The following is a 51,177-nucleotide window of genomic DNA, read 5'->3' as shown; positions in this document are numbered from 1 at the left end:
GTTAACCTTTGTACGGAATTCTTCAGTGAAGCCGCAAAAATTATCCGGAATAAGAGGTTCTTAAAACCAGTCAGACGCGGAATTTTTCCTTTCATACAAAAACAAAAATTTTTTCTTTCGCCGAAAAAATCGTTGTAATCGAGTCCCAGAGCGGGTTGTGTGTTATCATTAGTCACATGACACAACCAGCTACCTTAAAAAATATGGTATTATGTATTGCATAGTATTAAAATTCCTATTATCTTTGTTATGTGATAGAGAAAAACCGGATTTATTTATCACGAAAGTATAGCCATGAATTTTTAAAATAGCAAAGCCATGAACATTGATAACACAGCAAGCCAGATGCGGAAAGGAGTACTGGAATTTTGTATCCTTTCGGTAATTAAGCAGGGGGAAGCTTATCCTTCGGACATAATTGACACCATGAAGTCGGCCAACTTTAACCTGTTGGAAGGAACGCTTTATCCCCTGCTTACCAGGCTTAAAAATGCAGAATTTTTAACCTACCGCTGGGTGGAAAGTAACAGTGGCCCGCCGCGTAAATATTTTTCGCTTACCGAAAAGGGTGCAGCTTTTTACCGGGAACTGGAAGCAACATGGAATGAGCTTGCCAACGCCGTAAAAGCCGTAACCGATGTAGATGCCAACAACATTAACAACAACTTCAACAACTCTTAATAAACAAAAAGTATAGCCATGATTTGTTTTTTAAGCCCCATCAACTAACGAAACAAAAATTATTTAGCCATGAAACAAGTAATCAATATTAATTTCCAGGGCCGTGTGGTACCAATAGAAACCACCGCTTTTGAAATACTAAAAAATTATACCGAAAGCCTTAACCGGCATTTTGCAAACGAAGAAGGTAAAGACGAAATCATTAATGATATTGAAAGCCGTATTGGAGAACTTTTTCAGGAAAGAATTACAAAAGGCGCCACATGTATTACCGATGATGATGTTAACGCCATCATTAACAGCATTGGCCGCCCCGAAGATTTTGAACCAATGGATGACAATACGCAAACAACTTCAAATGCTTCATCAAATAACCAGCAGCAGTCATCAACAGCAGGCAGCACTGCAGCAACAGGCCACAAGAGATTGTACAGAAACGAAAATGATAAAGTGCTGGGTGGTGTGTGCAGCGGCCTTGCTAACTATTTTAATATTGATGTGGTAATTGCACGTATAATTTTTGTAGTACTGTTATTTTCCGGCGTTGGGTTTTTAACCTATATCATTATGTGGATTGCAGTACCCAGTACATCAACCGCACAAATTGGTGGCGCCAAAAGAAAACTGTTTAGAGATGCAGATGAAAAACTGATTGCAGGTGTTTGCAGTGGGATAGGAAATTTTTTTGGTATCAATCCATGGATACCAAGGGCTTTATTTTTATTACCATTTCTTTCTTTTCTTTCACGCTGGGGGCATTGGGGTGGCTTTTGGGATTTTGGTGATGTAATTCGTTTTACATTCAGCCCTACTTCTTTAATAGTATATATTATTTTATGGATTGTAATACCCGAAGCTTTGACTACATCAGAAAAGTTAGCCATGAAAGGAGAAAAAGTAGATATGAATTCTATAAAGAACTCGGTGATGGAAGAAATGAAAGGCGTGGGAAAAAAAGCAGAAAAATTTGGTGCAGAAGCTTCCGGCATAATAAATGAAAAAGCAAAAGCAATGGCTGGAGATGTGCAAAGCTTTACACGTCGCAACCGGGGTGGTTTAGGGAATGTAATTGCAATGATTGCTAAAATATTTGCCTACTTTATTATAGGTTGTGTATGCTTTGGCTTGGTAATGGCTTTATTTGCACTGGGAGTTTTTTCAATTGGAGTTTTTCCGCTTAAAGATTATATACTAAAAGGTGGCTGGCAAAATTTTTATGCCTGGGGTACATTGGTATTATTTATTGCAGTACCTATAATTGCAATTGTAACATGGCTGATAAGAAAAATTGCCAGGGTAAAAACCAGCAGTAAAATATTACGCCTTACCTTCGGCAGTTTATGGACGCTGGGCTGGGTTTGTATAATTATGCTTTTTGCTACTGTAACCCGTGATTTTAAAAGCAGCAGCCGCCTTGACGAACAGCCTGTTCAGATAAATAACCCACAGGTAAACAAAATGGTAATCACATCATCATTACCCTTTACAAAAAAATATTATGGCCGTAACTGGATACGTTTTGAACCTTTTGAAAATTTAATTGACGAGGATACTGCTTATGTAAGAAATGTATATGTTGAAATTGCAAAATCTCCTAACGATAGCTTTCAGGTGACAATGAAAAAAACTGCACGGGGCAATACAAGAACAGATGCAAATAACCTTGCCAGCCTTATAAAATTTAATCTGGAACAAAAAGATTCAATATTGCTTTTAGAAAAAGGAATTGCGATCAATAAAACAGATAAGTTCCGCAATCAAATGGTCATTATCACTGTTTATGTGCCGGTTGGCAAACAGGTACGTGTTAATAACGGTATTGGCTGGCCTGTACATTTTGGATCAGACAGATGGAATGATAACTGGGACAATGATTATTATGATGGAGAACAAAATATCAGGTGGCAATCGGATGTGGATTATATAATGAAAGAAGATGGATTGTACACATTAACGGGAAGAAAAGCAGATGGGTGGAATGATAAAAATAACAGAAAGCAGAATTCCAATAACAGCAAGCGAAGCTACAGGTATAACGCTATTGAAGATTCGTTGCAACGCAGGGAAGACTCATTAGAAAACAGGAGGCAACAAAAAGTGGATTCAATTGAGAGAAGGCATCAGCAGCAAAAAGATTCGATGGATAACTTACTTGAAAAAGAAAAAAACAAAATTGAAAATGCTAACGGCAACATACAAAAAACAGAACCCGAAACACTAAGTTCTATTATAATGCCAGGCGTTAATATTTTGCCCAACATTAATTAATTTTTCAAAGGTAGTTTAATCAATTAAAACCAAAATAACATCAACATGAAAAAATTTTTGATTCTTGTTGCCGCTGGTGTTTTTTTAGCAAATATTTTTTCATCCTGTTTTAATTATCACGATAATGATGTATCCATTTCTATACAGGAAGATGAAGAAGAATACAAATTATCGGCACATTTTGAAGATAGAAAAACAAAAGCAGTACAAAATTTTATAAAAGAATACACCGCATCAACTGTAAATTTTAAAAGCAAGGGTAATAATTATGTTGATGCCACGGTAACGCTGGATGATAATACAAAGTTTTATATAAAATCTTACGAAGGCAGGTTAAAAATAAAATTTGATAAGGAACAAAATTCTGAAGAATCATACGAAAAAATAAAGGAAATGTGCGAAGGTGTAAAAGACCTGTTAGCCCAAAATTAATTTAAATAGTTTCGATAGTTGAGTTGAAGTTGAAACAAACACAATTCCATCCTTTTTAGGGTGGAATTTTTTGTGCCTGTACTAACAATAAAACATTACTATAATCCGTTATAATCGCTATGGCCCTAAGTTGCAATGTTCTTCTGCCTTTTAATGAAAATGATATTTAATATATATACCCTTTGCAAGAAGGGTTTGTTACTATGCTTTTACTTTTTTATTTTTTTTAATAAGGTAAATGCACAAAGCCCTATAACTCAAATAGCCTATTCAGCAAATAGTGCGGCAACAGTTACCGAAACCAATATTAAAGGTGCCGGGTATTCATTTTCTCAATGGACAAGTGTGGCTAATTTTACAGTAAACTATTCTTCAAGCGTTACCAACGATGTATTAAACATTACTTCATTTAATGTTGGCCCTGCTAACTTCATTCCCGTATCTCCACCCTATACTTATGCACAGGTAAAAAGAATGGGTAACGGTGTAATAATTGATAACAGAAATTTTATTACCAGCTGGAACAGAACATCTTCCTCTCCGTTGGCTGCTGCAACTTCGGGTATCTTTAATTGTGATGGGCCCAAAATCACTTCAATGGAGTCGGCGCTTTTAACCAATAATATTAATACCGGATACGATAATGTTTTTAATAACACCACCGGCTCACCTCATTACAATAATATAGAAAGGGTAGATTATATTGTGCCAACAGGGTTTGCGGCTGTTGCCTCGCCTAATAAGGCAGGCTTTGCTATTTTTGACCGTGGTGTTGGCGATAGTTTTAAAATTGCAGCAATTACCTCACTTGATATAACCGGAAATCCTTCGGGCTATAAAACTCTAATTACAGTACCAATATCAAAATTTTCTGCAGCTGGTTTATTAGGCGCTAATTTCAATTACACAATTTTCGTTTCTGATCCATTGGTTGCCTTGGGTCAAATAAGGCCATCAACACAAAACAGTCAAAACATACGTGGTGTTTATATCAGCCTGCATGATTTAGGAATTGGTGTAAATGAAACTCTTTACGGCTATTCTTTATTTGGCCAGGATGTAAACCCTGCATTGGGCCATGTGTTAACTAACCCTGCAACGTTTCCTGTAAATTCAAGCTTTCCCAATTGCTTAGATCTTGTAAATGTGAATTCACTTTTTCAATCAGGCATAGTAATACTTCCAACAAAACTTACATCCTTTACATCAGCATTTAATAAAAGAAATAACCGCATTGATTTAAACTGGGAAACCACTTTAGAACAGGGCCTGCAAAATTTTATTATCGAAAAAAGCACCAACGGTACAGACTGGAATGCGATTGGTACTGTAAAATCATCGGGCATCACTAATGGCAGTAATTATTTTTTTGCCGACGATAAACTTACCACCGCTCCTAAATTATATTACCGTTTAAAAATGGTTAATGAAGATGGCAGTATTCAATACTCGGGCAGTATAGTTCAAAACAATACATCGCTAAACGAAATAAATTTAATAATTAATGATAACAGCCTGATGCTTAAAACAGCTATTAAAGCAAAAGAAGCACACCTTGTTGATGCATCAGGAAAAAAAATACAATCTAAAAAAGATATTAAACCGGGTGCAGATATTCAGTTTTCACTTAACGCACTTCCATCAGGCTTATATGTTGTACTATTGGTTGATGAGAGTAACACTCCCTTCTCAAAAAAGTTTATGAAATTGTAGCAAAAATGCAATTTTAGCCTATTTATCTTTAGCACTCTATTAAAAGAAGCCCAAAACTTTCAAATAAAATAACACAATGCTTCTTACCTTCGCAGCACAAAATAAGCGTTAATGAAAACAACCCCCTTTACACAAAAACACATTGATCTTGGTGCAAAAATGGCCGAGTTTGCAGGTTACAATATGCCCATTAGTTACAGCGGTATTAATGATGAGCATGCAGCAGTACGTAACAATGCCGGCGTGTTTGATGTAAGCCATATGGGAGAATTTATTTTAAAAGGAGAAAACGCTTTAGATTTAATACAAAGAGTTACAACCAACGACGCAAGTAAATTAACAGCGGGTAAAGCACAATACAGTTGCCTGCCTAATAATGATGGCGGCATAGTAGATGATTTACTGGTGTATTGCCTGGAAGAAAATAAAAGTTATATGCTGGTTGTTAATGCCGGTAATATTGATAAAGACTGGAACTGGATAAGCAGTTTTAATGATAAGAATGTGGAGATGCATAATATTTCTGATAAAACAGGATTACTGGCAATACAGGGACCCAATGCCACAAGAATTTTACAGCCGCTTACCGATATGGACATCATGAATTTAAAATACTACACATTTACAAAAGGAACTTTTGCAGGTGTAGATAATGTTTTAATCAGCGCAACCGGTTATACAGGTGCAGGCGGAGTAGAAATTTATTTTCCAACAGTTACCGAAGGAGAAGATGCAGCAGATGGCGCTAATAAAATTTGGGATGCTATTTTTGAAGCAGGAAAAACTGCCGGCATAAAACCCATTGGCCTTGGTGCAAGAGATACTTTACGGTTAGAGATGGGATTTTGTTTATATGGCAATGATATTGATGATACCACATCGCCATTAGAGGCCGGTTTGGGATGGATAACAAAATTTACAAAACCATTTACCAACAGTGCTTATTTTGAAAAGCAAAAAGCAAAAGGTGTTACAAAAAAATTAGTAGGTTTCGAAATGCTTGAAAAAGGCATTGCCCGCCACGGTTATGATATAAAAGATTTTGAAGGAACAATAATTGGTACAGTTACTTCGGGTACACAATCGCCATCGCTGGGCAAAGCTGTAGGCTTAGGATATGTTGATACTAAATTAGCAGCCATTGACAGCGAAATTTATATCAGTATCAGAAACACTTTATTAAAAGCTAAAGTGGTGAAAGTTCCTTTTGTTTAATTGATAATTTTATAATGAATAATGGATAATATTTTGCACTTGTTGCCTTCATCTAATTGGCAGACTGTACAGAGCTAAACATATTATTCATTATCCATTAACCCATTATTCATTATGACACGAATCCACATTACCACATTTATTACGGCACCAATAGAAAGGGTTTTTAATTTAAGCCGCAGTATAACCCTGCATAAAATTTCTACAGCTCATACCAACGAAAAAGCCATTGCAGGTGTAACATCGGGTTTAATAAATAAAGATGAAACAGTAACCTGGCAGGCAAAACATCTTTTTAAAACAAGGCAGCACACCAGCAAAATAACGGCTATGCAAAGCCCCGATAGTTTTACTGACGAAATGATAAATGGTGATTTTAAAAACTTTAAACACCAGCACCATTTTAAGCAAATCGATAATGGCACTATAATGATTGATATTGTAGATTTTGAAAGTCCATATGGTTCACTCGGAAAATTTTTCAATGCTGTTTACCTAAAAAAATATATAGAAAAGTTTTTGGTAAAAAGAAATGATATTATAAAACATTACGCCGAAACTGAAAAGTGGAAAGTAATACTCAGCTAATTTTTAATGGACAGCTATCCGGTTTTATAATAAAGCTATTTATTTTTTTTGAGTGTATATCATTCTGCCATCCAGTAATTCAACACAGCCATCCAGTAAAGCACACGGTTTTTAAATTATACAGCGTTTTAGTTTAGCATAATAAATAGTTTAACCAAAAACTTTGTTATGCAAAAATTGAAAACCGTAGCCGCTGTTATTTTTATTGCATCGGCTTTTTTAACAGCCTGCGATAAAACTGTTAACGCACCGCCCCCGCCAGCAACAGCAACAAAAAATACACCCAATTTTATTTGCCAGCATCAGCCAACCAGCGCTTCTATTAACGGGCAGTTTGTTGTTTACGATTTAAATAATGATGCTAATAAAGATAAAAAGTACTTTATTGTATCACTAATAAAAAGCGGAGCCGATTTTACGGATAGCTGTACCGTAATTCAATCACCAAAACCTATTGACAGCTTAGCGCCTAACTGGCCGGCTACTATAAAATCTGCATCGTTTGGCACTACCAACAATATAATTACTGATGCTAAAAACAGGGCAACCGTTATTGGCGGCACCTGGGATTATGGCACTATTACATTAGCAAACATTTACGCACATCTTAACGATGCCTTAAAAGCAGGCGCAATGGCCGGCAAAAAACCATTAGGACGGAATACGATGATTGAAGAATTTAAATTGCTGCCCGCCTACCCTAATTACCAGCAATTTTACAGGCAGATAGCATACTATTTTAAAGATGGGAAATATACAGATGGCACAAACAATGCCGGCGCACAATCATTAGATACGCTTTTTACAGGTGCTAATGTTATTGACTGGGTAAATATAGATGGAGTGGTACAGGTAGAAACGGATGCCACATTTTTTCTTAAAAAACATTTTTATTTCGACTGGACAAACTGGATGTACCATGTGGTATATGAAACAAGAGCAAATTATCCCGGCACATCTTATCCAAAAGTAACGTTCAATTACAAAGGTAAATACAGCCTTGATAAATTTTGTAAATGGCCCGATGGCTGGCAAAAGAAATAATTTTTTTAAAATCTGTCTAACTAAATATTTTTTATGAAAAAAATTTTTAAAATATTTACAAGTCTTTTTATAGCAATGCAAAGCACATTTTGCCCTGCACAAAATGTAGGCGTTAATACAGCCACACCACAGGCAACGTTAGACGTGTATGGAGATTTAATTTTACGGAGTGCAGATATTGTTGTTGCAGATGGTACTACACTGGCAATGGATGTAAATAGTAACAGGTTTAGTTACTATCGTGTTGCAGGGCCTGCTGCTAATTTTACTGTAGCTGGTATTACGCAAGGCGTAGAAGGCAGGCTGATAACACTTTTTAACCGAAGCGGCTTTACCATGCGGTTAAATAATTTAGATGTATCTGCCAACGTAAACGATAGAATTATTACGGGCACAAATGCTGATTTAACAATAGATGATAAAGGTATTGTAAATCTGCAGTTTGATGGACTAGAACAAAAATGGATTGTACTAAGCAGTAATAAACCCACAGGCGGTGCTGTAAGTGGCGGCTGGGGATTAAATGGAAACAGCGGAAACACAGCATCCAATTTTATTGGTAATACAGATTTTGTACCATTAATTTTAAAAACCAATAATTCAAATGTTGCAAAATTTGACGGTACCAATACCAGCCTTGGTTTCAATGCAGGAGCAGGTTTAACATCGGGAGGAAATAATTATTTTTTAGGAGGCCAGATGCGGTCGCCGTTAACCACCACAAATTATTCAGTGGCTATTGGTACCAATGCAGAAATTAGTGGGGATAATCAAATTATTATAGGTGCACCATTTCATAAAACAGGTATTGGTTTAGGATACAACGAAACGCCAGACCATACTGTAAATATTGGAAGAAAATACAGCAATACCGGTGCTTTAAAAATTACAGGAACAGGCTATTCATCCCATTTTAATTATGGAAATGAAGAACATACTTATATAAGAGCGGGTAAGCTTTTAGGTAAGGTTTTTATAAACGATCAAAACGGCGGTGATATAATAATTGGCTCACCTACCACCAGTTCCATTGGTATTGGCACCAGCACACCGGATGGTAATGCAAGAACAACTATACAAACCGCAGCAGATTATGCCACTGCTTTAGTAATGCGTAACCCAAGTGGTTCTGCAACATTTAATGCTTTTATAGGCGGACCTGATAATGGTAATACGATATCACTAGGTACACCGGGCGCAATGCCTGTTGTACTGTACACCAACTCTGCCAACAGATTGTTTATTAGCGCCAATGGAAATATTGGCATTGGTACCGATAACCCCGATGCTGCTTATTTACTAAGTGTAAATGGAAAAATAAAAACAAGAGAATTAAGGGTAACCATTTTCAATTGGGCCGATTATGTGTTTAACAAAAAATATAAACTAAGGCCATTACACGAAGTAGAACAGTACATAAAAAAATACAAACACCTGCCGGGCATAAAAAACGGTGCTGCCATACAAAAAGAAGGCATAGATATAAGTACTATGCAAACAAAAATGATGGAAAAAATAGAAGAACTGACACTTTATTTAATTGAAGCCAATAAAAAAATTGAAGCGTTGCAAAAAGCGGTAAAAAATAGATAGCAATACATCAATCACCTGTAAAAATTTTATTGATGAAAAAAATTATCACTCTTTTAATTATAATTACAGCAACTGCACAAATTTGTACTGCACAAAGCCCGGCAGGTAAATGGAAACGCATTTCGTACACAGTTGTATATGAGGGAACAAAAATGGATACCCATGCAGCTTTACTTACACAAAGGCCCTGTGCTGCAAATATTGTGTATGAGTTTAATGCCGATGGTACTTACAGGTTAAATGCAGCCGGCAGTGGTTGCGACGAAAATTATAAAAAAATTCAGGAAAAATTATACAGCAAAACCAAATGGCAACTAACAGGAAACTCAATTACCATATACGCTGTTTCGGTTTCTTTGGGCCACACACATACTGTAAGTTTTAATGCCAACAAAATGACGCTTACCAATAAAGACGAAACCATTGTTTATCAAAAGTTATAAACCGCCTTTATTTAAAAATAGTGTGTAATGAAAAAAAAGATTGACTACATTGTTGTTTTTTTACTGTTGCTGTGTAATGCCGGCAATGCCCAATTATCATTAACTCAAAAATTAAGCGGTAAAAAAAACTTAGATGAAATAATGCAAATTGTAAATAAACATTTGCAGGAAGAAAAAACAGCCAACAAACAGCAACAACCAGGCAAAGAGGAAGAAGAAGGAGAAAAGGAAATTTATTTTTGGAACAGGTGGGCAAACAGAATGAGCCATTGTGTAGATGCGGACGGAAATATTTATCCCAACATAAACGAAACTATTTTTACTGAATACCAAAAATATAAAACTGCACATCCTGTTATTCCAAATGGCACCTTGTCTAATACCGCTGGCTGGATTGGCTTTGGACCATTTAATGTAACCAACACAGCACAAGGTACTTCGCCGGGTATAGGCAGGGTTAGCTGTATTGCTTTTCACCCAACCGACCCTAACACTTTTTTAATTGGTACACCCAATGGAGGAATTTGGAAAACAACTAACGGCGGCAACAACTGGTATGCGCTAAACGATGATATGCCCAACCTGGGTATTGGAGGAGTATGTTACGACAGAACGAACACCAACACCATATTTGCATTAACAGGCGACGGAGAAAGTTTTATTTCCTTAACAAATTACTGGACGGAAAACTCCATCGGTATTTTAAAATCAACCGACGGCGGACAAAACTGGACAAGAGTTTTTCAATTTAATACTAACCTGCCATCAAATGTTGCCGGATACAAAATAATACAGCATCCTGTTTTAGACAATTTATTTTTTGCAATTACCAACACGGGCATTTTTCGCTCTGCCGATTTTGGCAACAGCTGGGTAAATGAACAAACCGGATGGTTTGCAGATATAGAAGTAAAGCCTGATGGTATCGGATCAATCATGTACGCTTCGGGTAAAAATAATGGCAGCAATTATTTTTACAGAAGTACCGATTACGGGGATACGTGGACGAATATAAACATTGCAGGCATAACCAACCCAATGCGTTGCGCTGTTGCGGTATCGCAAAATAATTCATCGGTAGTTTATTTACTTGCAGCAGGCGCAAGCAGGCAGGCAAATTACCAGGGTGTTTTTAAAAGCACCAACAGCGGCCTGTCATTTACTTCGGTAACTAATGCAACACCAAATATTTTATCAGGCGATGTTAATGGCGCCAACAATATTACACAGGGAGATTATGATTTGTGTATAGAAAGTAAACCATCGGCTGAACAAACTGTAATAACCGGCGGTATAAATATCTGGAGAAGAAACAGTGATGGAGTAAATTTTAACAGGGCAACACATTGGAGTAATGCACCAGCAGGTAATGTTTATGTGCATGGTGATATTCATAACCTGACATATAATCCTTTAAACAGCACTTTATATGCGTTGCATGATGGTGGCGTATCCAGAAGTACTGACGATGGTGTAAACTGGACAACGATTTCTACCAACCTGCATATAACATCCGGCGTATATGCCGATTGGCTGGAGAGTAACCCGGCAATTATTTGTGTAGGCACACAAGATAACGGTACAGTGCACCGCTATACATCTTCTGATACTTATAATAATATTTTTGGTGGCGATGGCAGTGACGCTGTTATTAATCAATCAAACAGTAATGATATTATTGCTGCTATTACCGGCAGTGTGGTAAGAACAACAAACGGCGGAACTAATATTACAAATATTACACCACCAGCATTTAGAAACTTTTATCCAACACTTGCAAGAAGCTTTAATAACGATAATGATGTTTACGCAGCCGACAGTTTTAATGTTTTTAGAAGCAACAACAGGGGAACTGCCTGGACAGCCGCAGCTACTCCCGTACCCGGTACTTCTATTTTAACTACCTGCCGCAGCAATACACTGCAACTGTATGCAGGTAACAGAAGTAATTTATACAGAAGTGTTGATGGAGGAGTAAACTGGACGGGGATTGATAACAAACCTGGCTTTACAGCAATTGCAATTACAGATGTGGAAGCAACACATAATCTATCATCATACATTTACGCTACCAGTGGCGGTTACCAGCCCGGAGAAAAAGTGTATTACAGTACCAATGCCGGTGATAACTGGATAAACATAAGTGGTACATTACCCAATGTAGCCTGCCATTGCGTTACAATAGATGCAGCTAATAATGTTTATGTGGGTACCGACATAGGTGTGTTTGTAAGGCCTGCAGGCCAAAACGACTGGCGGCCATATTATAATGGCTTACCTAAAACAATTGTAAACGATTTAATTATAAATAATACTTACAACAGATTGTATGCGATAACTTATGGCCATGGAAATTTTTATACTGATTTATACAGCGCCGGTTGCCCTGCAAATATTCCGCTAACAGGCATTATTAGTGGAAATAAATTTTACGAGGCAACTACTATTACTGCCAACGCAAGTATTCAGGGGGGGATGGGAACTGCTGTTGCAGTAAGCGGCACTACCGATGTTGTTTTAACAGATGGTTTTACAGTTACAGAAAGTAACAGCTTTAGAGCATACAATGCACCCTGCGGTACAGTGGGCGTGCCACTTAATGTGCAGCACAATAACGATCCTTTACCCTTAGACAATGTAGTTTTTAAAGCAGGCAGCAACAAAGCATTTCCTAAAGGCCATTTAGATGGTTTACAAAACGCACAGTATAAAATATATTACGAAGAGGCAGGTAATTATTTAATAAGAATAACTGATATAAACGGAAATACTGTAACGCCGGTAATTGAAAAACAAATTGATAAAGCCGGTACCGAAATTTTTAATGCGGCACAATATAATTTAACAGAAGCTATTTATTATGTTCAGTTGTTAAAAGATAAAATCCTTATTCATTTTTTAGAATACCACAGCAAGAAGCAAAGCCATTAAACCTTATCTTTATTTTACTTTGCAAAAAAATGAAGTGGAAATTATTATTGATAATAAATTTTAGTTACTGCATTGCAGCCGCACAACAGTTCCGCTTTAATTCCTTTACAACCAAGGAGGGCTTAAGCAACAATACTATTGCCTGTTTAATAAAAAACAACCAGGGTTTTTTATGGATGGGTACAGCCAACGGCTTAAACCGTTTTGATGGTAACGCATTTGATGTTTTTAATAATAACCCTAATGACAGTAACAGCATTGCCAGTAATTTTATTCAATCCCTTTATATAAGCAGTAAAAATAAATTATGGGTGGGCACGGCATCTGGTATAAGTACCTTTAACGAAATAACCCAAACCTTTTCCAATTACTCGCCGGATACTTTAGCAATGCCAAAAATAGGCCAGGCATTTGTTTGCATTAATGAAGATGATGAACAAAATATCTGGATAGGCAGCTGGTACGATTTACTGATATTTAACCCTGCAACAAAAAAGTTTAAAACAAGTGGCTGGGCAAATTATGTTAACACAGTAAAACCGGCTAACGGCAATCACCGCAGGGTAGTGGTATTAAGTATTACAAAAAAAGATGCTGGTGATTTTTGGGTGCTGACAACATACGGTTTATTTAGTGTAAATACGCACACGCTAAAATTTACTTATTACCCCTGCACATCAATAGATGATTTTTATGGCAGCAGTATTTGCTACACCGATGAAAATAAAAATTTATGGATAAATACATTCGACAAAGGGTTTTTACTTTTTAATACTGCTGATAATTCCTTTAAAAAATATACTCTTCCAAAAGCATACTTAAAATATACCGGATGGGATAATGTAAATGATATTCAACCTTATAATGAAGATACCCTTATACTCTCAGCATATAAAAGCATAATTTTTTTTGATAAAAAACAAGAAAAGTTTTTGCAGGTTTTATCCCATGAAAATAACAAGACTGTACCTTTAAAAAACTTTTCAAAAATTATAAAAGATGGTGGGGCATTCTGGCTTTTAAGCGATGACGGTTTACATCAGCTATACAATAAAAAACCAGATTTTAATTTTAACCTAATACCGGGTTTACCACAGGTGTACAAACTTTTTTACTCAACCGGTACCAACCAGATTGTGGCAGGCGATTTTTTTAAAACATCTGTTTTTTTTAATGCCGCTGCTGATAAATCGATTGTAATAAAAACCAATCCCGCCGAAGCAGAAAGAGGTGTAAGGGCTTACACAGAGATAAACAGCGATACGGCATATTTGTGTACCGATCAAAATTTATACCTTGTAAATCCCACAACTCTTGCCATTAAAGAAATACCATTGCCCAAAAAAATTTTTGCTGATAACCCCAATACAGTAAGAAATATTGTGGCGGATAAAAGCGGTATATTATGGATAAGGTTCAGGGCACAGGGCATTTATCAACTTAATCCAAAAACGGGCACAGGTAATTACGCCGATTTTATTATACCCGAACAAAATAAAGAGTACGCTGCATTGTATTATGACAGCAGCAGTAATTCCATTTTTGTATCTGTACCCAACGAAGGCATTTATATTTATAGCATCAATAAAAAAACCACAGAAAAATTTGTATTAAATATTCCGCCCTCACAAAAAGCTGCAAATATTACCTGCATTACAGGCAATAATAAAGGCGAAATTTATTTGTCGGAGGTTTATAACGGACTGTATGTTTATAATATTGCTGCCAAAAAATTTAAACGATATACTATTTTTGACGGTTTATTATCTAACAATTGTAATTGGTTGTGTATTGATATTAACGGGTTTTTATGGATAGCAACAAACAGTGGCATAAGTTGCTTTAATACCAGTACACAGCAATTTAAAAACTTTGGTAAAGAACAGGGCCATGCTGGTTTTGCCGATTATTTAACTGCAGATAATAATGGCACTGTGTATCAACCATTGCCAAATGGTTATTTAAGCTGGAATAGTGCAACACTTTTACAACAGCAACCTTTTGGAAAAATTTATTTGCGCCACTGTACCATTAACGATAAAAATACACGGATAGACAGTGTGTATAATTTTACTGCTGCAGAAAATAATATCAGTTTTCAATTTGGCTATTTACTGCAAAATAATAATGAGCCGGTAAATTTTGAATACAGTTTAAACAATAACAACTGGTTGCCCGTTAGCAACAATAATAAAATTTCTTTTTCTAATCTTTCTCCTAATATTTATTTTTTAAAGGTCAGGCAAAAAAATGTACATCAGGTTTTTACAGTACACTTTGCAGTACATCCGCCGTTTTATAAAACCTGGTGGTTTATTACTTTATTGTTTTTATTATTAGCATTGCTTGTTTATTTTTTATTTAAAAGAAGAGTGGCTGCAGTAAAAAAACAAGCTGCACTAAAACAAAAAATTACCGAAACAGAAACCATGGCGCTAAGGGCACAAATGAATCCGCATTTTATTTTTAACTGTATCAGCAGCATAGATAATTTTATTTTAGATAATGATAAAGAAAATGCCAGCAACTATCTTAATAAATTTGCAAAACTAATCCGCAATATTTTAGATAACAGTAAAAACGATGTAATACCTTTTTGGAAAGATTGGGAAACACTGCAATTGTACCTGCAACTGGAGCAGCTACGCAGCAACAATAAATTTAATTACACCCTAAATGCCGGAACAGAATTATTAAATGGACATTATAAAATTCCGCCACTAATCATTCAACCATACATAGAAAATGCTATACACCACGGGCTTAAACCACTAATTGATAAACACGGGCAGTTACAAATTACCGCTGCAATAAAGGATGGTATGCTACAGTATATTATAAAAGATAATGGAGTGGGCAGAGATTATAAAAAGGATAAAAATTATATAATTCCGCAACACCAGTCTTACGGTATGCAGCTGACAAAAGAACGTATTGAATTGTTTAACGAACAAAAAACAGCTACCATAAAAATTACCGATCTAAAAGATACTAACGGCAACGCAGCAGGTACGGAGGTTGTAGTTTTTTTAAAAGTATAAAATGTAAACTATGCTTAATGCAATTTTAATAGACGATGAAAAAAATAACCGGGATGCCCTGCGAAAAAAAATAGAGGCAAACTGTACACAAATAAATATTGTAGCAGAATGCAGTAACGGTATTGAAGGTATTGCTGCAATACAACTGCACCAGCCACAGGTAATTTTTTTAGATATTGAAATGCCGCACATGAATGGTTTTACAATGCTGGAGCAATTGCCCGGTAAAAATTTTGAAATTGTTTTTACCACAGCCTATAATCAATATGCAATAAATGCAATACGCCTGGGCGCTTTCGATTATTTGGTAAAGCCGGTAGATGTTACTGAATTACTTGCAGTAACTAACAGGCTGGTTGAAAAAAAACAAACCATAAACAACGATGACAGGTTACAGATTTTATTAGACCAGTTAACAAATGGCAATAAATTACAACCGCAAAAAATTGCAGTGGCCACACAAGAAGGGCTGGAGCTGGTAACCATAAAACACATTGTGTATATGGAAGCCATAGGAAATTACACCCAAATACATTTTACCACAGGCAAACCCCTGCTGGCATCAAAAACTTTAAAAGATTTTGAAGATTTACTGCAGGGTGCAGGTTTTTTCAGGATACACAACGCATCACTGGTAAATATGCTTTTTGTAAAAAAATATATTAAAGGCGATGGTGGCCAGGTGCAGTTAACCAACGAAATTATTTTAGATGTGGCACGCCGCCGCAAAGACGAATTGATAGAGCTGTTAATGAAAATTGCACCTAAAGTGTAGTAAGTATAAATGCTTTATTTTTGCAGCTATGCAAAAACCAAGTTTACATACCTGCCTTTCGCCTGCATTATTACATTTATACGATTTAAAAAATGCAGTGGTGGTGATTATAGATGTCTTCAGGGCAACATCAACCATTGCAGCCGTTTTAAAAAATGGTGCCAAATGTATAATTCCTGTAGATGAAGTTTTTAAAGCTATTGAAATAAGTAAAAAAATTGATGCACTTGCTGCCGGCGAAAGAGACGGGCAAATTGCAGAAGGCCTGCAACACGGTAACTCACCCTTAGAATATTCAAAAGAATTTATTGAAGGAAAAACTTTAGTGCTTACTACTACCAACGGTACTAAACTTTTACAAATGGCACTGGATAATAATGCCGATACAATTATATGCGGTTCTTTCCCCAATCTTTCATCGGTGTGTAAATATTTAATGGCACAAAATAAAAATGTAGTGCTGGGTTGTGCCGGGTGGAAAGACCGCTATAATATTGAAGACACTTTATTTGCCGGTGCAGTTATCAGTACAGTAAAAGAACATTTTACTATTCATTGCGACAGTTCGTTTACTGCAGAATTATTGTATGAAAATAATAAACATGATCTGGCTGGTTTTGCACCCAACCTCACCCATTATCACCGCCTGGTAGATCGCTTTGGATTAATAGAAGATATAAATTTTTGCTTAACACCCGATGTGGCCGATGTATTGGTGGTTTATAAAGAAGGGAAATTAATTGCAGGGTAAAATTATTTAAAAGGGTATTTTATCAGGTTGATTTTTAGCGGATGTTTTTTTAAGCTAATGCTATTATTTTTCAGATATATTTATCTTACGCCCAACCTTTATGGACACATTTTTTAAATTAAACAGAGCAAAAATTAGATTTGCTTTTGTTGCGACATCATTAACTTTTATTGGTTTTGTATTCTTGGTTTTGACAATTGCTTATTTCGAAAAAAGTTTGCCTGGCAAAGAATTTATAATTGCAGTTTTCTTAGCTGCAGGTGTTGGGCTTCCTATATTTATTATAACGCTATCATATACAAAATGGCTATATAGAAAAGTAGTTAGACGAAAAGCATTTTCATTACAGCCATTTAATCAAGTTGAAAATATTGGTTTTGTCAACTCATTTTCAAACATTGAAACAAAATGGGATTTTACTGAAAAAGTAAAGACTACGCTAATAGATGGTTATACTTTAATAGTTGACATTTCTGAAGAAAGTAGTAAAAACCTTGAATTAAAAATTCCGGTCGAATGGAAAAAGTTAGACAAAACCAGCTTCAACGAATTGACAGATAAATTTAATAGACATAATATTGAGTTTGGCATAGGATGTTTAAAAAAGAAATACAAAACCAATGGACCACCATTCATAAAAATTGACGAATTAAAACTTGATTTAGAAAAATTTATTGAATTAATTAAAGAAGAAGGATTTGAGCCTAAGAAGAAAGCCTGTATATAACCTTGGCATTGCCACAAGTGAAGCTGGACGTTATAAAAGATCCCACCTCCAGTAATACCCATTATGAAATATGTGCCTTAACAGCGGCAATTTTAATTTCCTCGTTTTTTCTAAAAGACAAATCAAAAGTCATGGCTTGTTTAGCAAAGACAATTTTCTCCACAAACTTTCACTTTTAAGCCGCAACCTCAGCAATTTTCCTTTAATTTTGCAAATTGCCCTTTTCAGAACGGGGCGGCTTACAAAACAGGCTGCAAATCAAATCTGAAATCCAAAATCGGCAATCCAAAATCGTCAATGGCCTTATCCCATCTTATTAAACATGTTTACAATAATGGTTCTGATGAAGTGATCCGCCGTGGGAAAAAAATTCAGGCCATGGGTTTTGTGGAGCTGGTAGAACACGACCATTTGATGGGCAGCGTGGTGTTTAGGGTAAAAGATGACAGCTACAGTACATTTTACAAAGTTTATATTCAAAAATACGCCGATGCTAAAAGCATTTCGGTGCGTTGCGGCTGCCCTTACAACTTAGGTGATATTTGCCGCCACGAAGCAGCAGCATTATTGCGCCTGCAGGAAATGATTGATAAAAATATGCTGGACAATACAGCATTGCGCTACAACCAGCGGCATACAGTTGCTAAAATGAAGCACATAGAAATCAAGATGATAAAACTATTTTCATCTCCCGGTATTTATGAGCAGGCAGAAGAAATGTTGCTTAAAGCAAAAGCAACCATATTAAAAGCAGCAGATGAAAGAGTGGAAGCAGAACTGGAATACGACGGCCAAACCTATCCGTTAGTATTACAAAAAAACGACGAACGCAATTTCGATACCTCCTGCAAATGCGATGAGCAGGAGCATCCGCTTTGCGAACATAAGGTAATGCTGTTTTTACAATTGTTGCACAGCAATGGCCCTTATTATTTTGATACCATCAGAAACTGGGATAAAGAAAAAAATAAATTATTACAGATTTACGGCTATAGTTTAGATGATGACCTTAAAGGAAAATTTGAATTTACTTATAAAGAAGGTAAACCATTTTTAAAAGTATTAGACACTACTATAAAACGTGTTACTGCACCAGCCGCAACCATTACAAGATCGTACGAAGCTTTTGCAAGTGTTGCCGAGCCGGAAAAAGAAGAAGTAGTAAAAGAACAGCCCGAAAAAAAATTGGGTATTGTTTTCAATTTCAACGCAACAGTTTATCCAAATTTTACCATTGATGCTATACAGGGAGATACAGACGAAGAAAATAAAAAATATACAGGCAAAACAGAAAAACTGGATTTGGCCAAGTTTGTAAATGCCGAAGTATTTAGCGAAGATGATAAACAGTTATTGCAGCAGGTACGCAAACTGCAAACCAGCGAAATAAATAAATACCTCGACCGTAACTCACCCTTCAGCGGTATTTGGGAAAATATTATACAAACAGAAGGCGATGAATTACCCGAAGAAACCAAGAGCCTTATTGCAGAATATCTTATCCCCAAACTAAAAAAATTATTTGAAGAGCAGGCTGCTAATAATTTTATTTTTTTACTGCCCGAGAAAAAAGTTTTTAAAACAGAAAATTTAAAAGAGATAGAGATAAGCGATCATTTTATTTCGCCGGTATTTAAAGTATTGGCAAAAAATAATCATTTTGAAATTGCCTGTACAGTAAAAATGCAATCGCAAATAATTCCTTTTTCGGATAACGAATGCAACAGCAGCCTAGTTTTTTTACAGGATAAAGTTTTATACCTGTGGCAAAAAGCCGAAGATGTTTTGCAGGCCGAAAAATTTATTAAAGAAGGCAACATACAGTTAAGTAAAGATAACTGGGCCGAAAAAATGCAGAAGGTGATTATGCCTTTAACCAAAGAGTATCATGTAGAGTTTGATAAAAGTTTAATAAGAGAAATTAAAAGTGGTGAGCCAGAAGTAAAATTACAACTGCAGGAAAAAGGCGACTACCTTGTTTTTCAACCCATATATACTTACCAGGGTTTTGAAACTAAAGCCACCGATAAAGAAACGATTACAATACCCGATGGCGATAAAATTTTAGTGGTTCACCGCAATAAAGAAGCCGAGGAAAGTTTTATTTTAAAACTAGAAGCATTGCACACCATGTTTGTGCGTACCAACGATAACAGCAGTTTGGTATTAAAAGGCGCCGATGTATTACGCAACAACTGGTTCTTTTTATTTGTAGATGCGATGAAGGAAATGAAAGTGCCGGTGTATGGATTTGAGGCATTGAAAAATTTCAGGTTTAACACCGCAAAACCCAACACACATATACACGTTAGCAGTGGCATGGATTGGTTTGATGCAAAAGTGGAAATTGAATTTGGCCAGCAGCGTGTGGGTATCGATGATATTAAAAAAGCATTGGTTAATAAACAATCTTTTGTGCAGTTAGGCGATGGCAGCTTAGGTATTTTACCCGATGAATGGCTGAAACGTTATTCGCTTTTATTTAAAGTAGGCGACGATCATAACAACCGCCTGCGCTTATCAAAATACCACATGAGTGTTATTGATGAGCTGTACGAAAACCGTGACGAAACAGAATTAAGTTTTGAACTGGATGAAAAATTTGAACGCTTAAGAGAATTTAAAAATATTCCTGAAATTGCTGCGCCGGAACATTTGCAACCCATTTTACGGCCTTATCAAACATCGGGTTTTCAATGGCTGAGTTATTTAAACGATGTAAGCTGGGGCGGAATATTAGCAGATGATATGGGTTTGGGTAAAACCATTCAGGCATTAACCATGCTGCACCATTACAAAGCAACCACCGGTGCATTAAAAGCTATTGTTATTTGCCCCACCACATTAATTTATAACTGGAAAAACGAAGTAGATAAATTTACGCCAACACTTACCTGGCATATTCATCACGGCAGTTTACGCAGCCGCAGTGCCGAAGATCTGCAAAAGCAAAATATAATTATTACCACTTACGGTACTTTAAGAAGTGATATACAATTGTTTTTAAAAATAAATTTTGATTATGTTATTTTGGATGAAAGCCAGGCCATAAAAAACCCTTCTTCTAAAGTAACCAAAGCGGCCTGTTTGCTAAATGCAAAAAACAGGTTGTGCATGAGCGGTACACCATTGCAAAATAATACGTTCGATATTTTTGCACAGATGAATTTTTTAAACCCCGGTTTGCTGGGCAGCATGGAATTTTTTAGAAACGAATTTGCAACACCTATTGATAAATTTGGCGAGCAGGAACAAAAAGATCATTTAAGAAAATTATTATACCCTTTTATTTTACGCCGTACCAAAGAGCAGGTGGCAAAAGATCTGCCCGACAAAACAGAAACTATTTTGTTTTGCGAAATGGAAAAAGAGCAACGTGATATTTATGAGGCGTACAGGGACAGTTACCGCAGTAAAATTTTAGGGGAGATTGATCAGCAGGGTATCAACAAAAGCCAGCTTACTATTTTGCAGGGCTTAATGAAGCTGCGCCAGATATGCGACAGCCCGGCGATTTTAAATGAAGAAGATAAATACCCTAACCATTCTATTAAGTTAGATGAACTGGCCAGGGAGATTACAGAAAATATTGGCGAACATAAAGCATTGGTGTTCTCTCAATTTTTAGGTATGCTGGCGCTGATAAGAAAAACATTAACCGAACAGGGCATACCATTCGAATATTTTGATGGCAGTACCTCTGCACCCGACAGGGAAAAAGCGATACAGAATTTTCAGAACAATGATGAGTGCAGGGTATTTTTAATTTCGTTAAAAGCCGGTGGTGTGGGTTTAAATTTAACCGCTGCCGATTATGTGTATATAGTTGACCCGTGGTGGAACCCGGCTGTAGAGCAACAGGCAATTGACCGTACACACCGTATCGGACAAACAAAAAATATTTTTGCTTACCGCATGATCTGTATTGACACTATTGAAGATAAAATTTTACAGCTGCAGGAACGCAAACGTAAGTTGGCAAGTGAATTAATTGCCGATGATGCCACTTTTGTAAAAGCGCTCAGTAAAGCAGATGTGGAATATTTGTTCAGCTAAAATTTGCATTCGTTTTGAGATTGAGCAAAAGCAAGCTAAATGCAGGCTGCATTGCCTAATAACTTAATGCAAATGACTATTGACTTATCTTAAGAAGCAATAAAATCTTTCAGCCTTCTAAATTCCCTGTTGGAACCAGATTGGAAAAAACTGTTGATTACTACGCCTATTGATTTTATCAATAAAGCAAATGGAGACGGTTGGGTGGTTGCACTGTTTTTCATAATTATCGGATTTGAACTTAAAATTACAATTTAACACAACTGCTGTCAAGAGTGTTTTTGCTGATTTATTAGGTTCGGTAATTTCCGAAAGGAATTGGTTATTTTACAAGTGGCCCCTGCCATTTGCGTCTGAACTGCTTTCCTTTTTTGTAATACCTGATAGGATAAACATCGGGGTTTTGACGAAGCTTACCTATAAAATTTTTTACTACCTGTATTAAAGGGTTTGTTGATGATTGTTGACTGGAGTTATTCATAGAGTAATGTGTTATTATATATTTAACGGGGCTGTATTATTAATATTGTATTAAATGGCATAAAATATAGCAAAACCGTTCAACCGGAGATTTTTTCTGCTGTACTAGTTATGTTATTTGATTAATTCTGCTTTCAGCTCAACCAATAAAGCCAAGCTTTCACTTCTCTCCTTTTCACTTTTATCCGGCAACAACAATATCAGTATATAAATGCAACTCCGTTGGAAACATATTACATTCCCTTTATCCAAACTTAAATACAATACTTTATTTTTGTAAGGTGAAATTTTTGACACTTTTATTTGCTTTTTACATTTTGCTGTTGCCCTGTATTCCCTGTACAGATACGGAAGAGTGTACCGATGTTTCAAAAACCCAAAGCATTCAATCATCCGGTCATCAGCAACACCAGCACGAAAACGAAGCCTGCACTCCATTTTGCACTTGTGCATGCTGCGGACAAACTATAGTGTCTAACTTTAATAATAAGCTTACAATTGCTAAACCCTTAGTACAACAAAAGGGGCAAACTCATTATAATAATATCTCCATCCCTGCTCATTTTTTGGGCAATATTTGGCAACCGCCAAAATTAGTGTAGCCTTTTTTTATTTACTGTTTTAAATGTTTGTCTTTGCAGGCAAACCTATTTATTCATTTATTGTAAGGTTAACTATGCTCAATAAGATCATCCGCTTTAGTATAAAAAATAAACTCATCATCGGAGTATTCACTCTCGCCTTAATTATCTGGGGTTTATGGAGTGCTTCAAGGTTACCGGTAGATGCACTGCCCGATATTACCAATAACCAGGTGCAGGTAATTACAACAGCACCAACTTTAGCCGCACAGGAAGTAGAACAGTTTATTACTTACCCGGTAGAAAAAGCGTTGTCCAATATCCAGGGTGTGGTGGAGATGCGTTCCTTTTCCCGTTTTGGATTAAGTGTAATAACTATAGTGTTTGAAGAAAACGAAAATATTTATTTTGCCCGGCAGCTTATTACCGAAAGATTAAAAGAAGCAGAGCAGCAAATTCCAAAAGGCGTAGGAACGCCGGAGCTGGCACCGGTTACCACAGGGCTGGGAGAAATTTACCAGTACGTTATTCATCCCAAAAAAGGCAGCGAACAAAAATATTCTGCCATGGATTTACGCACCATGCAGGATTGGATTGTGGGCCGCCAACTAAGTGGCATAAAAGGAGTGGCCGAAGTAACAGCCTTTGGTGGCATTTCCAAACAGTACGAAGTGGCCATTAACCCGGAGCGGTTAAAAGCAATGAATGTAACCATCCCCGAAATATTTACAGCGCTTGAAAAAAATAATGAAAATACCGGCGGTGCTTATATTGATAGAAAACCCAACGCTTATTTTATAAGAGGTGTGGGTTTGATAAAAACATTTGCCGACATAGAAAACATTGTGGTAAAACAGCAAAACGGCATTCCTGTTTTGATAAGAGATGTAGCTACTGTACAATTTGGTTCGCCGCCACGCTATGGTGCTATGACGTATAACGGAGAAAAAGAAGTGGTAGGCGGATTAGTATTGATGATGAAAGGAGCCAACAGTGCTGAAGTGGTTGGGCTTGTAAAAGAGCGGATGAAAACCATAGAAAAATCGTTGCCGGATGATGTGCTGATAGAAGCTTTTTTAGACCGTACCAATTTAATTGACCGTGCCATCAATACCGTAAAAACCAATTTAATTGAAGGTGCACTGATAGTGATTTTTGTACTGGTTTTATTTTTAGGCAACTTTAGGGCGGGCCTTATTGTTGCCTCAGCCATTCCTCTGGCATTATTATTCGCCATGGCATTAATGAATTTATTTGGCGTAAGCGCCAACCTGATGAGCCTGGGTGCCATAGATTTTGGATTAATTGTAGATGGGGCAGTAATTATTGTAGAAGCCACGCTGCATCATTTAGGATTAAGAAAAACTAAAGAAGCCTTCACACAAAAACAAATGGATGAAGAAGTATATCAATCTGCCTCCTCCATCCGCAGCAGTGCAGCTTTTGGAGAAATTATTATCCTCATTGTTTATATTCCCATTCTTACACTCACAGGCATAGAAGGAAAAATGTTTCGTCCCATGGCGCAAACGGTTGGCTTTGCAATACTCGGCGCTTTGCTGCTATCGCTTACCTATATCCCCATGATGTGTGCTTTATTTCTACCTAAAAAAATAAGTCTTAAAAGAAATTTTTCCGACAGGATGATGGATTTTTTTCAGCGCATGTACAGGCCGTTAATAAATGGGGCTATAAAAATTAAATATTATGTGGCAGCAATTGCTGTTGCGCTTTTTATTATCTCATTAATCATTTTTAAAAATCTCGGCGGAGAATTTATTCCCACCTTGGAAGAAGGAGATTATGCCATAGAGTTTGTATTACCACAGGGTTCTTCCCTATCCCAAACAACCGAAACAATGATGCTGGCGCAACGTATGCTGAAACAATTTCCCGAGGTAAAAATGGTGGTGGGCAAAACCGGAGCTGCCGAAGTAGCTACCGATCCTATGCCACCCGAAGCAAGTGATTTAATGGTGATATTAAAAGATAAAAAAGAATGGAAAACAACTGATGACTTTTACGAACTGGCAGACATGATGGGAGAAAAACTGGCTACCATACCAGGTGTAATTGCAGAACCCAGTCAGCCCATACAAATGCGTTTTAACGAAATGATGACGGGCATTCGCCAGGATGTTGCCATAAAAATTTTTGGAGAAAACCTGGACAGCCTTGCAAAATATGCAGATAAAGTTGCAGGTGCAATTAGAAATATAAAAGGCATTACACAACCGCAGGTAGAACGCATAGATGGCTTACCACAAATTACTATTGAGTACGACAGGGCAAGGCTTGCAGGTTACGGATTAAATATTGAAGATGTAAATCATGTTATCAGCACTGCTTTTGCCGGGCAGGTGGCAGGAGCTGTTTACGAAAACGAAAGAAAATTTGATTTGGTAGTGCGGCTCGATAGCGCATACCGCAGCTCCATAGAAGATGTAAGTAATTTATACATTCCGATGAACGATGGAAATCAAATTCCTTTATCGCAGGTAGCTACAGTTAGTTTTAAAATGGGTCCTTCACAAATAAGCCGTGAGGCTGGCAAACGCAGGGTGTACATAAGTTTTAATGTTAGCAGCAGAGATGTAGAAAGTGTAGTGCAGGACGCACAAAAAATATTAAGTGAAAAAGTGAAATTGCCTGTAGGATATTATTACACTTATGGCGGCACGTTCGAAAATTTACAAAAAGCATCTGCCCGTTTATTAATTGTAGTGCCTGTAGCATTGCTGCTCATATTTTTTATGCTGTACTTAACTTTTAATTCAATAAAAGATGCCACACTAATTTTTACTGCTATTCCCATGAGTGCCATCGGCGGTGTCTTTGCATTGCTGATAATGGGCATGCCATTTAGTATTTCTGCAGGCATTGGTTTTATTGCTTTGTTTGGCGTGGCGGTATTAAACGGTATAATTTTAATTGGCACATTTGAAAAATTAAAAAAAGATGGCGTAACCAATGTGGTACAAAGAGTTTTAGAAGGAACAAAGATCCGTTTGCGGCCCGTACTGATGACAGCGGCGGTAGCGGCACTCGGTTTTTTACCTATGGCATTAAGCAATGGCGCCGGTGCCGAAGTGCAGCGGCCACTGGCCACCGTTGTTATCGGCGGATTAATAACGGCTACTTTTTTAACATTAATTGTACTGCCGTGTTTGTACATCATCTTTTCTAAAAAAGAAAAATAAAACTTTTATGAACCCAGCAATAGCATTACTATCTAGCTTCATTGGCGTCGCACTCTTGTACAGAATAACTTTACTGAACAAGTACATTCAATTCGATATTTTCTTATTGAATAGCCTGCTATACTCAGGTAAAATCACCAGCAAAAAAAACAGCAATACAGTAAGGATAATTTTCTTCTTACTTTTTTCGTCAGGCTTTTCAAGCATGGCACAGCAAACGTCTGCAAAAAGAATTGCAGTAAACGAAGTCATCAATTTAGCGACAAATAATTTACAATACACCATCAATAATCAGCAAATCGCCAAAGGCACATTGCAAATCAACACCGCTACAGCTTTTGCTAAAACCGGTGTGTTTGCAGAAAATGAAGATTTGCGGCCCAGCGATAATAAAGGCATTTTAAAAGTAGGCGTATCGCAAACCATTGCCTGGCCGGGATTATACAAAGCACAGAAAAATTTGTACGGCGAACAAATAAAATATTACCAGGCAAACACAGCTGCTATAGATGTACAAATAAAAAAAGAGGTTAGGGAAGTTTATTACCAGCTCTGGTATTTGCAGGATAAACAAAAACTATTTGAACGCTTAGATAGTATTTATAAATCACTTAGGAGTGCAGCAATATTAAAAGTAAAAACCGGCGATAGCCCCGGGCTGGACAGTATTGCTGCCAATGTGCGAATGATGGAACTGCAGGCTATGCTGCAACAAATTAATAATGATGTAAAAATACAGCAGCAGGTGTTAATGCAGTTATTAAATACTGCAGAGGCTATGTTGCCCTTACCATCTCCGTTAGAAAAATTAACTATGCCGGTAACGCCAGCTGACAGCTTACATCCTTTACTGGCTTTGCAAACGCAAAATATAAACATCAGTAATGCGGCAATTAGCATTATAAAAAATGAAAACAAACCGGATTTTTCAGGCCGTTTTTTCAGCCAGCGTTTGTGGGGAGCAAGTGATCCCTTTACCGGGTTTTCAGTTTCGGCGGCGTTTCCTTTATTTGGGGCTACTGCTTACCGTAATAAAGTAAAAGTAGCAGCGGCAGATGTTTTATTACAGCAAAAACAACTGGACTACAGCAAGCAACTCTTAAATAATCAGCAGTTGCAGGCACAGCAGCAGGTGCAGCGAAATAAAACCATGCTGTCGTTTTACGAAACCGCAGGTTTAAAACAAGCCAATGAAATTATTAAAGCTTCCTCATTAGCCTACCGAGCAGGCGAAATTAGTTTTGCAGAATTTTCGCAATTTTTAACACAGGCCATAGAAGTTCAAAAAAATTATCTCGAAAATTTGAATGCGTACAACCAGTCTGTCATTCAATATTATTATTACATCAATCAATAAAAAATAAAGATGAAAAAATTAGTAGCAGCAGCAATTATTTTACCGGTAGTATTTTTCTTTTCTTCCTGCGGCAGCAAAGAAAGTAAAGAAACTACTGCCACCACAACTGTAACGCCAGCGGAAGAGGAACATGAAAATGAAAATCCTGACATGGCTGTTCTCACAGAAGAACAAATAAAAAGCATTGGTATTGAATTGGGCACCATAGAAAACAAACAACTTACCGCAGCATTAAAAACAAATGGTGTGCTGAAAGTTCCTAATCAAAACAAAGCCACCGTAAATTCTATTTATAGCGGTGTAATAAAATCTTTGCTGGTGCAGCCGGGTAATTTTGTACGGCGTGGACAAACCATTGCCACCGTGGCCAATCCTGAATTTATACAGGTGCAAAGCCAGTACCTGAATGTAAATTCAAAAATTGTATTGGCAGAATTGGAAGTAAAAAGACAGAAAGAATTAAACGCAGGTAATGCAGGCGCATTAAAAAATTTACAGAGTGCCGAATCAGAATTAAGATCATTGCATAATGCTAAATCTACATTGGCGCAGCAAATACAATTGATGGGCATTAACCCTGCAAGATTGGGTAATGGAAAATTAATTTCGGTATTGCCTGTAGCCAGCCCCATTAGCGGCGTAGTAAGTAATGTACTGGTAAAAATGGGCGGCTATGTAGATGTAACAACAGTAGTTGCAGAAATAGTTGACAACAGCCAGCTGCATTTAGATTTATTTGTGTACGAAAAAGATTTACCCAAATTAAAAAATAATCAAACCATACATTTTACAGTAACCAATAATCCCGGTAAAGAATATGATGCACAAATATATTCTCTCGGTTCATCTTTTGAGGGCGACAGCAAAGCCGTATCGGTGCATGCAAAAGTAAAAGGCGATAAAACAGGATTGATTGATGGTATGAATGTAACTGCTGTTATAAGTTTAGCAAATGCAACGGTACCCGCTGTACCCAGCGATGCAATTGTAACAGTTGATGGTAAGGATTATATTTTTATGCTGCTGGATAATGAACCCGTTAAGCCTGCAACTGATACAGCAAAACATGATGCTGCAGAAAAGCATAACGAACATGAAGAGGGGATACAATTTGAACGCATACCCGTTGCAAAAGGCGGCAGCGATATCGGCTTTACAGAAATTACATTATTAAAAGAAATAAAGAAAGATGCAAAGATTGTAACTAAAGGAGCTTTTTTTGTATCGGCTAAAATGACTAATACAGAAGGGCATGAACATTAATTAATAAAGTTTAATCAAATTGAAAAATATAATTTTATTAATTATCTAAATAGAGGGAAACAGCAGGAGTTAATTTGATAATTGATGAATAAATACCCCGTGACCTTACTGTAATTATTAACAAAACCAACCACAGATAATCATGTATTTTTACACCCACTAAATAAAAATAGAAATGAATAAAACATATTGCTGGAAATGTGTACTGATGCTGGCATCAGTTTTAGGTTTGGTAAATGCATTTATGGCTTAAACTAAACCATGCATTAATTAAGGGGTTGCAGATAATTTATTTGCAACCTTTTTATTTGTTAACGGTAAACACCTGTGCTGCTGCATTATTTTTAAGCACTACTAATAAATTATTTTCTTTCATATAAATTAACTTGCGGCTTTCGCCCCTTACTTTTAAACCATCTGTTGTATGCGGCACTGCAGTAAATTCTCCTTTGCCATTTCCTTTAAGCATTAATATTGAAGTGGCATCAATATTCCCCACCATCACAGCAGGGTCGTAACTGTTACCACAAACAATAATATCTTTTATGCCGTCTTTATCAAAATCATCAACAACAAAATCATTTATATTGGAGAGCTGGGCTTTTTCAGCAAAGGCAATAAAACGAAAGGCACCATTGCCATCATTTATTAAAACACCCGATTCAAAAAAATTAGTTTTATAAATATCCATTCCCTTTTTTTGCTCTTCCGTAAAAAGTTTATCGAGTGTAGTACCGGAATAATCTTTGTAGCGGATAAATTTTTTCCGCATAGAAGGCATTTGATCTATCAACTGATCCCTGCTAAAAAGCGGATAACATTTGCCTTGATTGTAATAACCCAGTACCGCATCGTAACTGCCATTACCATCAAAATCTTTTGCATAAATAGTGCAGGGGTTGTAATAATTTCCTTCTATCGAACAGTTAGTTCCCCTGTTACCTAAAACAATATCAAGGTCGCCATCGCCATCAACATCTGCTGTTTTTAAACAATACCACCAGCCACTAAATTCATCCATATTAATTACTGTATCTTTTTTTGTAACAGGAGAAATAAAGTTTACGGTTTGCTGTTGTTTTTTAAATGTGCCGTTCTGCATTTTAAAAATTGCTGGTGCCATCCACTCGCCGGAAACAATTAATTCATTTTTACCATCACCATCAACATCGCTCCATGCAGCACAATTAACCACGGCGGGTTTGTTTAATTCGCCTGCAATTGCAGTAGTAACATTTGTAAATACACCTTTATTATTTTGCAACAGCATACTGTTATCTGCCTGCGGAAATTTGCCCGGCAAAACATGCCCGCCAACAAATAAATCCATATCGCCATCGCCATCATAATCAATAGCAGTAACTGATGAACCATTAAAACCTTCTGTTGGTAATGCTTTTACTGCTTTAGTAAAATTTCCTTTTCCATCATTTATATACAACCTGTCCTGGAATAAAATATTGCCGGCACTAAACTCTGCGCCGCCACTTACTACATACAGATCATTGTCTTTATCACCATCAGCATCAAAAAATACTGCAGCCATATCTTCGTAAGCTTTATCAGCAGCAAAAGCAATTTGTTTTTTTTCTGTAAAAGAACCAGCTGCATTTTGGAGCACTAATTTACCCTCAATACCTGCTGCACCACCGATATAAATTTCCGGTTTACCATCGCCGGTAACATCGGCAGCAGCAAAATAAGGGCCTTTGCGGCTGCATTTATAAGGAATTAAAGGCTCTCTTTTAAAATCTATATAATCGTTTTCAACCTGTGTGTATTTAATTTTATTTTGGCTGGATATATCAGTAAATAAAAAAGATTTTTTTTCTGTGGCAGGTGCAGCAGGTTTTGCATCGCTCTCATAAACAGTTAATACCTGGTTTACATTTACGTTTTCTATAATAATTTTTTTAAGAGAAGGAAATGTTATTTCAACTTTTGGAATAATTGTCTCTGTCCCTGTACCAAAATGCAATACATGTTCCATTGTAGATAAAAATCCACGCTGCGGATTGTAATGCTGCAATTGTATTTGTCTTTTAGCATCAGTTAATTTTACTGTTGCTCCATATACTTCTTCTTTTGAAGTTGGGCTTGCAAAAAATTTAAACCTTAAATAATTTGCAGCAGCGGCATTATCTGTTGTATTATTTTTAAAAACAAAAGCTGCATCATCTACATTATTAACTACTAAATCTAAATCGCCATCATTATCTAAATCGGCATACGCCGCACCGCTGCTAAAAGATGGAGGCTCATCCATCCATGTGTCTGTATAATTATCGAATTTTAAACTGCTGTTGTTATGATACAAATAATTTTTTGTTTTTACAGATGGAATACTTTGCAGCCACTTATCCAGGTCCACACTTTGTCCACGGTTCATGGAATTTATAATTGAATCGAGAATAAAAACTTTATAATCCCAGTCGGTAATATCTCGTTTTAATCCATTGGTTACATAAATGTCTTTCCATCCGTCGTTATCCAAATCTGCAATTAATGGTGCCCAACTCCATTCTGTTTCGGCTACGCCTGCATGGTTGGCTATTTCGCTAAATGTTCCATCTGTATTATTTAGCTGTAAACTGTTTCGTGGGTATTGATAAAATAAATTAAACTTCAGCAACAGCTGAAACTTATCGTAATTCTGGTTTACGGCAAACAATTGTTTTTGCCTGGTGGGTTCTTCCACTGCCATATCCACCACATAAATATCCTCAAGCCCATCATTATTAATATCACCAATATCGCTGCCCATTGCCGAAAAACTGGTATGGCTTAAATAAGAAGTGAGTTTATCTGTAAAGCTGCCGTTCTTATTATTGATAAAAACAAAATCGGGTTTATTAAAATCGTTGGCAACATAAATATCCGTCCACCCGTCGCCGTTTAAATCTGCAAGCGAAGCGCTTAAGCCAAATGCATGTGTAATGAGGCCGGCTTTTTTAGTAACATCAACAAATTTCCCTCCACGGTTTTCATACAACCTGTCGCTGGTATTAACGGTTGTGGTATCTTCTACATAAATTAATTTACCATTTTCCATCCGTGCAGGTATCGTCATCGATTTACTGAAATCATCCTGGTGATTTACAAAAAAAACATCTTTATCGCCGTCGTTATCATAATCAAAAAAGTAAGACTGAATAGAATAACTCACGTCTTCTAAACCATATTCCGCTGCTTTGTTGGTAAACGTTAAGTTTCGGTTGTTGATGTATAAAATTTTCTTACGCAGTTTAGGATCTTTAAAACCAGATTTACAAATGAAGATATCCAGATAACCATCTGAATTTACATCCACCATATTTACACCGGTTTTAATTCCTTCGCCGCCATTAACACCGGCATTATCTGTAATATCCTGAAATTTAAAATTGCCCAGGTTAAGGTATAATTTATTGTACCCTCTGGTTGATGAAAAATAAATATCGGGTAAGCCATCATTATTAATATCACCAATGCTTACGCCGCCGCCGATGTATAGATTTTCGTACAGGTACATAAACATGGTGGCATCTTCAACAATATCATTCCTGAAATTTATGCCGGTACTTTGTGGCGATAAAAGTGTAAACTTTTTTTGTTGTGCATTTGCAGCATCAGCAAATAAAAGCAGTAATAAAAAATAAAAACAACGATACAGTTTCGGCATAAAAATTATTTAATAATTGCTGCAGGATACAAAAGGTTGATGATGTATTTACCAATGGCTCTGCCCTGCAACACACTTATACGGGCCGTTTCGGGATAATGTATGCCACCGTAAACACGGCTGGTGGATGATTGCAATGATGCTTCGTAAAATGATTTAAACGAACGGGTGCCCTGGCCAAAAGGTATTTCTGTTCTATCGGTAAATGCAAAATTTTCTCCCAGTAAAGCAGTAAGTATTGTGGCTGCCGAATTAGAAACCACCGAATGGCCGCTGGTAAATTCGGGGAATGGTGGTGTTTGAATAAAAGGTGTCCAGTTACGGTCCACCATGCGGTTAATAATTGTTATGGGGCGTATTAAATTGGTTCTGTATTTTTCGTCCCAGCAGCTGATGAAGGCATCATAAATAGCTATTGCTGTAAGCGCATACACCTGTGATGATTTTGCAACTGCAATATTTTTTTGAACACATGCCTGCTGTGCTATTATTAACCAATGCCCGCCGGGAGAAATTTTATGAATAAAAAAATTAAGGTGGCCAATGTTGGAAGAAACATTTGGATTATCATCCCAGTACAAAGCGGTGGCTTTGCGAACACTGTCTAATTTTTTTCCAATGTTATAACACTCCATCATTGTTTTGTAAAACATTGATTTTTTAGAAGTGCTGAAAACTAATTTTTCTTTAGGAGAAAATTGTGATGGTTTGGTAAGTGTTAATGGCCTTACGGTATTCCAGTGCGGCTCCAATCCCTGGGTATAATCTAACGGCGTGGGTTGCCAGTCGGCGGGTTTATTGGTAATTATATACCGCATTAATCCCCGGCTCTTTAAATAATTATCTCTTTTTGTCCATGCAATAATACTGTCGGCAACGGTGTGGCCATACTGAATAGAATTTTTATTAAGTGTTGTATCCGGCAGCAGCAGTAAAGAATCGGTAAAAGACTTTCTCCAGTTTTCAATTTTATATTCGGTACCTACTAAAGCCTGCGCTACATAAGAAAAAGCAACAGCGGCTGCAATAAAATTATCAGTTTTAATATTTTGTTGTAAAGATGGAATAGCTTTTAACCCGTTTAATTTTCCAGCTAATGATGGCAATGAAGGATCATCTAATCTGATACATTCGTAAAAAGCAATATTGGGATAAACATAAATGCGGCTGGCAATGGGAGGCGTAAACAAATCTTCCATTACAGTATTAACCAAAAGATTGTTGAGGTGGTGCAATAACTGCTCTTTTTGCTGGGCAAAACTTTTGCTGGTAATCAATAATAAAAGAATGGATAAAAAAGATAGCGAAATTCTTTTATTGATTTTGTTAAGGTTCATTTGCGGAAAGTTTGGTAACACTTAAACAAATTTAAAATAAATAGTTGGTGTTTGGGTTTTCTGCTTTCAGGCGGATAAAATAAAAAAGCCGCTCTGCGTATTAGCAGAACGGCTTTAAAAAAGTGGAATCAATTTTATCTTACCAGTTTCAATTCTTTTATAATATTACTTGCACCACCTAATTTATCAATACACCATAATACATAGCGTACATCTACACAAATAGTGCGGTTTAAATCTTTATCAAATGCAATTTTATGGCTTAAAGCTTCGTAGTTACCATCAAAAGCCAAACCTAATAAATTACCATTGGCATCAATAACCGGGCTGCCTGAGTTACCACCGGTAATATCGTTAGTAGTTATAAAACCAATAACAAGATCGTTGGTACGCTTATCTATATATTGGCCAAAATCTCTTTTTTTCAAAAGCTCTACCTGTTTGGCAGGTAAATCAAATTCGTAATCGCCTGCTTTATATTTTTCTAAAATTCCTTTGCTGGTAGTTACATAATCATAAAAAACGGCATCTCTTGGGCGGTAACTTTTTACATTGCCATAACTAACCCTCATGCTAAAGTTAGCATCGGGATACATTTTTTTAACTGCTGCAGGGTTCATTTCCATTATGCCTTTCATGTATGCCCTGCCCAATTCGTTATTTTTATTGGTAAATGCTGTATAAAGCGGTGCATACTTACTGTTGTAATTGCTTATAAAAGCATTGGCAAAAGCAAATGCAGGATCGCTCTGTAATGCAACTGCAGTTGGGTCAGCAGCAAATGCAGCCCACTTAGTATCATCCAAAAGCATTGTTTTTGCAAACACATCTTTTGCCCAGGCTTTAAATGTTGCTTCTTCTTTTAGATTGCCAAAAGTTCCTTTCATACTTTCAAAAAAACCAACCGGGTGCTGGTTTTTATCAACTTCATTATAATACATCATAGCAACGGCGGCCATTATTTTTTCATCGCTCGGTAAATCTTCGCCTTCTTTAAAAGCTTTACGGCCTGCAGTAGCCGCTTCAATAGCTTTTCTAATTTCTGCAGATGGTGTACTTGGTTTTAATAATTTATCTTCTAATGATTTTAAAGATGCAGCATAGGCACCCAATGGAGAACCAACTACTCCTTCAATATTATACTGCCGCATTTTGCTGTAAGGTGTCCAGGCAGCATAATTTTTTGCGTAGTCGGCAAAAATATTTTCATATTCCGGTTTGCCCTTTGCCCAAGCAGTAAATTTAGCTTCGTATTCTTGCTTTTGCTGCTGTGTTTTAAACTTAATTAACTGTTTAGTTTCACCATCAAAAAATTTCCAGTAATTGGCAATGCCTGCGTAATTGCTGGATAGCTTTAATTTTACTGCAGGGTCTTTAATCATTTCTGCGTACATGTACTTCAACCGCATATCACGTAAGCTCACCAGAGAAGGGTTTTCAATTTCATTTTTTAATTTAATGCCATAGCTGGTTTCGTAACGGTTGGTACCGCCGGGGTAACCATAAATCATGGCATAATCGCCATCTTTAAAACCTTTAATATTTACTGGTAAAAAATGTTTTGGTTTTAGCGGTACATTATCTGTACTGTAATCGGCAGGCTTGCCGTCTTTCGCTGCATATACTCTAAACACACTAAAATCTCCGGTGTGGCGTGGCCACTCCCAGTTATCGGTATCACCGCCAAACTTACCAATACTTTCGGGAGGTGTACCAACCAGTCTTATATCACGGAATCTTTTATATACATACATGATGTACTGGTTACCTTTAAACATGCTGTACACTCTTCCTTCTAAACCATTTTCTTTGTCAGCAACTTTATCAGTTATGGCTTTAATAACATCAGGTAATTTTTTTGTTCTTTCCTCCCAGCTTAAACCTTTTACGGCATCTTCCACCTCTTTTGTTACGTCGGTAATTTTATCTAAAAATTGTACCGTTAACTGGCTTTTTATTTCCTGGTCTTTATTGTAAGCGTAAAAACCATCTCTTAAATAATTATTTTGTACACTGCTTGCAGCAGCAATAGCGCCATAGCCACAATGGTGATTAGTAAAAATTAATCCCTGGTCGCTTACAATTTCTCCGGTACAACCACCGCCAAAAATTATAATAGCATCTTTTAAAGAGGATTTGTTGATGGAATACAATTGTTCTTTGGTAAGTTTAAGTCCACGTTTTACCATATCGGCATAAACCTGTTCGCCCAGTAACATTGGCAGCCACATACCTTCATCGGCGCTGGCTTTAAATAACGAGATTGATAATGCAATCGCTAAAAAAATCTTTTTCATTACGTTGTAGTTTTTAGAAAACAAATTTACTCAATATTTATTTTAAAGGATATATCATATTTTTTCATGGTTGCTTTACTTACTTTTTCCCAAAACTCAATCTTCTACATTTCCCCCTTTAGGGGATAGGGGTTGCATCTTATTGTTTATATTTGCCATTAATAATCAAGCACTATAAATGGCCATATTCGATTTTAAATTGCCTGCTTCTATTGCCCGTGCTTTACATTTACCTGTAAGCGACCCACGGCGGCAACAAATTAAAGTGCTTAAAAAATTATTGCGTAAAGCAAGATTTACAGAGTTTGGCCAGCGCTACCGCTTTGATGAAATTTTATTAAGCCGCCACCCCGGCAAAAAATTTCAGCAACTGGTACCCACTTATAATTACAATAAAATTTACGATGCCTGGTGGCACAAAGCAAAGGATGGCATACCTGATGTTTGCTGGCCCGGAGTAATAAAATATTTTGCATTAAGCAGTGGTACCAGCGATGCTACCAGTAAATTTATACCCATAACAAAAGAGCTGATAAGAAGCAATGTTATTACCAGCTTTAAACAGTTATTAAGTTTAACCAAATACCAGGATGTGCCTAAAAGTGCCGTGGGTAAAGGCTGGTTGATGCTGGGCGGCAGCACACAATTACAAAAAGGTGCTACTTATTACGCAGGAGATTTAAGTGGCATACAGCAAAAAAATATTCCGTTTTGGTTTCAGGGATTAGGCCTGTACAAACCCGGTAAAAAAATTGCACGTCAAAAAGACTGGGGAAAAAAACTGGAAGAAATTGTGGCGAGTGCCCCTAACTGGGATATTGGATTTATAATTGGTGTACCGGCATGGCTGCAATTGTGCATGGAAAAAATTATTGAAAGATATAAGCTTAATAATATTCACGAGATATGGCCCAACCTTTCGTTTTATGTACACGGCGGAGTAGCTATGGAACCCTATAAAAAAGGATTTGAAAAATTATTAGGCAGGCCCATTACTTATATAGAAACGTATTTGGCAAGCGAAGGTTTTTTGGCCTATCAAAACCGGCAGGATACAAGAGGCATGCATTTGGCACTGAACAACAATATTTTTTTTGAGTTTGTCCCTTTTGATGATAATAATTTTGACAGTGAAGGTAACATGACCGATGAGCCGGAAACATTAATGATTCATGAAATTGAAGAAAATAAAGATTACGCCATTTTAATAAGTACCAATGCCGGTGCATGGCGCTATGCCATTGGCGATACAATAAGATTGGTGGATACAGCAAGAAGTGAAATAGTCATTACAGGAAGAACAAAACATTTTTTAAGTTTAGTGGGTGAGCATTTAAGTGTGGATAATATGAACAAAGCCATTGAAATGGTGAGTGAAGAATTAAATATTTCTATCCCCGAGTTTACGGTGGCGGGTGTACCGCATGGCAATTTTTTTGCACACCATTGGTTTGTGGCTACCGATGATAAAGTAAACGCAGTTACATTGGCTGCAATGATTGATAATAAATTAAAAGAGCTGAATGATGATTATGAAGTGGAACGCAAGCATGCATTAAAAGACGTAATTGTAGATGTGATGCCCGAAAAAAGCTTTATGGATTTTATGAAAGCAAAAGGCAAAGTAGGCGGGCAGCATAAATTTCCAAGGGTATTGAAAGGAAAAATGCTGGAAGACTGGCAAAAGTTTTTGATAGGCGAAAAGTTAAGTTGATAAATTAATTGGTAATGCCGGTATCTTAATAAGATCAAAAATTCAGTAACCCGATTTTTCTTCAATAAATAAAAAGTAAAGTATATTAATTTTCTTCTTCTCTGTTTTTCTCTTAGCCAAAATTTTATTATAACTTCAAAGCTTAAATAATTTTATTTAATGGTTGATGCATTTATTAAAGGACTTGCCATTAGTTTATTGCTGATTTTTTCGGTGGGGCCTGTAATATTTACTATAATAAAACAAAGTATTAACCATGGCAGGCGTGGCGGTTTTAGTTTTGTGGCTGGTGTTTGGCTAAGCGATATTGTATGGGTTATACTTAGTGTAAGTTTTAGCGAGGCTGTAAAAACACTTTTAGATTTTAAAATTCCTATTGGTATTGCAGGCTGTTGTTTTTTAATTGGTATGGGTATTTATTTTGCTTTTATAAAAAAAGTAACACCACGGCGTTTGCAGGAGCCAGTAGAAATTGCAGGCGATGAAATAACAAGCACAGGAAAACATACAAATTACTTTGCCATATTTACTTCGGGGTTTATTATAAACACACTTAACCCTGCAGTTATTTCTTTTTGGGTATTAATGGCGGCATCACTTGCTACGGTTTACTCATTCAACCACCAGGTAATTATTTTTTGTACCTGCCTTGGTATAAATATGCTGGCCGATGTAGGCAAAGTTTTAGGTGCAGGCAGCCTCGGTAAAAAATTAAGCGATAAAAATATTTTACTCATCAACCGTATATCGGGGGTTTTATATTTAATTTTTGGGGCAGTAATTTTAACCGGTATTATTTATACATTGGTAAAAGATTAACAGTAATTATTTTAAAGGCGCTGCTCTATTTTTTATTTTGTACCATGAAGATATTATTACCTCTGCTTATCTTATTTTCTTTTAAGGCCAATGCCCAGGTAGCCGACTTTATTTATTTAAAAAAGAAAAATAAAACTATTCAAACTATTTACGCAGGCCAGCATATTTCTATTACTACAGAAAGTGGCGCCTATATTACTGCATTTATCAATGGTATTAAGAATGACACTTTATTTTTACAGGAGTTTATAATTAACTATATACCTACTACCATTGGTACTTACATTATAGATACTGCGGGCAGCTACCGCTATAAATTTCATTACAACCAAATTAAAGCCATTGGTAAAAAACAAAAAAAAGGTTTTAATGCCAAAGGAAGTGGTGCCAGTTTATTTGGTGGCGGCGTATTACTCACTTTAGCAAGTGGTGTGGTGTTTTTGGTTGACAGAAAAAATTTCAGCGCCCCTTTATTAATTGCCTCGGCTGCATTAGGTACTTTGGGTTATTTTTGGGCCACAAGTGGCAGAGAGGGATTAGTTATTGGAAAAAAATACCAATTGGTTTATATGGATATGAGCAATAACAAAAGGTAAACATTTATATTGCACAAAATTTAACCTTCAATAACAGATCATTTTGAAAACTATTTGGCCGGCAGTAAAAAAGATATTTTTAGTGATGTTTATCATTCATGTATGCTGGTTTTTATTTTTTGTGTTTACTAATTTTTCCGATGCAGTTGAAATAAAAGAATTTAAATGGAAGCTGCTGATATTAATGGGTATTATTGCCGCTACCGCCATTGTATATTTTATCTGGTTAAAAAAAATTAAAATAGTAAAAAAAATACTGGCACTAACCTGGAAAATTATTTTTACCGGCTACATAGCTTTCTTTATTTATTTTTTAATTGGTTTTATTTTTAATCCTCCGGTAACATTAACACAACTCGGCAGTATGGTGCAGGGCAATGGTTTATCAAGAGATTATATCAGTTACAATGCCATGGGCCCAAATATTAAACTGGCAGTAATTGCAAGCGAAGATCAATTATTCCCTGATCATGATGGCTTTGATATTAAAGCCATAAAGCTTGCAATGAAATATAATAAACGGCATCCTAATAAAACAAGAGGTGCCAGCACCATCAGCCAGCAAACAGCAAAAAATATTTTTTTGTGGCAGGGAAGAAGTAAACTAAGAAAAGGCCTGGAAATGTTTTTTACTTTTACCATTGAAACAGGCTACACCAAAAAAATAATTTTAGAACGCTATTTAAACATTGCCGAAATGGGCCGTGGCATTTTTGGTGTGCAGGCTGCAGCAAAAAAATATTTTAATAAAGATGCGAAAGATTTAACCCGTGGCGAAGCTGCACAAATTGCCGCCAGTTTACCCAACCCAAAATTATATTCGGTAAAACCTTTAAGCAGGTATGTTGCCAGCCGCTACGATGATATTATGCGGCAGATGAATAATTTGCAACAGGATGCGGATGTGCAACAGTTAATCCGTTAGTGTCACGACGGTTAAAACCGTCAGACGCTTTCAACCATCAAATGCTTTCAACAGCCGCAATCGCCTTCCCCAACCTTTCTTCATAACCCCCGCTAATATCCACCCACGGCACATTTTGGTTCACCATAATATCTTTATAGTGATGATAAAGCTTTTGCCTGTTTTCTAAATCTGGATATTCCCTTAATTCATCTTTTACCCAGGGTAAATCAGTATTACAGAGTAAATACAAATCGTATTTTCTTTCTACAATGCGGTTTAATATCCAGTGATGGCATTTTTCAAAAACAAATTCACACCAAACTTTCATTACATACATGTCGGTATCAATAAAGATTGCCGATTTTAGATTGTCGATTTTAGATTTATTTTCTGGCTGCCAATAATCAACCGCCAATTGCTCTTTTTCCAATTGTCCTTTTGCAACATCCAGTAAATTTTCAAAAGTGTAATCGGTACCGTTTTTTAAAAGATATTCTCTTGCATATTCTTTTACCCAAATGGTTTTATATTGAGCAGCAAGCTGCTCACACAAAGTACTTTTGCCTGTACTCTCGGGCCCGATTATTACAATTTTTTTCATCAGTTATTTTTTGGAAAGATTCTTCCACATGGGTTTTGTTTTTAAAACTTTTTTATATACAACGCAACTTTCGTCGTGGGCGCCGGGTAAATAACCTGTACTCATTAAAAACTCATTTACAATTTCGCCGCCGGTAAACTTAAAAGTTTGCTTAAATAATTTCATCCATTCATCTTTTGTTTTGGGATGATGATGGGCTAACCAGTTTTTAAAAGAACCCGATTCTTTTTGTATCAGTAAAATTGCTTTTGCATTTTCTATTGCCGCATTTACTTTTAATTTATTGCGGATAATGCCGCCATCATTTAATAAACGTTCAATATCCTTCTCTTTATAAGCAGCCACTTTTTTTATATTGAAATTGTGGTAAGCCTTTCTAAAGTTTTCCTGTTTGTTTAAAATCGTCGTCCAGCTAAGGCCGGCCTGGTTTATTTCTAAAATTAACCGGCAAAATAATTCATCATCACTTTCAATAGGAAAGCCATAATGATTATCGTGATAGATTTTGTGTACAGTTTGTTCGCCGGGTTTAAGCGAATTGGTAAAAGTGCAATAACTCATGATTTATTTTTTATTTCTTTTTTCCAGGCAATATATCCCATCCAAGCCATGAGCAAAAATAAAATATACATTAAAGTAAATAACATAAAGCCTTTATAAAAATTTAAAGGAATGGCAACAATATTACTTACTATCCACGCCAGCCAATTTTCAATTTTTCTTTTTGCCATCCACCACATTGCAGTTACAGCAGATCCGGAAACCAGCGAATCTAAAAATGGTGTATTACTGTTAGTGAAATTTTGTAACACATAATAAAGGATACCCCAGGAAGCTAAAAATAAAAATATACCGGAGCCCAGCTCATTTTTGTTGCACCAGCTTATTGGATACTGTAAACCATATTCTTTTTTTTTTGTCCAGTTATACCAGCCATAAACACTCATAATAAAGTAGTATATATTTAGCGAAGCATCGGCATACAATGGCGGTACAGAAATAATAAAATAGACATAGGCGGCCAGTAACACACCAATTATACCTGTTGGATAAACCAGTACATTATTTTTTCTTGCATACCAAACACTTGCTATTTGTGTTATGGTACTGCCCCATTCCTGCCAGCGGGTTAATTTTATATCTGCAATAAACTGTTCGTAAATCTGTTGTAAGGTCAACATACTTTTTAAAAATGTGATTAATATTTATTCCTGTATTTTCTCATGGGCCTCAGATAGCGTATTCCTTTTGATGTTTGAAACCTGGTAGCCACCTGTTGCCATTGATTATTATTAGTGCGCCAAACCAGGAAATGCAAATGCGGAAATAATGTATATCCGGTTTTGCCGCTTAATGCAATGGGCTGATCCTGTTTTACGGTATCACCAACATTTACCAATGCACCATTAAACTGTAGGTGCCAGTAACCTGCACGACTGCCATCGGCATGCTGTATAACAATTACATTACCAAAGGGACGGTATTTTTTATTCCAGCCGCCTTTATCACCATCTTCTTTTACACGAATAACAACACCATCTCTTGCTGCAGTAACTACAGTTCCTCTCTTCATTTTAAAATCTAATGCTGCCCTGTTTTTATGAGAGTATTTACTAAAATAACCCTGCACCAATAAATGTTTTTTATTTTTTTCGTAGGGAAGATGATACACAAAACTGGTATCATCTTTAATAATACCTTTTTGCAAAAGCTTAATTTGTTTACGCTGCGGATTGTTACTTACCGAACAGCTTGCAAAAAAAGCAACTGCAAAAAATAAGGCAATATTTATTTTATTGGTAGTCATTTTATAAAAAGCTGTTTGTAAAGATAAAAGTAAAAGACTTTATGCCGCAGTAATAAATTAATAGGTATATTCAATAATAAGCGAAAGCTGTTTTAGTATAAAACAATGTGCAATGTTTAAAAAGATAAGTTTTATTTTACTGCCGGTATTTTATATTGGCGCAGGCATCAATCATTTTTGGCACCCCGCTAATTATTATACAATAATTCCTGATTATTTACCTAACCCGGTTTTTATAAATTTATTTTCTGGCGCTCTGGAAATTATTCTAGGCATATTATTTTTATTTGCTGCAACAAGAAAAATTGCAGCGTATGGAATAATTGCCCTGCTCATTGCATTTATACCGGCGCATATTGTTATGATACAAAATGGTTTTTGTTTAACTAATGGCTTTTGTTTGCCGGTGTGGGCATTATGGTTCCGCTTATTTCCTTCGCAGTTTTTGTTAATGTGGTGGGCATGGAAATGCCGTAAATAATTTTACTTACGGCATTATATTACTCTTGTATTTTTTATTTTGTAAGTCTGTACACCACCACTGCATTGCAGAAAAAAAGATTTTTTGCATTTTCTGAAAGCGATGGATTATTGGGAACAATAATAACATTTTGCGGCAGCACATAACCCGGCGTTACGCTTACAATAAATCTTTTTATTGCATAAATAACGTCCATCTTAATATCGTAACTGAGTAAATTAAATTTTTTACTGGTTTCAGTTACCATTTGCTGCGATGGTGGCAATAATGGGAAACCATTATTTTTATAATAAGTACGTGTAAAATTTTGTGTACCGGCATTGGCAACTACTGCAGGTTTTATTAAAAAAATATTTTGCTTTTTTACAAATTTAAATTGATGATCAATACCGGCATTGGCAAAATAATCAATATCATCTTTGGCAAAAGCGGCACTTGCCCCAGTGTTAATATTTACAATTTTATTTAAATAAGAAAGTGTAAAACTGGCCTGACCCAGTTGCACAGCCTGCACTAATTTACTCTGGTCTTTATAAAAAAACTTATCGGCTGAAATACTGCCGGCAACTCCTTTCTTTTTACCAAAGCTATACGTAGCATTTATAATTGTGGCAGCATAATCAAAATTGGTATTGCTGTTTTTAATAAAAATAAAAGTAGGTGTAACAGAAAAATGTTTACCGGCCTGTATAATTACGGTGGTTAAAAAAGCGCTGCTTTTTAAACTGTCGGTACGGCCATAATAATGAAGCCGTGAAGAATATGCAGCACCGGCGTAAATACTTATTTTTTCTTTTTCTTTTGTACTGTCGCTTACAATTGTAGAATCTGATACAGCCTTTTGTGCTACACTAATAATTGTACAGCAAAAAATTAATGTAAATAATATTGCTGTGGGAAGGATTATTTTTTTCATAAGTTAAAAATTATGGGGCAAAAAATAGCCGCTGATTAATAGCGGCTATTTTATTATTGCAGTCGCCGGTTTATTGATTACCTGCGGCGGCTTTTGTTTGTGATTGTACTTTTGCATCTGCTTTTACACTTCCTTTTGTTTGTGCAGCTGCTTTTGTTGTTTCTTTTGCGGCAGTTGTAACTTCCGATTTTGTTTCTTTAACTGCTTCCTGTGTTGCGGCTTTTGTTTTATCAGTAGCTGCATTAATTTCTGAACCTGCTTTTTGATCAACCCCAACATTTGCATCTGCTTTTACAGATGTATTGGTTGATTGATTAGCTGATGCATCATTATTATTTGCGGATGCATTGCTTTTAGTTTTAGCATCTGCAGATACATCAGTTGATGCATTTACTTTTGTTTTACTTGCTGCTGCAGTTGTATTTTTTACAGAGCCGGTTGTAACAGCAGCAACATTTTTTGTAGTTGCTACAGTTGATTGTGTAACATTTTTAGTAGCTGCTGTGGTACTTTGAACAGCTGATGTTGCTGCTGCTGTATTTGCAGTAACGCCAACTGCGGCCTTTGTTGTACTGCTAACTGCTGATGTTAATTGTGCTGATACTGAGGTAACGCATAATGCTGCTGCTGCAACAAATAAAAATTTTACTTTGTTTGTTTTCATAAAAGTGTTTTTAGTGATAAAATATTTACACAGTGCAATTTTCAAATACTGTGCCAAACAAAAGATGATACAAGATTTAAAAATGCAGCCTGTTAATTAAAAAAAACTTTTAAAAAATACGATAGTATATTTTTTTTGGTTTTTATTTTAGAATAAAAAAAGAGGAAATAGTTTAATCACAATTTATTTTTTACAATAAACTGACAAAACTTTTTTTAACATTATTTTATTGCTTTATAATATTTACCGGGACGTAAATAAATAATTCCTTTTTTAGTTATAAACCTTGTAGCAATATTTTTTCCAGCCGCATCATATACCTGAAAATGCAAATGCGGAAATGCAGTATAGCCTGTATTGCCGCTGTAACCAATATGCTGGCCCTGTTTAATAGTATCGCCAACGTTCACCAGTACACCATCTTTTTTTAAGTGCCAGTACATCGCTTCACCGCCATCATCATGTTTTATTATTATGTGGTTACCATCGGATAGATATTCATCTTTTAATCCACCCACATCACTGTCTTCTTTTATTGCAGTTACTATGCCAGCCCGTGCCGCACAAATTTTACTGCCTTTCTTCATTTTAAAATCTAAACTGATTTCATTTTTATGGCTCATCTTACTGTTGTACGCCTGTATCAATAAAAATTTACTGCCAGTTGCATAAGGTAAAGTATATACCGGACTGTTATCTGGTTTTACCCTGCCACCTTTTAAATCATAAATTTCTTTATCGGTTAATTGAGCGTTAGCTGCAAAAGAAAATACTACTAATAAAAACAGAAAAGTATATTTCATACACAATATTTTTATTCAAGATAAAAGTTTTTAATAAAACATAATTAAAGTTCAATAAAGTTATGTTGTACACGAGTGCGACGCCACCGAAGATGAATATGGAAATACCGTTCGGCTCAAAAGAAAAAAGCACCCTTTAACAGAGTGCTTTACTAATAAACTATTTAACTATTTAACTATTTAACTATTCCGCTTCCGCCACCACTTCTTTCACCTCAGGTATCATGCGCTTCATCATACCTTCAATTCCGGCTTTTAATGTTATTGTAGATGATGGACAACCACTGCAACTGCCCTGCATGGCTAAGTTAACGGTACCGTTTTCGTAGCTTTTAAATTGTATGGCGCCGCCATCCATTTCTACGGCAGGCTTTACATAATTTTCTAATAATTCTTTTATACGTTTTACCACATCATCATCATCGGCATGTACTTCGTTGGTGTTGGTATTTTTCATGGCAGCCACTTCTTCATCATTTACCACAGCTTTGCCTTCTTCTAAATAATCTTTTAAAAATTGTTTTATGGTAGGAATTACATCCTGCCAATCGGCCATGTCGCTTGTTTTAGTAAGCGTAATAAAATTGCTGGCAATAAAAACTGCTTTTATAAATGGAAAAGTGAACAGCTCCTGTGCCAACGGTGATGGGCCAGCACTTGCTTCATCTGCAAAATCTATGCTCTTGCCGGGGTATAATAATTTGTTGGCCACAAACTTCATTGTTTCAGGGTTGGGTGTCATTTCGGTATAAATGCTCACTACGGTGTTTCCTGTCTTTATCATAAAATGATATTTTTTATAGATGCAAATTTAATAAGATTTGCCGGTGTTTAAAGTTAAAAAGGTTTTGGAGGAGATATTTTTCGGATTTCGAAAGAAGGGGCACGCTGAGGGGCAGAGCGTGCCATATTTATTAAAAGCCCCTCACTCAATTATCCTCAGCTTAGCATAATTCAACATGATCTTCTTCTCTCCATTCAATTCAAAATTTACAGTAGCAATAGGATTATGTGCAGCGCCTTCCATTTTCATCACTTCGCCAAAGCCAAATTTTTGGTGTTCTACTTTTTGCCCGGCCTGTAAATTGCTGGTATCGCTGGCTACAAAATCGGCAGCAGGTGTATGTTCAATAGTTTTTTGTACTGGCTTTGGTGCAAGGTAAGATGGTGTTGCAGTTTTACCCGGAGGGGCACCATATTGTTTTGCTGCATTTGCTGCTGCATTAGATTTTCCGCCCCATGCATTGCCGCCACCACCGCTAAAACCACGGTTCATTCTTTCGAAAGCACCGCCGCTGTTACCGGCATTTTTTGTACCTCCGCCGGCATAACTTTTATCTAAATGCTCTTCAGGTATTTCTTCTAAAAAACGGCTGCTGTCGTTTTGCTGTAACTGGCCAAACCGATAGCGGGCATTGGCATACGTTAGCCATAGTTTATGTTTAGCCCTTGTGATGGCTACATAAAATAAACGGCGCTCTTCTTCCAGTTCTTCTCTTGTATTTATGCTCATGGCATTAGGAAAAAGCGTTTCTTCCAAACCTCCAACAAACACTACGGGAAACTCCAAACCTTTTGCCGCATGTATCGTCATCAATTTTACCACATCGTTGTCGCCTTTGTCGTCATCAGCATCGGTGAGTAAAACAATTTGCTGTAAGTAACCACCCAAACTTTTATCGCCTACTTCACCGTCTTCTTCATTCATTGGTGTTTCGGTAAATTCTTTAATACTGTTTAATAATTCCTGAACGTTCTCATAACGGGCTAAACCTTCTGTAGTTTTATCGTTAAATAATTCTTTAACAATGTTGGTGCTTTTGCCCACTAAAATAGAAACATCGTAGGCATTCTTTTTTGTCAGCTCACTTTGAAACATTTTTATCATCGTCACAAAATTATCAATGCTTTCTAATGTGCCGCTTTTAAAACCATACATAGCTGCATTGCAAAAAACTTCCCACAGCGTTAAATTATTTTCGTTGGCAAATAGTACCGATTTATCAATAGTGGTTTTGCCAATGCCCCGTACAGGGTAATTGATAATGCGTTTCAATGCTTCCTCATCTCTCGGATTAACCACAATGCGTAAATACGCAATAAAATCTTTTACTTCTTTACGCTGATAAAAACTCATACCGCCATAAATGCGGTAAGCTATGCCCATGCGGCGCAAGGCTTCTTCAAAGCTGCGGCTTTGTGCATTGGTACGATATAAAATTGCAAAATCTTTATTGTAATAATGATTACGGAGTTTTTGTTCCTGTATAGTATCGGCAACGCATTTGCCCTCGTCGTTATCCGTCATGGTGCGTACCAAACGTATTTTTTCTCCCTGCTCGTTATCGGTAAATAATTTTTTTTCTATCTGGTTTTTATTGTTGCCGATAACTTCGTTGGCTACACTTAAAATACTTTTAGTGCTGCGGTAGTTCTGCTCCAGCTTTACCACTTTTACCTCATCATAATCTTTTTGAAACTGTAAAATGTTTTCGATAGTGGCACCACGAAAACTGTAAATACTTTGTGCATCATCACCCACCACACAAACATTTTCATGCATGGCACCCAGCAGTTTTATAATTTCATATTGGGCCGTGTTGGTATCCTGGTACTCATCAATCATAATGTATTTAAACTTGCGCTGGTACTTGCTTAAACTATCAGGATTGTTTTTTAAAAGAATGTACATTTTAAACAACAGGTCGTCAAAATCCATGGCGCCGTTTTTAAAACAACGTTTGGCATACGCATCGTAAATTAAACCGATAGCGGGGCGGTTGCTTCTTGCATCTTCCTGCTGCAATGCCCAATCGTTAATATATTCTGCAGGGCCAATCAATGCATTTTTTGCTGCGGAAATCCTGTTATAAACTACATTGGGTTTGTAATGTTTATCATCTAAATCCATTTCGTTGATGACGGTTTTTACTACACTCTTTGCATCATCGGTATCATAAATAGTAAAGTTGCTGGGGTAACCCAATTTACCGGCTTCGGCTCTTAATATTCTTGCAAACACACTGTGAAAAGTACCGATATATAAATTTCTGGCTTCGGTGTTGCCCAAAACTTTTTCCACCCTTTCCTTCATTTCGGCAGCGGCCTTATTGGTAAATGTCAGCGCCAGAATATTAAAAGAATCTACATTATGGTAACCCATTAAGTGGGCAATACGTGTAGTTAATACTTTTGTTTTGCCACTGCCTGCACCGGCAATAATCATTATGGGGCCGTCTTTATGCTGTACCGCTTCTTTTTGTGGATCGTTAAGTTCGTCTAAATATTTTGGCATTGGGCGAAGGTACGAAAGGCACTTACAGAAACCTGCTTTGCGTTTTACACTTTTTAAAATTAATTAATAGAATAATGTCTATAAAAAAATAGTGCAACAGCTACAACATACCATTTTTTTTAACGTTTCTTTATCCCGTCTAATATCCATATCCAATCAGCAAAATACACTCCTATGAATTATCAAAACAATATGACTGATGAAACACTCATTCAGTTTTACCTTAACGGCAACCCCAATGCACTGGCCACACTTGTAGAATTATACAAAGACAGAATTTACCGCTCCATTTATATGATGGTGCAGGATAAATATGTTGCCGAAGAAATTTTTAGAGATGTGTTTATAAAAATTATCGACAACATGATGGCGGGCAAAACTGCCGAAGAAGGTAATTTTTTAAAATGGGCCATCAACATTGCACACAACCTTTGTATGGAGCATTCCCGTAAAATAAAACCAACTGTAGTTATTAATAATAATGAAGTTAGTACTGCCCATGCAATTGGGTTTTCTGTTGCACCAATGCTGACCGATAATCTGTATCACCACAGCCATGGTAAAATAAAAAGTATGATTGATATGCTGCCCGAAGAACAAAGAGAAGTAATGGTATTAAATCATTACATGGGTTTAAGCTTTAAAGAAATTGCCGACCGCATGAAATGCAGTGTTACAGGAGCTTTAGATACTATGAAATTTGCATTGAACAACCTTAGGAAACTTATGAATGAAAAGGAAGTAATGTTAAGATAAAGCATTCTTATTTTGCTTTTATAGATAACTTATCACTTATAGAAAAATGGCTACACCGAATTAATTTACACTACTACAATAAAGCATTTTTATTGTTTCGATATTTGTTAAACAATTTATCCAATCATCCTAAATTAAATTTTTTTATGAGAAGCACTATCACCCTAACTGATGAACAAGCTGTTCAACTATTTATTAACGGAGAAGCAAGCGCACTTGAACTGCTTATCGAACGCCACAAAAACCGCATCTTCAGTTCTATTTATTTGTTGGTAAAAGATAAATATTTAGCCGAAGATATTTTTCAGGACCTGTTTATTAAAATTATTGAAAACCTTAAGTCGGGCAATTACAAAGAAGAGAACAAATTTTTATTTTGGGCCATGCGTATTGCACACAATCTTTGTGTTGATCATTTTAGAAAAGTAAAAAGCAGACCAATTATTAGAACCAGCAACGACACTGATATTTTTGATGTACTGGATTTTGCAGAGCCAAATGCAGAAGAAAGCATTATGAAAAGCCAAAGCCGTAACCAGGTGATGAAATTAGTTAGCCTGCTGCCCGAAGAACAAAGAGAAGTTATTATACTGAGGCATTTTGCTGATTTAAAATTTAAACAAATTGCGGAATTACTTAATTGCAGCGTTAATACAGCCCTTGGCCGTATGCGCTATGCCCTTTTAAACATCAGAAAAATGGTAGAAGAAAAACAACTGGCTTTGTAATATTTTAAATAATCTCTTTTAAATACAATTTTTAAAAACCTTCTGTAAAGAGGGTTTTTAGTTTTATACCACTTACTAAATTATACCATCCATTTGTAAAGTTTCCCCTTTCAAATCCAAAACATAAGCAGTATATTTAATATCATTAAACCTTACTATTATGCCATTCTTCGATTTTCATTGCCACCCCGGGTTAAAGCCACAGTTTGCCAACCCGGATACCAAGCCATCGCCATGGATTTTTATAAATGCTAAATTGGCTGTTTTTAATGATGTAACCATCAGCATTAATAAATTATTTAACGAAGTACTCAATTCTCAAAGCAACTTAAACCAACTGTGGGATAATGATGTAAAATTAATTGGGTTGATACTGCATGCTCCGGAGCAAAAAATTGGCCAGGCGCTAAGCTCAAAAAAAATAGTTAATAAAGGCAGTGTAAATCTTATTGATAAAACACAACTGGCCTATTTAACCACCGGTGTACACAGTTACGAATTGATAAAAGAAGAATTGCGCTGGTTGCAAAAAGCGCCAATGCCAACTGGAAAAAAATTTAAAATCTTAACGAGGGCATCAGAATTTGATGAAGCCATTACCGATACTGTTTGGGGCGCTATTATTGTAGAAGGACTGCATTGCTTTTTTAACGACC

At 36.4% G+C, this 51,177-nt stretch carries 41 protein-coding genes (1 of these 41 cut by a window edge); 27 read left to right on the top strand and 14 right to left on the bottom strand.

What is annotated here, in order from left to right:
* The first annotated feature begins 318 nt into the window (after window positions 1–318).
* The 15 genes from ACY651_RS18105 to ACY651_RS18035 all read left to right on the top strand — a co-directional run bounded on the left by ACY651_RS18105 (window position 319) and on the right by ACY651_RS18035 (window position 22,258).
* Window positions 319–681, top strand: coding sequence for a PadR family transcriptional regulator (locus tag ACY651_RS18105; protein ID WP_462254913.1), 363 nt, complete (start codon window positions 319–321; stop codon window positions 679–681).
* 69 nt (window positions 682–750) lie between these two features.
* Window positions 751–2,949: a PspC domain-containing protein gene (locus ACY651_RS18100; protein ID WP_462254912.1), complete on the top strand. Its 2,199-nt coding sequence runs from the start codon at window positions 751–753 to the stop codon at window positions 2,947–2,949.
* A 45-nt stretch (window positions 2,950–2,994) separates the two neighbouring features.
* Complete coding sequence (locus tag ACY651_RS18095; RefSeq protein ID WP_462254911.1) at window positions 2,995–3,381, top strand: hypothetical protein; 387 nt, start codon at window positions 2,995–2,997, stop codon at window positions 3,379–3,381.
* 195 nt (window positions 3,382–3,576) lie between these two features.
* Window positions 3,577–5,094 (top strand): hypothetical protein, encoded by a 1,518-nt coding sequence (locus ACY651_RS18090; protein ID WP_462254910.1) that lies wholly within the window; start codon window positions 3,577–3,579, stop codon window positions 5,092–5,094.
* A 111-nt stretch (window positions 5,095–5,205) separates the two neighbouring features.
* Entirely contained in the window at window positions 5,206–6,309 is a 1,104-nt protein-coding gene (gcvT, locus tag ACY651_RS18085; RefSeq protein WP_462254909.1) for a glycine cleavage system aminomethyltransferase GcvT, read from the top strand.
* A 114-nt stretch (window positions 6,310–6,423) separates the two neighbouring features.
* Window positions 6,424–6,897 carry an SRPBCC family protein gene (locus ACY651_RS18080; RefSeq protein WP_462254908.1) on the top strand — a complete coding sequence of 158 codons (474 nt, stop codon included), beginning with the start codon at window positions 6,424–6,426 and terminating at the stop codon, window positions 6,895–6,897.
* A gap of 168 nt (window positions 6,898–7,065) precedes the next feature.
* Window positions 7,066–7,941, top strand: a complete 876-nt coding sequence (locus ACY651_RS18075; RefSeq protein WP_462254907.1) for a hypothetical protein — start codon at window positions 7,066–7,068, stop codon at window positions 7,939–7,941.
* A gap of 33 nt (window positions 7,942–7,974) precedes the next feature.
* On the top strand, window positions 7,975–9,534 hold the full coding sequence (locus ACY651_RS18070) for a hypothetical protein (protein WP_462254906.1): 1,560 nt from the start codon (window positions 7,975–7,977) through the stop codon (window positions 9,532–9,534).
* 32 nt (window positions 9,535–9,566) lie between these two features.
* Entirely contained in the window at window positions 9,567–9,977 is a 411-nt protein-coding gene (locus ACY651_RS18065) for a lipocalin-like domain-containing protein (protein ID WP_462254905.1), read from the top strand.
* Window positions 9,978–10,004: 27 nt separating this feature from the next.
* Window positions 10,005–12,908 carry a WD40/YVTN/BNR-like repeat-containing protein gene (locus ACY651_RS18060; protein ID WP_462254904.1) on the top strand — a complete coding sequence of 968 codons (2,904 nt, stop codon included), beginning with the start codon at window positions 10,005–10,007 and terminating at the stop codon, window positions 12,906–12,908.
* A gap of 29 nt (window positions 12,909–12,937) precedes the next feature.
* Window positions 12,938–15,949, top strand: a complete 3,012-nt coding sequence (locus tag ACY651_RS18055) for a ligand-binding sensor domain-containing protein (RefSeq protein WP_462254903.1) — start codon at window positions 12,938–12,940, stop codon at window positions 15,947–15,949.
* Window positions 15,950–15,959: 10 nt separating this feature from the next.
* Window positions 15,960–16,724 (top strand): LytR/AlgR family response regulator transcription factor, encoded by a 765-nt coding sequence (locus ACY651_RS18050; protein ID WP_462254902.1) that lies wholly within the window; start codon window positions 15,960–15,962, stop codon window positions 16,722–16,724.
* Window positions 16,725–16,752: 28 nt separating this feature from the next.
* Window positions 16,753–17,475, top strand: a complete 723-nt coding sequence (locus tag ACY651_RS18045) for a 2-phosphosulfolactate phosphatase (protein WP_462254901.1) — start codon at window positions 16,753–16,755, stop codon at window positions 17,473–17,475.
* Between the two features lie 100 nt (window positions 17,476–17,575).
* Window positions 17,576–18,202 (top strand): hypothetical protein, encoded by a 627-nt coding sequence (locus ACY651_RS18040; protein ID WP_462254900.1) that lies wholly within the window; start codon window positions 17,576–17,578, stop codon window positions 18,200–18,202.
* Window positions 18,203–18,499: 297 nt separating this feature from the next.
* A complete protein-coding gene (locus tag ACY651_RS18035; RefSeq protein WP_462254899.1) occupies window positions 18,500–22,258 on the top strand; it encodes a DEAD/DEAH box helicase in 3,759 nt (1,252 codons plus the stop codon).
* 89 nt (window positions 22,259–22,347) lie between these two features.
* Here the strand turns inward: ACY651_RS18035 and ACY651_RS18030 are convergent, their stop codons facing one another.
* Window positions 22,348–22,482, bottom strand: coding sequence for a hypothetical protein (locus ACY651_RS18030; RefSeq protein WP_462254898.1), 135 nt, complete (start codon window positions 22,480–22,482; stop codon window positions 22,348–22,350).
* A gap of 98 nt (window positions 22,483–22,580) precedes the next feature.
* Complete coding sequence (locus tag ACY651_RS18025; RefSeq protein WP_462221859.1) at window positions 22,581–22,739, bottom strand: hypothetical protein; 159 nt, start codon at window positions 22,737–22,739, stop codon at window positions 22,581–22,583.
* 289 nt (window positions 22,740–23,028) lie between these two features.
* Here ACY651_RS18025 and ACY651_RS18020 point away from each other — a divergent pair, with 289 nt between their 5' ends.
* The 4 genes from ACY651_RS18020 to ACY651_RS18005 all read left to right on the top strand — a co-directional run bounded on the left by ACY651_RS18020 (window position 23,029) and on the right by ACY651_RS18005 (window position 29,139).
* Window positions 23,029–23,340, top strand: a complete 312-nt coding sequence (locus tag ACY651_RS18020) for a DUF6660 family protein (protein ID WP_462254897.1) — start codon at window positions 23,029–23,031, stop codon at window positions 23,338–23,340.
* A gap of 23 nt (window positions 23,341–23,363) precedes the next feature.
* Complete coding sequence (locus ACY651_RS18015; RefSeq protein ID WP_462254896.1) at window positions 23,364–26,519, top strand: efflux RND transporter permease subunit; 3,156 nt, start codon at window positions 23,364–23,366, stop codon at window positions 26,517–26,519.
* 205 nt (window positions 26,520–26,724) lie between these two features.
* Window positions 26,725–27,876: a TolC family protein gene (locus tag ACY651_RS18010; protein WP_462254895.1), complete on the top strand. Its 1,152-nt coding sequence runs from the start codon at window positions 26,725–26,727 to the stop codon at window positions 27,874–27,876.
* A 9-nt stretch (window positions 27,877–27,885) separates the two neighbouring features.
* Window positions 27,886–29,139, top strand: a complete 1,254-nt coding sequence (locus ACY651_RS18005) for an efflux RND transporter periplasmic adaptor subunit (protein WP_462254894.1) — start codon at window positions 27,886–27,888, stop codon at window positions 29,137–29,139.
* Between the two features lie 304 nt (window positions 29,140–29,443).
* On the opposite strand, the gene ACY651_RS18000 is transcribed toward ACY651_RS18005, so the two are convergent.
* The 3 genes from ACY651_RS18000 to ACY651_RS17990 form a co-directional block, all read right to left on the bottom strand.
* The gene (locus ACY651_RS18000) at window positions 29,444–32,800 is read right to left on the bottom strand and encodes a VCBS repeat-containing protein (RefSeq protein ID WP_462254893.1); all 3,357 of its coding nucleotides are present in this window, start codon (window positions 32,798–32,800) and stop codon (window positions 29,444–29,446) included.
* Between the two features lie 5 nt (window positions 32,801–32,805).
* On the bottom strand, window positions 32,806–34,137 hold the full coding sequence (locus tag ACY651_RS17995) for a vanadium-dependent haloperoxidase (protein WP_462254892.1): 1,332 nt from the start codon (window positions 34,135–34,137) through the stop codon (window positions 32,806–32,808).
* Window positions 34,138–34,271: 134 nt separating this feature from the next.
* Window positions 34,272–36,434: a S46 family peptidase gene (locus ACY651_RS17990; RefSeq protein WP_462254891.1), complete on the bottom strand. Its 2,163-nt coding sequence runs from the start codon at window positions 36,432–36,434 to the stop codon at window positions 34,272–34,274.
* 178 nt (window positions 36,435–36,612) lie between these two features.
* Between ACY651_RS17990 and ACY651_RS17985 the strand changes: the two genes are divergently transcribed.
* From ACY651_RS17985 to mtgA, 4 genes are all read left to right on the top strand, one after another.
* Window positions 36,613–38,148 (top strand): GH3 family acyl-acid amido synthetase, encoded by a 1,536-nt coding sequence (locus tag ACY651_RS17985; protein ID WP_462254890.1) that lies wholly within the window; start codon window positions 36,613–36,615, stop codon window positions 38,146–38,148.
* Window positions 38,149–38,307: 159 nt separating this feature from the next.
* The gene (locus ACY651_RS17980; protein ID WP_462254889.1) at window positions 38,308–38,967 is read left to right on the top strand and encodes a LysE family translocator; all 660 of its coding nucleotides are present in this window, start codon (window positions 38,308–38,310) and stop codon (window positions 38,965–38,967) included.
* A gap of 44 nt (window positions 38,968–39,011) precedes the next feature.
* Window positions 39,012–39,563 carry a hypothetical protein gene (locus tag ACY651_RS17975; protein WP_462254888.1) on the top strand — a complete coding sequence of 184 codons (552 nt, stop codon included), beginning with the start codon at window positions 39,012–39,014 and terminating at the stop codon, window positions 39,561–39,563.
* Between the two features lie 43 nt (window positions 39,564–39,606).
* Window positions 39,607–40,488 carry a monofunctional biosynthetic peptidoglycan transglycosylase gene (mtgA, locus tag ACY651_RS17970; protein ID WP_462254887.1) on the top strand — a complete coding sequence of 294 codons (882 nt, stop codon included), beginning with the start codon at window positions 39,607–39,609 and terminating at the stop codon, window positions 40,486–40,488.
* A 37-nt stretch (window positions 40,489–40,525) separates the two neighbouring features.
* Here the strand turns inward: mtgA and ACY651_RS17965 are convergent, their stop codons facing one another.
* Genes ACY651_RS17965 through ACY651_RS17950 form a run of 4 tightly spaced genes read right to left on the bottom strand, consistent with a single transcriptional unit; the run spans window position 40,526 to window position 42,878 of the window.
* Complete coding sequence (locus ACY651_RS17965) at window positions 40,526–41,071, bottom strand: AAA family ATPase (RefSeq protein ID WP_462254886.1); 546 nt, start codon at window positions 41,069–41,071, stop codon at window positions 40,526–40,528.
* A 3-nt stretch (window positions 41,072–41,074) separates the two neighbouring features.
* Entirely contained in the window at window positions 41,075–41,632 is a 558-nt protein-coding gene (locus ACY651_RS17960) for a DNA-3-methyladenine glycosylase I (RefSeq protein ID WP_462254885.1), read from the bottom strand.
* Window positions 41,629–42,252, bottom strand: coding sequence for a nicotinamide riboside transporter PnuC (pnuC, locus tag ACY651_RS17955; RefSeq protein WP_462254884.1), 624 nt, complete (start codon window positions 42,250–42,252; stop codon window positions 41,629–41,631). Before pnuC ends, ACY651_RS17960 begins: the two co-directional genes overlap by 4 nt.
* Before the next feature lie 17 nt (window positions 42,253–42,269).
* On the bottom strand, window positions 42,270–42,878 hold the full coding sequence (locus ACY651_RS17950; RefSeq protein ID WP_462254883.1) for a M23 family metallopeptidase: 609 nt from the start codon (window positions 42,876–42,878) through the stop codon (window positions 42,270–42,272).
* Window positions 42,879–42,990: 112 nt separating this feature from the next.
* On the opposite strand from ACY651_RS17950, the gene ACY651_RS17945 reads away from it, so the two are divergent.
* Window positions 42,991–43,359, top strand: coding sequence for a DoxX family protein (locus tag ACY651_RS17945; protein WP_462254882.1), 369 nt, complete (start codon window positions 42,991–42,993; stop codon window positions 43,357–43,359).
* Between the two features lie 34 nt (window positions 43,360–43,393).
* Here the strand turns inward: ACY651_RS17945 and ACY651_RS17940 are convergent, their stop codons facing one another.
* The 5 genes from ACY651_RS17940 to ACY651_RS17920 all read right to left on the bottom strand — a co-directional run bounded on the left by ACY651_RS17940 (window position 43,394) and on the right by ACY651_RS17920 (window position 49,037).
* Window positions 43,394–44,275 (bottom strand): hypothetical protein, encoded by an 882-nt coding sequence (locus ACY651_RS17940; RefSeq protein WP_462254881.1) that lies wholly within the window; start codon window positions 44,273–44,275, stop codon window positions 43,394–43,396.
* Between the two features lie 70 nt (window positions 44,276–44,345).
* Window positions 44,346–44,939: a hypothetical protein gene (locus ACY651_RS17935; RefSeq protein ID WP_462254880.1), complete on the bottom strand. Its 594-nt coding sequence runs from the start codon at window positions 44,937–44,939 to the stop codon at window positions 44,346–44,348.
* A 221-nt stretch (window positions 44,940–45,160) separates the two neighbouring features.
* Window positions 45,161–45,742, bottom strand: a complete 582-nt coding sequence (locus ACY651_RS17930) for a M23 family metallopeptidase (protein WP_462254879.1) — start codon at window positions 45,740–45,742, stop codon at window positions 45,161–45,163.
* 184 nt (window positions 45,743–45,926) lie between these two features.
* Window positions 45,927–46,526, bottom strand: a complete 600-nt coding sequence (locus ACY651_RS17925) for a NifU family protein (RefSeq protein WP_462254878.1) — start codon at window positions 46,524–46,526, stop codon at window positions 45,927–45,929.
* A gap of 141 nt (window positions 46,527–46,667) precedes the next feature.
* Entirely contained in the window at window positions 46,668–49,037 is a 2,370-nt protein-coding gene (locus tag ACY651_RS17920; protein ID WP_462254877.1) for an ATP-dependent helicase, read from the bottom strand.
* Between the two features lie 174 nt (window positions 49,038–49,211).
* Between ACY651_RS17920 and ACY651_RS17915 the strand changes: the two genes are divergently transcribed.
* The 3 genes from ACY651_RS17915 to ACY651_RS17905 form a co-directional block, all read left to right on the top strand.
* A complete protein-coding gene (locus ACY651_RS17915) occupies window positions 49,212–49,793 on the top strand; it encodes an RNA polymerase sigma factor (RefSeq protein ID WP_462254875.1) in 582 nt (193 codons plus the stop codon).
* Between the two features lie 146 nt (window positions 49,794–49,939).
* The gene (locus ACY651_RS17910) at window positions 49,940–50,521 is read left to right on the top strand and encodes an RNA polymerase sigma factor (RefSeq protein ID WP_462254873.1); all 582 of its coding nucleotides are present in this window, start codon (window positions 49,940–49,942) and stop codon (window positions 50,519–50,521) included.
* A 160-nt stretch (window positions 50,522–50,681) separates the two neighbouring features.
* A protein-coding gene (locus tag ACY651_RS17905; protein WP_462254872.1) for a membrane dipeptidase crosses the window boundary here: on the top strand, window positions 50,682–51,177 show its 5' portion. Its footprint extends 1,049 nt past the window's final position; 496 of the gene's 1,545 nt are visible here — the first part of the coding sequence; its start codon is at window positions 50,682–50,684; its stop codon lies off the right edge, out of view.

The organism is Ferruginibacter sp. (assembly GCF_031391665.1).
GTDB lineage: Bacteria > Bacteroidota > Bacteroidia > Chitinophagales > Chitinophagaceae > Ferruginibacter.
This window is presented reverse-complemented; position numbering and strand designations above follow the sequence as displayed.

What these genes read in the sequence shown, in the direction of transcription:
- ACY651_RS18060 (WP_462254904.1), top strand. Translation starts at nt 10,005, where the DNA reads ATGAAAAAAAAGATTGACTACATTGTTGTTTTTTTACTGTTGCTGTGT.
- ACY651_RS18100 (WP_462254912.1), top strand. Translation starts at nt 751, where the DNA reads ATGAAACAAGTAATCAATATTAATTTCCAGGGCCGTGTGGTACCAATA.
- ACY651_RS18000 (WP_462254893.1), bottom strand. Translation starts at nt 32,800, where the DNA reads ATGCCGAAACTGTATCGTTGTTTTTATTTTTTATTACTGCTTTTATTT.
- ACY651_RS17920 (WP_462254877.1), bottom strand. Translation starts at nt 49,037, where the DNA reads ATGCCAAAATATTTAGACGAACTTAACGATCCACAAAAAGAAGCGGTA.
- ACY651_RS18095 (WP_462254911.1), top strand. Translation starts at nt 2,995, where the DNA reads ATGAAAAAATTTTTGATTCTTGTTGCCGCTGGTGTTTTTTTAGCAAAT.
- ACY651_RS18080 (WP_462254908.1), top strand. Translation starts at nt 6,424, where the DNA reads ATGACACGAATCCACATTACCACATTTATTACGGCACCAATAGAAAGG.
- ACY651_RS18030 (WP_462254898.1), bottom strand. Translation starts at nt 22,482, where the DNA reads ATGAAAAACAGTGCAACCACCCAACCGTCTCCATTTGCTTTATTGATA.
- ACY651_RS17975 (WP_462254888.1), top strand. Translation starts at nt 39,012, where the DNA reads ATGAAGATATTATTACCTCTGCTTATCTTATTTTCTTTTAAGGCCAAT.
- gcvT (WP_462254909.1), top strand. Translation starts at nt 5,206, where the DNA reads ATGAAAACAACCCCCTTTACACAAAAACACATTGATCTTGGTGCAAAA.
- ACY651_RS17935 (WP_462254880.1), bottom strand. Translation starts at nt 44,939, where the DNA reads ATGAAAACAAACAAAGTAAAATTTTTATTTGTTGCAGCAGCAGCATTA.
- ACY651_RS18105 (WP_462254913.1), top strand. Translation starts at nt 319, where the DNA reads ATGAACATTGATAACACAGCAAGCCAGATGCGGAAAGGAGTACTGGAA.
- ACY651_RS17945 (WP_462254882.1), top strand. Translation starts at nt 42,991, where the DNA reads ATGTTTAAAAAGATAAGTTTTATTTTACTGCCGGTATTTTATATTGGC.
- ACY651_RS18055 (WP_462254903.1), top strand. Translation starts at nt 12,938, where the DNA reads ATGAAGTGGAAATTATTATTGATAATAAATTTTAGTTACTGCATTGCA.
- ACY651_RS18065 (WP_462254905.1), top strand. Translation starts at nt 9,567, where the DNA reads ATGAAAAAAATTATCACTCTTTTAATTATAATTACAGCAACTGCACAA.
- ACY651_RS17940 (WP_462254881.1), bottom strand. Translation starts at nt 44,275, where the DNA reads ATGAAAAAAATAATCCTTCCCACAGCAATATTATTTACATTAATTTTT.
- ACY651_RS17950 (WP_462254883.1), bottom strand. Translation starts at nt 42,878, where the DNA reads ATGACTACCAATAAAATAAATATTGCCTTATTTTTTGCAGTTGCTTTT.
- ACY651_RS17930 (WP_462254879.1), bottom strand. Translation starts at nt 45,742, where the DNA reads ATGAAATATACTTTTCTGTTTTTATTAGTAGTATTTTCTTTTGCAGCT.
- ACY651_RS17910 (WP_462254873.1), top strand. Translation starts at nt 49,940, where the DNA reads ATGAGAAGCACTATCACCCTAACTGATGAACAAGCTGTTCAACTATTT.
- ACY651_RS18005 (WP_462254894.1), top strand. Translation starts at nt 27,886, where the DNA reads ATGAAAAAATTAGTAGCAGCAGCAATTATTTTACCGGTAGTATTTTTC.
- ACY651_RS17985 (WP_462254890.1), top strand. Translation starts at nt 36,613, where the DNA reads ATGGCCATATTCGATTTTAAATTGCCTGCTTCTATTGCCCGTGCTTTA.
- ACY651_RS18035 (WP_462254899.1), top strand. Translation starts at nt 18,500, where the DNA reads ATGGCCTTATCCCATCTTATTAAACATGTTTACAATAATGGTTCTGAT.
- ACY651_RS17980 (WP_462254889.1), top strand. Translation starts at nt 38,308, where the DNA reads ATGGTTGATGCATTTATTAAAGGACTTGCCATTAGTTTATTGCTGATT.
- ACY651_RS17965 (WP_462254886.1), bottom strand. Translation starts at nt 41,071, where the DNA reads ATGAAAAAAATTGTAATAATCGGGCCCGAGAGTACAGGCAAAAGTACT.
- ACY651_RS17990 (WP_462254891.1), bottom strand. Translation starts at nt 36,434, where the DNA reads ATGAAAAAGATTTTTTTAGCGATTGCATTATCAATCTCGTTATTTAAA.
- ACY651_RS18050 (WP_462254902.1), top strand. Translation starts at nt 15,960, where the DNA reads ATGCTTAATGCAATTTTAATAGACGATGAAAAAAATAACCGGGATGCC.
- ACY651_RS17915 (WP_462254875.1), top strand. Translation starts at nt 49,212, where the DNA reads ATGAATTATCAAAACAATATGACTGATGAAACACTCATTCAGTTTTAC.
- ACY651_RS18075 (WP_462254907.1), top strand. Translation starts at nt 7,066, where the DNA reads ATGCAAAAATTGAAAACCGTAGCCGCTGTTATTTTTATTGCATCGGCT.
- ACY651_RS18045 (WP_462254901.1), top strand. Translation starts at nt 16,753, where the DNA reads ATGCAAAAACCAAGTTTACATACCTGCCTTTCGCCTGCATTATTACAT.
- ACY651_RS17960 (WP_462254885.1), bottom strand. Translation starts at nt 41,632, where the DNA reads ATGAGTTATTGCACTTTTACCAATTCGCTTAAACCCGGCGAACAAACT.
- ACY651_RS18010 (WP_462254895.1), top strand. Translation starts at nt 26,725, where the DNA reads ATGGCACAGCAAACGTCTGCAAAAAGAATTGCAGTAAACGAAGTCATC.
- ACY651_RS18070 (WP_462254906.1), top strand. Translation starts at nt 7,975, where the DNA reads ATGAAAAAAATTTTTAAAATATTTACAAGTCTTTTTATAGCAATGCAA.
- pnuC (WP_462254884.1), bottom strand. Translation starts at nt 42,252, where the DNA reads ATGTTGACCTTACAACAGATTTACGAACAGTTTATTGCAGATATAAAA.
- ACY651_RS18025 (WP_462221859.1), bottom strand. Translation starts at nt 22,739, where the DNA reads ATGAATAACTCCAGTCAACAATCATCAACAAACCCTTTAATACAGGTA.
- ACY651_RS18040 (WP_462254900.1), top strand. Translation starts at nt 17,576, where the DNA reads ATGGACACATTTTTTAAATTAAACAGAGCAAAAATTAGATTTGCTTTT.
- ACY651_RS17995 (WP_462254892.1), bottom strand. Translation starts at nt 34,137, where the DNA reads ATGAACCTTAACAAAATCAATAAAAGAATTTCGCTATCTTTTTTATCC.
- ACY651_RS18015 (WP_462254896.1), top strand. Translation starts at nt 23,364, where the DNA reads ATGTTTGTCTTTGCAGGCAAACCTATTTATTCATTTATTGTAAGGTTA.
- ACY651_RS17925 (WP_462254878.1), bottom strand. Translation starts at nt 46,526, where the DNA reads ATGATAAAGACAGGAAACACCGTAGTGAGCATTTATACCGAAATGACA.